The organism is Polaromonas sp. P1_E12, from assembly GCF_056405975.1.
Genome location: NZ_JBFUBB010000006.1, coordinates 278,914 through 324,142 on the forward strand (window position 1 = coordinate 278,914; position 45,229 = coordinate 324,142).

General features: G+C 59.4%; 37 protein-coding genes and 1 pseudogene (1 of these 38 cut by a window edge). 6 read left to right on the forward strand and 32 right to left on the reverse strand.

What is annotated here, in order from left to right; translation table 11 throughout:
* From AC1D13_RS18015 to AC1D13_RS18075, 13 genes are all read right to left on the reverse strand, one after another.
* Positions 1–38 carry the 5' portion of a glutamate synthase subunit beta gene (locus AC1D13_RS18015; protein ID WP_477666051.1) on the reverse strand. It extends 1,441 nt beyond the left edge of the window, so 38 of the gene's 1,479 nt are visible here — the first part of the coding sequence; the start codon lies at positions 36–38; its stop codon lies beyond the left edge, outside the window.
* Between the two features lie 114 nt (positions 39–152).
* Positions 153–4,898, reverse strand: coding sequence for a glutamate synthase-related protein (locus AC1D13_RS18020; protein WP_477690038.1), 4,746 nt, complete (start codon positions 4,896–4,898; stop codon positions 153–155).
* A gap of 238 nt (positions 4,899–5,136) precedes the next feature.
* Positions 5,137–5,847, reverse strand: coding sequence for a transposase (locus AC1D13_RS18025; protein ID WP_477666050.1), 711 nt, complete (start codon positions 5,845–5,847; stop codon positions 5,137–5,139).
* A gap of 110 nt (positions 5,848–5,957) precedes the next feature.
* Positions 5,958–7,106 (reverse strand): ABC transporter substrate-binding protein, encoded by a 1,149-nt coding sequence (locus tag AC1D13_RS18030; protein WP_457279727.1) that lies wholly within the window; start codon positions 7,104–7,106, stop codon positions 5,958–5,960.
* 192 nt (positions 7,107–7,298) lie between these two features.
* Positions 7,299–8,543 carry an MFS transporter gene (locus tag AC1D13_RS18035; protein ID WP_477690039.1) on the reverse strand — a complete coding sequence of 415 codons (1,245 nt, stop codon included), beginning with the start codon at positions 8,541–8,543 and terminating at the stop codon, positions 7,299–7,301.
* 33 nt (positions 8,544–8,576) lie between these two features.
* Entirely contained in the window at positions 8,577–9,773 is a 1,197-nt protein-coding gene (locus AC1D13_RS18040; RefSeq protein ID WP_477690040.1) for a deoxyguanosinetriphosphate triphosphohydrolase, read from the reverse strand.
* A 99-nt stretch (positions 9,774–9,872) separates the two neighbouring features.
* On the reverse strand, positions 9,873–10,988 hold the full coding sequence (gene aroB, locus AC1D13_RS18045; protein WP_457279730.1) for a 3-dehydroquinate synthase: 1,116 nt from the start codon (positions 10,986–10,988) through the stop codon (positions 9,873–9,875).
* 45 nt (positions 10,989–11,033) lie between these two features.
* On the reverse strand, positions 11,034–11,570 hold the full coding sequence (locus AC1D13_RS18050; protein WP_477690045.1) for a shikimate kinase: 537 nt from the start codon (positions 11,568–11,570) through the stop codon (positions 11,034–11,036).
* 157 nt (positions 11,571–11,727) lie between these two features.
* A complete protein-coding gene (locus tag AC1D13_RS18055) occupies positions 11,728–13,836 on the reverse strand; it encodes a type IV pilus secretin PilQ (RefSeq protein WP_477690041.1) in 2,109 nt (702 codons plus the stop codon).
* Positions 13,833–14,387, reverse strand: coding sequence for a pilus assembly protein PilP (locus AC1D13_RS18060; RefSeq protein WP_457279732.1), 555 nt, complete (start codon positions 14,385–14,387; stop codon positions 13,833–13,835). The genes AC1D13_RS18055 and AC1D13_RS18060 overlap by 4 nt, the downstream gene beginning before the upstream one ends.
* Positions 14,384–15,052: a type IV pilus inner membrane component PilO gene (locus tag AC1D13_RS18065; RefSeq protein WP_457279733.1), complete on the reverse strand. Its 669-nt coding sequence runs from the start codon at positions 15,050–15,052 to the stop codon at positions 14,384–14,386. The genes AC1D13_RS18060 and AC1D13_RS18065 overlap by 4 nt, the downstream gene beginning before the upstream one ends.
* Positions 15,053–15,074: 22 nt before the next feature.
* On the reverse strand, positions 15,075–15,743 hold the full coding sequence (locus AC1D13_RS18070; protein WP_457279734.1) for a PilN domain-containing protein: 669 nt from the start codon (positions 15,741–15,743) through the stop codon (positions 15,075–15,077).
* Positions 15,740–16,819 carry a pilus assembly protein PilM gene (locus tag AC1D13_RS18075; protein WP_457279735.1) on the reverse strand — a complete coding sequence of 360 codons (1,080 nt, stop codon included), beginning with the start codon at positions 16,817–16,819 and terminating at the stop codon, positions 15,740–15,742. Before AC1D13_RS18075 ends, AC1D13_RS18070 begins: the two co-directional genes overlap by 4 nt.
* A gap of 268 nt (positions 16,820–17,087) precedes the next feature.
* On the opposite strand from AC1D13_RS18075, the gene AC1D13_RS18080 reads away from it, so the two are divergent.
* Positions 17,088–19,499 (forward strand): penicillin-binding protein 1A, encoded by a 2,412-nt coding sequence (locus AC1D13_RS18080; RefSeq protein WP_457279736.1) that lies wholly within the window; start codon positions 17,088–17,090, stop codon positions 19,497–19,499.
* Positions 19,500–19,580: 81 nt separating this feature from the next.
* Here the strand turns inward: AC1D13_RS18080 and cyaY are convergent, their stop codons facing one another.
* On the reverse strand, positions 19,581–19,931 hold the full coding sequence (cyaY, locus tag AC1D13_RS18085) for an iron donor protein CyaY (RefSeq protein ID WP_457279737.1): 351 nt from the start codon (positions 19,929–19,931) through the stop codon (positions 19,581–19,583).
* Between the two features lie 12 nt (positions 19,932–19,943).
* Between cyaY and lptM the strand changes: the two genes are divergently transcribed.
* A complete protein-coding gene (gene lptM / locus AC1D13_RS18090; protein WP_477666046.1) occupies positions 19,944–20,150 on the forward strand; it encodes an LPS translocon maturation chaperone LptM in 207 nt (68 codons plus the stop codon).
* Between the two features lie 162 nt (positions 20,151–20,312).
* Positions 20,313–21,593, forward strand: a complete 1,281-nt coding sequence (gene lysA, locus AC1D13_RS18095) for a diaminopimelate decarboxylase (RefSeq protein ID WP_457279739.1) — start codon at positions 20,313–20,315, stop codon at positions 21,591–21,593.
* 67 nt (positions 21,594–21,660) lie between these two features.
* Here the strand turns inward: lysA and AC1D13_RS18100 are convergent, their stop codons facing one another.
* From AC1D13_RS18100 to AC1D13_RS18120, 5 genes are all read right to left on the reverse strand, one after another.
* Positions 21,661–22,308, reverse strand: coding sequence for a protein-methionine-sulfoxide reductase heme-binding subunit MsrQ (locus tag AC1D13_RS18100; protein WP_457279740.1), 648 nt, complete (start codon positions 22,306–22,308; stop codon positions 21,661–21,663).
* A 160-nt stretch (positions 22,309–22,468) separates the two neighbouring features.
* Positions 22,469–23,467 (reverse strand): protein-methionine-sulfoxide reductase catalytic subunit MsrP, encoded by a 999-nt coding sequence (gene msrP / locus AC1D13_RS18105; RefSeq protein ID WP_457279741.1) that lies wholly within the window; start codon positions 23,465–23,467, stop codon positions 22,469–22,471.
* Positions 23,468–23,576: 109 nt separating this feature from the next.
* The gene (gene ccsB / locus AC1D13_RS18110; protein WP_457279742.1) at positions 23,577–24,977 is read right to left on the reverse strand and encodes a c-type cytochrome biogenesis protein CcsB; all 1,401 of its coding nucleotides are present in this window, start codon (positions 24,975–24,977) and stop codon (positions 23,577–23,579) included.
* Positions 24,974–27,193, reverse strand: coding sequence for a cytochrome c biogenesis protein ResB (locus AC1D13_RS18115; protein WP_457279743.1), 2,220 nt, complete (start codon positions 27,191–27,193; stop codon positions 24,974–24,976). Before AC1D13_RS18115 ends, ccsB begins: the two co-directional genes overlap by 4 nt.
* A 199-nt stretch (positions 27,194–27,392) precedes the next feature.
* Positions 27,393–28,064 (reverse strand): c-type cytochrome, encoded by a 672-nt coding sequence (locus tag AC1D13_RS18120; RefSeq protein ID WP_457279744.1) that lies wholly within the window; start codon positions 28,062–28,064, stop codon positions 27,393–27,395.
* A gap of 209 nt (positions 28,065–28,273) precedes the next feature.
* On the opposite strand from AC1D13_RS18120, the gene yihA reads away from it, so the two are divergent.
* Positions 28,274–29,014 (forward strand): ribosome biogenesis GTP-binding protein YihA/YsxC, encoded by a 741-nt coding sequence (gene yihA / locus AC1D13_RS18125; protein ID WP_457279745.1) that lies wholly within the window; start codon positions 28,274–28,276, stop codon positions 29,012–29,014.
* Positions 29,015–29,101: 87 nt separating this feature from the next.
* Entirely contained in the window at positions 29,102–30,013 is a 912-nt protein-coding gene (locus AC1D13_RS18130; protein WP_477690042.1) for an alpha/beta fold hydrolase, read from the forward strand.
* An 87-nt stretch (positions 30,014–30,100) separates the two neighbouring features.
* Here AC1D13_RS18130 and AC1D13_RS18135 read toward each other — a convergent pair whose 3' ends face one another.
* Both AC1D13_RS18135 and AC1D13_RS18140 read right to left on the reverse strand, forming a co-directional pair.
* A complete protein-coding gene (locus AC1D13_RS18135; RefSeq protein WP_457279747.1) occupies positions 30,101–30,997 on the reverse strand; it encodes a lysophospholipid acyltransferase family protein in 897 nt (298 codons plus the stop codon).
* Positions 30,994–31,854, reverse strand: coding sequence for a lysophospholipid acyltransferase family protein (locus tag AC1D13_RS18140; RefSeq protein WP_457279748.1), 861 nt, complete (start codon positions 31,852–31,854; stop codon positions 30,994–30,996). Before AC1D13_RS18140 ends, AC1D13_RS18135 begins: the two co-directional genes overlap by 4 nt.
* A gap of 176 nt (positions 31,855–32,030) precedes the next feature.
* On the opposite strand from AC1D13_RS18140, the gene metK reads away from it, so the two are divergent.
* Complete coding sequence (gene metK, locus AC1D13_RS18145) at positions 32,031–33,212, forward strand: methionine adenosyltransferase (RefSeq protein WP_457279749.1); 1,182 nt, start codon at positions 32,031–32,033, stop codon at positions 33,210–33,212.
* Positions 33,213–33,445: 233 nt separating this feature from the next.
* Here metK and AC1D13_RS18150 read toward each other — a convergent pair whose 3' ends face one another.
* From AC1D13_RS18150 to AC1D13_RS18200, 11 genes and pseudogenes are all read right to left on the reverse strand, one after another.
* Positions 33,446–33,649, reverse strand: a complete 204-nt coding sequence (locus AC1D13_RS18150; RefSeq protein WP_457279750.1) for a hypothetical protein — start codon at positions 33,647–33,649, stop codon at positions 33,446–33,448.
* A gap of 25 nt (positions 33,650–33,674) precedes the next feature.
* Entirely contained in the window at positions 33,675–33,956 is a 282-nt protein-coding gene (locus tag AC1D13_RS18155; protein ID WP_457279751.1) for a hypothetical protein, read from the reverse strand.
* A gap of 108 nt (positions 33,957–34,064) precedes the next feature.
* The gene (locus AC1D13_RS18160) at positions 34,065–35,486 is read right to left on the reverse strand and encodes a hybrid sensor histidine kinase/response regulator (RefSeq protein ID WP_457279752.1); all 1,422 of its coding nucleotides are present in this window, start codon (positions 35,484–35,486) and stop codon (positions 34,065–34,067) included.
* A 72-nt stretch (positions 35,487–35,558) separates the two neighbouring features.
* The gene (locus AC1D13_RS18165) at positions 35,559–37,061 is read right to left on the reverse strand and encodes an ATPase domain-containing protein (protein ID WP_477690043.1); all 1,503 of its coding nucleotides are present in this window, start codon (positions 37,059–37,061) and stop codon (positions 35,559–35,561) included.
* Positions 37,062–37,122: 61 nt separating this feature from the next.
* Entirely contained in the window at positions 37,123–37,626 is a 504-nt protein-coding gene (locus tag AC1D13_RS18170) for a hemagglutinin repeat-containing protein (protein WP_477690046.1), read from the reverse strand.
* Between the two features lie 428 nt (positions 37,627–38,054).
* The gene (locus tag AC1D13_RS18175) at positions 38,055–38,393 is read right to left on the reverse strand and encodes a hypothetical protein (protein WP_457279754.1); all 339 of its coding nucleotides are present in this window, start codon (positions 38,391–38,393) and stop codon (positions 38,055–38,057) included.
* Between the two features lie 311 nt (positions 38,394–38,704).
* Entirely contained in the window at positions 38,705–39,061 is a 357-nt protein-coding gene (locus AC1D13_RS18180; RefSeq protein WP_457279755.1) for an immunity 8 family protein, read from the reverse strand.
* The gene (locus tag AC1D13_RS18185) at positions 39,058–41,997 is read right to left on the reverse strand and encodes a hemagglutinin repeat-containing protein (RefSeq protein WP_477690047.1); all 2,940 of its coding nucleotides are present in this window, start codon (positions 41,995–41,997) and stop codon (positions 39,058–39,060) included. The genes AC1D13_RS18180 and AC1D13_RS18185 overlap by 4 nt, the downstream gene beginning before the upstream one ends.
* A gap of 69 nt (positions 41,998–42,066) precedes the next feature.
* Positions 42,067–42,219: pseudogene (locus tag AC1D13_RS18190) on the reverse strand (hemagglutinin repeat-containing protein); the annotation flags it as partial.
* A gap of 125 nt (positions 42,220–42,344) precedes the next feature.
* The gene (locus AC1D13_RS18195) at positions 42,345–42,746 is read right to left on the reverse strand and encodes a hypothetical protein (RefSeq protein ID WP_457279757.1); all 402 of its coding nucleotides are present in this window, start codon (positions 42,744–42,746) and stop codon (positions 42,345–42,347) included.
* Positions 42,743–45,229, reverse strand: a 2,487-nt coding sequence (locus AC1D13_RS18200) for a hemagglutinin repeat-containing protein (protein WP_477690044.1), incomplete at its 5' end; no start/stop codon positions are given. The genes AC1D13_RS18195 and AC1D13_RS18200, both read right to left, overlap by 4 nt.

The following is a 45,229-nucleotide window of genomic DNA, read 5'->3' on the forward strand; positions in this document are numbered from 1 at the left end:
ATGCGCTCGTATTCCATGAAGCCGGTGATTTTTCCCATGATGCGTCCTGTGCAATTCTTTTAAGCGTTTTATGCCGCCAGCCCTTTAAGAATGAGCGCAAGCAGCTATAAATTTAATAGCAAACGTAAGGTGGCGTGAGAGCTTCAGCAGCCTTACTTGGCCGCCACCGCTTCCTGGTTGGTGGCGACCTGGACCCGTGTGGTTTCGGTCGCGGCTTCCAGGCGGCGTTCCTTGCGCTCAATCAGCGCCTTCTTGTATTCGTTCGGGAAGACCTTCACAAACTTCAGGCGTGACTCGCTCCAGTTGTCGAGCAACTCGCGCGCGCGCTTGCTGCCGGTCCAGCGGTTGTGGTCTTGCAAGAGGCGCTTGAGCAATTCCTCATCGCTTTGTTCGGCATGCCAGTCGGCCTTGTCATGGGTGTGCTGCTCGGCCGTGGTGACGATGCGGTCCATCGACACCATGGAAGTGTTGCAACGCGTGGCGAACAAACCATCTTCGTCATACACATAAGCCACGCCGCCGCTCATGCCGGCGGCGAAGTTGCGGCCGGTCTTGCCCAGCACCGCGACGGTGCCGCCCGTCATGTATTCGCAACCGTGGTCACCCGTGCCTTCAACAACCGCCGTGGCGCCCGAGAGCCGCACGGCAAAACGTTCACCGGCCACGCCGCTGAAGAAGGCTTCGCCGGTGGTCGCGCCGTACAGCACGGTGTTGCCGACGATGGTGTTCTTCACCGCGTCGCCGCGGAAGTCGATACTCGGGCGCACGACGATACGGCCGCCCGACAGGCCCTTGCCGGTGTAGTCGTTGGCGTCACCGATCAGGTACATGGTGATGCCTTTGGCCAGGAAGGCGCCGAAAGATTGGCCGCCCGTGCCTTCGAGCTGGATGCGCAGCGTGTCGTCGGGCAGGCCTTGCGGATGGTGGCGTGTCAGCTCGCCCGACAGCATGGCGCCGACGGTGCGGTTGACGTTGCGCGCCACCTCGATGAACTGGACTTTTTCGCCCTTTTCAATCGCAGCTTTGGACTTTTCGATCAGACGCAAGTCCAGCGCTTTTTCGAGCGCGTGGTCTTGCTCCATGACGTGCATACGCGGCACGTCGGCCGGCACGTTGGGCTGGTAGAACAGGCGGGCGAAATCAAGGCCACTGGCCTTCCAGTGCTCGATGCCTTTTTGCGTGTCGAGCAGGTCGGCGCGGCCGATCAGGTCGTCAAACTTGCGCACGCCGAGCTGCGCCATCAGCTGCCGCGCCTCTTCGGCGACAAAGAAGAAGTAATTGACCACATGCTCGGGCTTGCCGCTGAATTTCTGGCGCAGCACCGGGTCTTGTGTGGCCACGCCAACAGGGCAGGTGTTGAGGTGGCACTTGCGCATCATGATGCAGCCCTCAACCACCAGCGGTGCGGTGGCAAAACCGAACTCATCGGCGCCCAACAGCGCGCCGATGATGACGTCGCGGCCGGTTTTCATCTGGCCGTCGGCCTGCACACGGATGCGGCCGCGCAGGCGGTTGAGCACCAGGGTCTGCTGCGTTTCGGCCAGGCCAATTTCCCAGGGCGAGCCGGCATGCTTGATGGACGACCAGGGCGAAGCACCCGTGCCGCCGTCGTGGCCGGCAATCACCACGTGGTCGGACTTGGCCTTGGCCACGCCCGCTGCAATGGTTCCTACGCCGACCTCACTCACCAGCTTGACGCTGATGCTGGCGCGCGGGTTCACGTTCTTCAAATCGTGGATCAGCTGGGCCAGGTCTTCGATCGAGTAGATGTCGTGGTGCGGCGGTGGCGAGATCAAACCGACACCCGGCACCGAGTAACGCAGCGAACCGATGTATTCGCTGACTTTTCCGCCGGGCAGCTGGCCACCTTCGCCGGGCTTGGCGCCCTGCGCCATCTTGATCTGGATCTGGTCGGCCGACACCAGGTATTCGGCCGTGACGCCAAATCGGCCGGACGCCACCTGCTTGATGCGCGAGCGCAGCGAGTCGCCGTCTTGCAGCGGCAAATCTACCTCAACCTGCTTAGGGCCGATCACGCTTTTCAGCGTCTCGCCCTTCTTGATCGGGATGCCTTTGAGCTCTTGCCGGTAACGGTTCGGGTCTTCACCGCCCTCGCCCGTGTTGCTCTTGCCGCCGATGCGGTTCATGGCCACAGCCAGCGTGGCATGGGCTTCGGTGCTGATGGAGCCCAGCGACATGGCGCCGGTGGCAAAGCGCTTGACGATCTCTTTGGCCGGCTCGACTTCATCAATCGGGATGGCTTTGGAAGGGTCAATCTTGAACTCGAACAGGCCGCGCAGCGTCATATGACGGCGGTTCTGGTCGTTGATCAGCTGGGCGTATTCCTTGTAGGTGTTCCAGTTGTTGGAACGCGTGGAATGCTGCAGCTTGGCAATCGCGTCGGGCGTCCACATGTGGTCTTCGCCACGCACGCGCCAGGCGTATTCGCCGCCGGCGTCCAGCATGTTGGCCAGCACCGGGTCGTCGCTGAAGGCGGCGCGATGCATGCGCAGCGCTTCTTCGGCGATCTCGAACACGCCCATGCCTTCGACCTGGCTGGCCGTGCCGGTGAAGAACTTGGCCACGGTGTCACGGTTCAGGCCGATGGCCTCGAACAGTTGCGCGCCGCAGTAGCTCATGTAGGTCGACACGCCCATCTTGGACATGATCTTGGACAGGCCCTTGCCGATGGCCTTGGTGTAGTTGTAGACGGCCTTGTCGGTGCTGAGGTCGCCCGGCAGTCCTTTGGACAGCTCGGCCAGCGTTTCCATGGCGAGGTAGGGGTGCACGGCTTCGGCGCCGTAGCCGGCCAGCACGGCAAAGTGGTGCACTTCGCGGGCGGAGCCGGTTTCGACCACCAGGCCGGCCGTGGTGCGCAGGCCTTCTTTCACCAGGTGCTGGTGAATGGCGGAAAGAGCCAGCAAGGCCGGAATGGCAACCTGCGTGGCGCTGATGCCGCGGTCGCTGATGATCAGGATGTTCTTGCCGTCCTTGATCGCGTCGACCGCCTCGGCGCACAGCGAAGCCAGCTTGGCCTCGACACCTTCATGGCCCCAGGCCAGCGGATAGGTGATGTCCAGGGTGTAGCTCTTGAACTTGCCCTGGGTGTGCGACTCGATATCGCGCAGCTTTTGCATGTCGGCCACGTTGAGCACCGGCTGGCTGACTTCCAGCCGCATCGGCGGATTGACCTGGTTGATGTCCAGCAGGTTGGGCTTGGGGCCGATGAACGACACCAGCGACATCACGATGGCTTCGCGGATCGGGTCGATGGGCGGGTTGGTCACCTGTGCAAACAACTGCTTGAAGTAGTTGTAGAGCGGCTTGTTCTTGTTGGACAGCACGGCCAGCGGGCTGTCGTTGCCCATGGAACCGGTGGCTTCTTCGCCGTTGGCGGCCATCGGGGACATCAGGAATTTGATGTCTTCCTGCGTGTAGCCAAAGGCCTGCTGGCGATCAAGCAGGGCAAGGTTCGAAGCCGCGGGCACAGTGACCGGAGAGGTCTTGGCGGCCTTGCCGGCCACGTCGTCCAGCTTGATGCGCAGATTTTCAATCCACTGCTTGTAGGGCTTGCTGTGGGCCAGCGTGGCCTTGATTTCCTCGTCGTCGACCATGCGGCCCTGTTCGAGGTCGATCAGGAACATCTTGCCGGGCTGAAGGCGCCATTTGCGCACGATCTTGTGCTCAGGAATCGGCAGCACGCCGGATTCGGAGGCCATGATGACGAGGTCATCGTCGGTCACGCAATAGCGCGAAGGACGAAGGCCGTTGCGGTCCAGCGTGGCGCCGATCTGGCGGCCGTCGGTGAAGACGATGGAGGCCGGGCCGTCCCAGGGCTCGAGCATGGCGGCGTGGTATTCATAGAAGGCCTTGCGGCGCTCGTCCATGGTGGTGTGTTGCTCCCAGGGCTCGGGGATCATCATCATCACGGCCTGGCTGATGGGATAGCCGGCCATGGTCAGCAACTCGAGGCAGTTGTCGAAGGTCGCGGTGTCGGACTGGCTGGCAAAGCTGATCGGATAGAGCTTTTGCAGGTCGGCGCCGAGCACTGGCGAGGACATCACGCCTTCACGCGCCTTCATCCAGTTGTAGTTGCCCTTGACGGTGTTGATCTCGCCGTTGTGGGCCACATAGCGGTAGGGATGGGCCAGTGGCCACTCGGGGAAGGTGTTGGTGGAAAAGCGCTGATGCACCAGGCCAAGCGCCGAGACGCAACGTGGGTCGGTCAGGTCGCGGTAGTAGGTGCCCACTTGATCGGCCAGCAGCAGGCCTTTGTAGACCACCGTGCGGCTGGACATGCTGGGCACGTAATATTCTTTGCTGTGCGTCAGGCGCAGGTTCTGGATGGCGGCGCTGGCGGTTTTGCGGATCACGTACAGCTTGCGCTCCAGCGCGTCCTGCACGATCACATCGTTGCCGCGACCGATGAAGATCTGGCGCAGGATGGGCTCTTTTTCGCGCACGGTGGGCGACATGGGCATGTCGCGGTTGACCGGCACGTCGCGCCAGCCCAGCAGCACCTGGCCCTCAGCCTTGACGGCGCGCTCCAGCGCCTGCTCGCACGCCAGGCGGGATGCGTGCTCTTTGGGCAGAAACACCATGCCGACGCCGTACTCACCGGGCGGCGGCAGCTGCACGCCCTGGCTGGCCATTTCTTCGCGATACAGCGCGTCGGGCAGCTGAATCAAAATGCCGGCGCCGTCACCCATCAATTTGTCAGCGCCCACTGCACCCCGATGGTCGAGATTTTCGAGGATTTTCAGGCCTTGCTGGACGATGGCGTGGCTTTTGTGCCCTTTGATGTGCGCCACGAAGCCGACGCCGCAGGCGTCATGTTCGTTTGCACCGGAGTACAAACCGTTTTCTTCAAAATGTTTGATTTCAGCAGCCGTGGTCATGGCAATTCCTCGTCAGTTGGGGATGACGGCGGTGCCGCGCGGCCTTAGAAAAGGCATGGCAACGCTTCCATCCGCAAGGTTCATAATTTTTCGCAGGGAATGGGAGCATATTGCATTGCAACAACAATGCCAAGTGGTTTAAATGGGGTCAGATTCCAATTAAATGTCGATTAATTTAATCAACAATAAATTGGGGACATATTAAAGTCAAGCGCGTCAAGCCTTGATAAATATGAAGTTATTCATCATCCGGGCCCTCAGCCACGCGCAGGGGTGGGCGTCCCGCCTGGTTCCTGGTGACACGGCGCTCTGTGCGCTTTTGCAACTCCGCCAAAAAGCCATCTCCACCCAGGGCCCAGCCACTCAGGGCGGATCGGGTCAGCTGGTCTTGCTGCTCCAGCGTGATGCCGGCGCGCACCAGTCCGGCGTAGGCCACTTCACGGGCGAACGGCGTGTTGCCCAATGCCCAGACCATCGGGTGTGGCGTGAGCAGGCCGTCGACCCGCAGGCCTGCGTAATGGCCGTAGCTGGACCACGGATAGTCTTTGACCTCGGCCACCAGTCCCGCGCGGACTGGATTGAGGTCCATATAGGCCATGCACGCCAGCAGGTAGCGCTCGGCCTCGATCACGGTGGCCCGGTAACGCCCTTCCCACAAGGTGCCGGAGCGGCCCTGGCTGTCGTTGAAGTAACGCACATAGCGCCGCCCGGCAGCTTGCATCATCTGCGGCAGGCTGTCCGCTGTGGAAGGCGTCGCCAGTAAATGGAAATGGTTGTCCATCAGCACGTACGCATGCAGGGCAACGCCGAACTTGCGGGCGCTTTCTTCGAGCAACGCCAAAAACACCTGGTGGTCGGCGGCCGAAGAAAAGACAGCTTGCCGGTTATTTCCCCGCTGAATGATGTGGTGCGGGTAACCGGGGAGCGTCAGACGGGGAAGGCGGGCCATGGAATGCAATACCGAGAGTTTGCATCATGATAAAAGGAATCTGACCCCGATTTTTTCCGCCTGCTGCGAGTCCATCGAAGCGCTGTTAGAACGCCCCGGAACAAGGGCGCTTAACGAACGACTTTGCCGTCAGGCGTGATGGTGACGAGATCAATCGCCCGCACCGATTCGTATTTCTTCGGGCGCAGGTTGACGCGAAAGCCCCCCACGTCGTAGTCGGTCATGGTTTCAAACGCCTTTTGCAGGCCTGCCCGGTCGGGCTTGCCGCTGCCGGCCGCGCTGCGGCGCACGCCTTCGGCAAACGTTTTGGCCGCAATATAGCCCTCAACACTTTCATAGCTGGGCGTCTGGTCGGTCTGGTTCAGCACATCCAGGTATTCCTTGATGATGGGCGTGCCGGTGCTGCGCGGCGAAGGCACCACTTGCGAGATAACAACCCCGCCGATCTCTTTGCCCAGCGCGCTGAACAGCGGGTCAATCCCCACCACGGAGAAATTGAGGAACTGACCGCCAAACCCGGCCTGGCGCATCTTGCGGATGAAAGCCGCCGAGGAATTGAACAGGCTGACCTGAATAACGGCTTGGGGTTGCGCCTTCATCAGCTGCGCCACGGCAGCATCGACCTTGTCGCTGTTGACCGGCGACAGGGCGCTGCCAACGATGGCTGGGCGCTTCAGGTCGATCAGGGCCTGGTTCACCGCGGCAAGGCCGCCCCGCCCCATGGCGTCATCTTCGGCAAATACACCGATACGGTCCTGGTTGAGGGTGGCGCAGTGGCGTGCAATTTTGTAGGCCTCGTCAGCCAGCGCCGGGCGCACATGAAAGATGTTTGCCAGCGCAGGATCATGCAACGCATCCGATGCTGCAAAAGGTGCGAAAAAGAGCGCCCCGGATGCCTTGGAAGCGGCAAACGCGGCGTCGCAGCTGGCTGTTCCGGCAAAGCCGAACAGCGCGTCGACGCCTTCGTCGATCAACTGCTTGGCATTGGCGGCAGCCTTGGCCGGGTTGTAGCCGTCGTCGAGTGTCTTGACTTCGATCTTGTGACCGCCGGCACCGCCCTTTGCATTGATGGCGTCGAAATAAATCTTTGCCCCATTCAGATACGCCAGGCCGATCTGGTCGGCTGCACCTGTCAAGGGCACCGATTGGCCAAGAACGATTTTGCGGCTGGTTTTGCTTTGAGCCCAGAGCGCAGGGCTTGCTACCGCAGCGCCCGCGGAAACCCCGCGCAGAATTAGTTGACGTCGATTGAAACCCATGAGAACACCTTTTGAGAGACGAAATAGCCAAAGCAGGTTTGATGCCCGTACCTCAGCATGCGCTCAATATTCCGAAGAAATGTCACAAATTGTGCGCAAGCCCTCAGCGTAATCTGTGCAACCTCTAAAAACCACCGTGGAAATGCCAACACGTCATAAGCCTATGCGCATGGGACGCCAACATACGCCCGTTCAAGTGCGTTGGCGGGCAGATCCAGGCAGACGATGAAGCAAGATCGCCAACACGAGGGCGATGGCGCAGCCGGCCGTCGCAAGCCAACCCGTCCATTGCCATCCTCCCGCAGTGCTGGCCACCCAGGCAACCAGCGGAGGACCGGCAAATTGCCCCAGCGCCGACCACTGCTGGACCCAGCCAACGGTGGTCGACACGGCATCACGGCGGGGCGCAAGCTGGATGGCCAGGTTAAACAGCGTTGCGGGGATCAGGCCACCCACCATCGAGAAGACCAGTATGGCCACGTACTGTATTTCCGGGCGCAGTTGCACGGCAAATGCGAGCTGTGCGCCTCCAGCCATCGACAGGAAGCCTGCGCCAAGCAGAACCACCGGTCGTACACCACGCTCCAGCAGCCTGCCTGCCGCGACGTTGCCGATGATATTGACGGCAGCAGCAAGCGCCGTAAGCCATGCCACCCACACACCGCTCACGCCAGCCTGGGTGTAGATGGACGGCAGGAAACCGACCACAGCAAGCCACTGTCCCGAGTACATCGCAAAAGCAACAGCCATGTACCAGGCTGCGCGCGACCGCAGCGTCGCGCGGACAATATCTCCGCCACGGAAATGAGGAGCCGGCGATTGCCGGGGGGACATGCCATCATGCAGATGCCCCTGTGCAGGAACTTGCCACGCGACCAGCAAAGCCAGCACTGCGGCCAGCGCGGCCAGAAGCCACCACAAGATTCGCCAACCCCAGTCAGGTGCGGCCAGGCCGATGATCATGGGGCCTCCCAGCAATGCCAGAGAGGCGCCCAGCGGCATGTAGGCGCCCCAGACTCCCAGCATGCCGTTGAGTCGCTCTTGTGGCACCAGCTGGCGGATCAGGGCTGGGGCCGGTAACACCACCCAGAGGAATCCCAGCCCTTCGAATACACGTGCGGTCAGCAGCCAATGCACATCGGGAGACACGCCGCCCAACAGGCCGGCACCGGACAACACCAGCAGCCCGGCCACCATGCTGCGCTTGAGGCCGGCACGCTGCACAACAAGCCCGATGAGCAGCCCGAGCACCATACCCGCCAGCTGCACCAGCGACAGCAGAAATCCGGCCTGCAGCAATGTCACGCCCAATACCTTTCCCAGCACAGGCAGCGCAGGCGGCAGCTTGCCCACGTAAAGGGCGGCCACCACACCGGCAGCCATCACGTACCAGGCCGCGTTCGGGCTCGGGGTTGTTGTTGGCCGGGGCTCAGTCACGTTGTTTGCTGCGATGGGCGGCCACAACTCCACTTAGACCGGAAAGGCTGCGCGCCCCTTAAGACGTTCATGCTCTTTGGCGGCGAAGCGGTCTGTCATGCCGGCAATGTAGTCGGCGACCACCCTCTCGGGTTTTGCGCCCGCCGCATGGGGGGCATCAATGCCGTCAAACCGGTCGATGTGAGCCTGCGGCATCTGGGCCGGGTCGGCCATATAGGCTTCGAACAGATCACGAACTACCTGCTTGGCAGCCTGCGTGGTTTCCACCACTTTCGGGTGGCGGTACAGGTTTCGCAGCAAAAAACGTTTGAGGGATGCAGACTGCATCGCCATTTCTTCGGTAAAACACACCAGCGCCGGATGCCTGCGAACTTCGTCCACGCTGGCAGGGGCAACCTTGTAAATCGCAAGCGATGTCGCATCCATCACGTTATAGACCTGCGCACTGAGCATGCGCCGTATGGTCTCGAACAGCAGCCGCCGGCCTTTCAACGCCCGGTGCGCCAGTTGCGTTTCCCGGCAGTGTTGCGCGAACAGCTCGACACCCTCCAGTTGCTCCAGGCTTAACAGGCCGGAGCGCACGCCGTCGTCAATATCGTGTGCGTTGTAGGCTATTTCGTCCGCAAGATTGGCCAGTTGTGCTTCCAGACCGGGTTGCTGCCAGCGCGGCCCGTCAGCGGGCTCTACGAACCGGCGGGCAACACCGTCCGGCTCGCGGGCTTCAATATGGCGTGCATTGCGCCTGGAACAATGCTTCAGGATTCCTTCTCGCGTCTCAAAGGTCAGGTTCAGCCCGTTGTACGCCGGATAGCGCTCCTCAAGGGAGTCCACCACGCGCAGGCTTTGCAGGTTGTGCTCAAAGCCTGCGCTGTCTGGGTTACAGGCTTTCAGACATGCGTTCAAGGCATCCTGGCCGGCATGGCCGAACGGCGTATGGCCCAAGTCATGCGCCAGCGCAATGGCTTCCACGAGATCTTCATTGAGCTGAAGCGTGCGGGCGATGGACCTTCCCAGCTGGGCGACCTCCAGCGAATGAGTCAGCCGGGTGCGAAACAAATCACCTTCGTGATTCAGAAACACCTGGGTTTTGTACACCAGGCGCCGAAAAGCGGTGGAGTGCACGATACGGTCGCGGTCGCGCTGAAACTCGGACCGGGTTGGCGCAGCAGGCTCGGCAAAGCGGCGGCCGCGCGAACGCGAAGGGTCACAGGCGTAGGGTTGGAGATTCATGAATTAAACATAAAAATGACCGGAATCCCATACCTCACAAGCGCAAGCAGCTCCTGAATTGATAGCAATTTCAGGTACCTCTTCCATATTTTCCGCCGCTTATTCACAGCACATATCTATGACACTGCGCACCATGGCATCCGGCGCACTGCGAACGGCTGCCTTCCCGGGGCCGTCGATCACAACAAACCTTATCTCACCCGCTTCGGATTTTTTGTCGATGCGCATCAGTTCGAGATAGCGGCCGGCATTGTCGGTGGTTGACAGCACAGGTCCTCGCACCGGCAGGCCGCATCGTCGGACAAGATTGGTCAGGCGTTCCGTAAAAGGCTTGTCAACCAGGCCCAGACGCTCTGACAGATGCGCGGCCATCACCATGCCGCAGCCCACACCCTCGCCATGCAGCCATTCCCCATAGCCCAGACCGGATTCAATCGCGTGGCCGAAGGTGTGACCGAAATTCAGGATGGCCCGCAAGCCCGACTCCCGCTCGTCCTGGCTTACAACCCATGCCTTGATCTCACAACTGCGCTGGATGGCGTGGGCCATGGCCACGGGCTCCCTGGCGAGCAGATCTTCCAGGTTAGTCTCGATCCATTCAAGGAATGCCATGTCGGCAATGGGGCCGTATTTAATGATCTCGGCCAGGCCCGCACTCAGTTCGCGAGAGGGCAGCGTCGCCAGAACATCCAGGTCGCACACCACCTGCAAGGGCTGGTAGAACGCACCGATCATGTTTTTGCCCAGTGGGTGGTTGATCGCCGTCTTGCCGCCAACCGAGGAATCCACCTGGGCCAGCAATGTCGTGGGCACCTGCACAAATGGTACGCCGCGCATGTAGCTGGCCGCGGCAAAGCCGGTCATGTCGCCGACCACGCCACCGCCCAAGGCAAACAGCACCGTCTTTCGGTCGCAGCCGTTTTCCAGCAGCGCATCAAAAATCAATTGCAGGGTTGGCCAGTCCTTGTGGGCTTCACCATCCGGCAAGGTGACCAGCAGCACCTTGTCATAGCGTTGTTGCAACGCCCGGGTGAGTTGCGCGGCATACAGCGGTGCCACGGTGGTGTTTGACACCACCAGCGCCGTCGCGGCTTTGGGCACGTCCTGATAGGTATTGCTGCTTCCCAGAAGCCCGCTGCCAATGACGATCGGATAGCTGCGTTCGGCCAGATCAATCCGGATTGTCGCAACGGCGGAAGAGGAATTTTCTTGCATGGAAGAAGTGTAGAGGCTTCCACCCTTTCCAAGGCTTGCCAACGGTTATGGCCGGTCGGGAGGCGGAGCCATCACGCCTGCCAGCTCCAGCTGCATCAGGATCATGTTGACCAGCGTAGAGACTGAAGGGCGGCCTGTTTCAATGACATAGTGTGCCGTTTCCCGATAGAGGGCGTCACGGGCGGCGTAAAGATCCCTGAGCCGCGCCAGCGGATCGGCCACCTGAAGCAAGGGGCGGTTCTGGTCATGCCGCAAACGGCGAAAAACCTCTTCGGGGATGGAATGCAGGTAAACCACCTGCGCCCGCTCCCGAAGATGTTGCCGGTTGGCGGGGCGCAGCACAGCCCCGCCGCCGCTGGAGAGTACGCAAACCTCACCCTGAGTCAATTCATCGATGACCAGTTGCTCGATGTCGCGAAATGCGTCTTCACCTTCGCGCTCAAAAAACTCACGGATAGAGCAACCGATACGTTGTTCTATCACCTGATCCGAGTCAATGAACCGCAACCCCATTCTTCGGCCAAGATGCCTGCCGACGGTGGATTTCCCCGACCCAGGCAAGCCCACGCAGGCGATTCTCAACGGATGTGCATTCAATTGATATGGAGGAAAGGTTGCCCAGAAGCATGCCAAGCAACTACGCAGAGGACTGGCAGTCCCACGCGCAGTCCTTCAGCACGACGCCTTCTTTACCTACCGCCCTCGAACTCGCCCAAGGCGATCAGACGGGTGGTCGGAATTAACGCAGGGCAGATCCGTTAGTCAGCATTTTGGGCGTGATGAACACCAGCAATTCAGACTTCGTGGCAGATCGCGTTCTTTGTTTGAACAAATTGCCAACACCGGGGATGTCGCCCAAAAGCGGGACTTTGGTTTCATTGTCACGATCATTTTGCTCAAAAATGCCGCCAATGACCACGGTTCCACCATTTTCCACCAGTACCTGCGTTTGAATATGCTTGGTATCAATCGCGAATCCGTTCGCTGTTTCACGTCCCACGCTATCTTTGTTCACGTCCACTTGAAGGATGATGTTCCCCTCCGGCGTTATTTGCGGAGTGACTTCGAGCTTCAAGTTTGCCTTTCGAAAGGCAATAGCGGTGGCACCGCTGGAAGTCGCCTGTTGATAGGGAAGCTCTGTACCCTGTTCAATCAGAGCCTTCACCTGATCAGCAGTCACGACACGTGGACTGGAAACAATTTTCGTCTTGCCATCTGCTTCAGATGCAGAAATCTCAAGATTAAGGAATCGTGTCTTTGCGGCATTGAACAAAGAAATGGCAAACGTACTTGCGTTGAATCCGTTTTGGCCCACACCAGGCAGGCTCACGAATTCACCTGCAGTAGTTCCTGCAACTGTCGGGCTATACGACCCGCCAAAAGCGGTGTTATTACCCTGGGTGAAAGGTCGACCCCCTAACCGCACGCCCAGAGATTTACCGAAGGAATCCGACGCTTCAACGATACGAGCTTCAATCAACACTTGACGGACTGCGACGTCTAATTTCGCGATCAGCGCCTGCACCTGTTCAAGTCGCGATGGTATGTCGGTAACGAACAATTGATTGGTGCGCGCCTCCGATATCACGCTGCCTCGCGCAGACAGTATCTTTGTAGCACCGRCACCGGAGCCCAACAGCCCTGCCGCAATATCTGCAGCTTTTGCATAGTTAAGCTTGAAATCCTGGGTCCGGAGCGTTTCCAGACTTTGAATCGCATTCTTTGACTCCAGTTCCAGCTTGTCTTTGGCTGCAAGTTCGTCTTTGGGTGCGATCAACAAGACGTTGCCTGTTTTGCGCATGCCCAGTCCCTTGGCCTGAAGAATAATGTCCAGTGCCTGATCCCAGGGAACATCTTTCAGACGCAACGTTACCGCACCGGTAACCGAGTCCGACGTCACGATATTGAAGTTCGTAAAGTCTGCAATCACCTGCAGAAGGGAGCGAATTTCAATGTTCTGAAAATTCAGGGATAGCTTCTCACCGTTATACCCAGGTCCTTGCGTCAGCTTGCTTGGGTCAATTTTTTGCTGGCGCACTTCCAGGACAAACTGGTTATCACTTTGATACGCACTGTGTTCCCAGGCGCCCTTGGGCTCGACCACCATACGGACCTTATCCCCCGTTTGAAATGTGGTGACGGTTTGCACTGGTGTTCCGAAATCGCCCACATCCAGACGACGGCGAAGTCCTTCTGGCAATGCGGTTTTCAGGAACTCAACCACCAAAGTCTGGCCTTGTTGGCGTATATCCACGCCAACCTGGTTATTGGGCAGGTCCACAACGATACGGCCAGAACCCTCAACGCCACGACGGAAGTCGATGTCCTTCAAGGGCAATGTGTCGGTGTTGCGATTTTCAGCAAACACTGGCGGTGTAGTAGCGGAGGGCGCAGCCACCGCCACTGAATCGAGGGTAATCAACAACGATTTCCCTTGAATCTCAGCCTTATACGCCGTTGGCACCTTTAGATTCAGTACTACACGGGTTCTTTCACCCGCCTGCACGACGTTCGCCGAGCGCAGATTTCCCAAGTTGAGGTCCACTGCAGATCGTCCCATGGAGTTACCAACCCCGGGAAAATCAAGTGCTATACGCGCTGGCGTCTGGATACTAAAACCCGTCGGTACCGCAGCCAGAGGTTCTGCCAAATCGATTCGAATGACCTCTGCACCGCCCTGAACTGATCCGGAAACAGCCTGGATGGCATTCTGTGCCTGCGCCAGCAAGGGAGCGGCAGTTACAGAAAATGCCAGACTGAGCGAAGCACAACGCAACACACGCCCAAACAAAAGCTGCAGGCGGCCCTTTTTTTCCTGCGTCTCTAGTGCCGGTGTCTGCTTGTTCATTTTGATCCCTCTAATAACTGTAAAGTCGCGGTCCGCTCTATCCACTCACCCGCGGCGTCTTGCACTATCTCGCGTAAGGCGAGATCTGTTTCAGTGACCTTGGTGATCCGGCCGTAGTTTTGGCCCAGGTAATTCCCTACGCGGGCTTGATAAATCAGGTTGTCCACTCGTACCAGCGCAACTGGCTGGCCAACCTTGATCAGGCTACCCACCATGGCAATAGCATCCAGGGGATATGCCTCCAATGGTTCTTTTCGTCGGCTCAGTTCAGGTGCGATCAGGGCGGCGTTGGCCGTCGCCTGATTGGATTCACGTTTCAGTGCCTGTGTCAGTTTTTGAATGCTAAAAGGCTCTATGGAACCTTCCTGGCCATACAACTGAGGTGAAAATTTAGTGGGCTCCGGCAGCGGATCTACCTTAGGCTTGGTAGCGTTCCGTTGCTGCGTCATCCATTCCTGCAACTCCTCCTGTTCAGAGGAACCACAGCCGGACAGGCCCAATAAAATCCCTGCCAAACCGCAAAAAATTACCGCGTATTTTCCTGCACTCATTTTTTGGCTCCAGGAGCGCTCTTGCGCTGCAAGGCTACTTCATCATTGTCCAGATAGCGGAACGTTTTGGCCGTGGTATCCATCACCAAGGTGCTATCTTTGCCGGGCGATATGGTCAGATTATTCAAAGTGACAATGCGGGAAAGATTGGCAATATCAGCCGCAAAAGCACCCATATCGTGATACCTGCCTGTGACTCGAACAGCGATCGGTAATTCCGCGTAATACTCCTTCACGCTAACCTGACCTGGGCGAAACAATTCGAACTGCAGACTACGCCCCAAACCCGCCTGATTAATATCAGAAAGCAGTGCGTCCATTTCGGCCTTGCTCGGTAGCTGCTTTTCAAGCTGGGTTACATATTGTTGAACCTGTTCGCGCTGCTTCTTCAGCGCATCCAGATTGACAGCCTGCGCAAGCTTTGCCGTGTAGTCTTCCTTAAGCTTGACTTCCTTGGCTTTCTCTGCGGTCAACTCCTCATCGGATGCGCTGAGCCATACAAACCAAAGAGCCACGACAACAAAAATCGTCACGGCCACGCACAGGAGGTAACGTGGAAGTGCTGGCCATGAAGGTGGATCATTGGGATCCAGGCCCGTAAACTGGGACTTCAGACTACTTTGAATTGCTCCAAAGTCGATGGAATTTTTAGAGATTTTTGCCATAGTCAAACTCGTTCATTCCGCCTCATACCTTGGCCGGCACCGAAGCGGCAGAAGCTGGCTTGGCAGCCGCCCCCGACACCACCGGTACTGTCCCTGAGCTTGCCGGTGTGGCGCCAACAGTTTTCGGATCGCTGGCCCGCTTCAAACCAATCTTCATTGAAAAATTGGATACCCTGCGCTGGTCACGCGCACTCAGTGAGACTGTGCTGGCGGTGATTTCTACAAGTTCCGGCCGGGTTAACCACGCACTGTTGTTAGCAAGGTTGCGCAACAATTCCGAAACACGTTCGTTTGACTGTGCGACGCCAGTGATAAACACGGCCTGATTGTCTTGTTTCATGCTGGTGATATACACCCCATCGGGCAACTGCTTGACCAGTTCGCTCAGCAAATACACCGGCAGATTGCGGTTTCCCTGCAGGTCTTCCACGGCATTCTGGCGAGCCCTGAGTGCGGAAATTTCCGCCTGCAGCGTGGCAATATCCTTGATCTGTCCTTCCAACCGGGTAATTTCCGTTTTCAGAAAATTGTTCTTTCCCCGCTGGCCCTCAATTTGGGCAAGGTACCAGGAATAAACAGCGCCGCAAATAAGACCGCCGATCAAGGCCGCCATACCCAGCGTGGCAAAAAATACTTCGCGCCTGCGCTTGCGCGCAGCTTCGCGATGGGGAAGCAGATTGACGAGAATCACTGCAGAAACCTCCGCAAAGCCAGACCGCAAGAGGTCAGGTAGGATGCCGCTTCGCGCCGCATCTTCTTTTCACGTACGCCTTCCCCGAGCTCCATTCCCTCAAAAGGGTTTGCCAGCACGCAGGCAAATGAAGTCTGCTGGGTGACGGAGTCGGTCAGGCCTGGCAAGGCGGACGAGCCGCCGGCCAACATCACATAGTCAACTTTGTTGTGCGGTGTGCTGGTAAAGAAGAACTGCAAGGCCCGTCCGATTTCCTGCGCCATGCTCTCGACAAAAGGCTTCAGCACGCCGGATTCGTAGTCTTCCGGCAAATCGCCACTGCGTTTTTTGCTTTCTGCTTCTTCAGGGGAAAAACCGTACTGCCGAATGATGAGTTGCGTCAGCTGTGCTCCACCGAAGGCCTGATCACGCTCATAAAGTACTTCATCGTTTTTGATGACCTGCATACTGGTCGTCAATGCACCCACTTCAAACAGGGCCACCATGGTGTCCACGCCCTTGTTGGGAAGGCTCTCAATCAAGCGGGCGGTGGCCAGGCGGGAGGCATACGACTCCACATCTATAACAATAGGCTTGAGCCCGGCGGCTTCCGCAAGACCCTGCCTGTCCTGCACTTTTTCCTTGCGCGAAGCAGCAATCAGCACTTCAACGTCGCCACTGGAGGTAGCACTCGGGCCTACCACGCAGAAATCGAGGCTGACTTCATCCAGCGAGAACGGAATGTATTGATTGGCTTCGGATTCGACCTGAATTTCGAGCTCTGCGTCGCTGAGGCCGCCCGGGAGAATGATTTTTTTGGTAATGACCGCCGAAGCCGGCAGGGCCATCGCCACATTCTTGGTGCGGGTTCCGCTTTTCTTGACGAGCCGGCGCACCGCGTCGGCCACTTCGTCAAACTTTTCGACGTTACCATCGGTAATCCAGCCTCGTTCCAGCGGTTCGATCGCACAGCGATCCAACACCAGATTACCGGCCTTGTCACGGCTCAACTCCACCAGCTTGACACTGGATGAGCTGATATCTAAACCCAGCAAAGCGGGTTGTTGGCGGTTGAATAACGATCCCAGAGAGATCAAGGCGGTCCCCAAATGACGGCTAATATGTAGCCCTGCATACTTAAGAAATCACTTGAATAGTAGCAGTAAGCTCTTTGTGCAGTAAGGATTTTTCCTGTTTTGGACATCTGGAACGTTGTCAAAAGCAGACGGTCGTACCGGGCCAGGAGTTTGCAAGGTTCCCTAAAACGTTGTCTGCAAACGTAAAAGTATGGCCCTTGCCCTGACACCCCGCACAACCCGCTTCCCGGGATTTTTATAATGGTGACGCGACTTTACGATTGTCTACATGCCCTCCACACCCACGTCTTCTGATTCAAACTCTGCCCCGCTCAAGCAAGGTCGCGCAAAGTCCCTCGTCCCCCGCTGGCTGGTCATGCTCTTTTTGTGGAGTGGCGGCCTGCTACTGGCTGGTGTTGCCGCCGTCTTGCTGTTTGTGGCTGTAGCGCTGTCGGTTGCCTACCCCAACCTGCCGGATATCTCAGACCTGTCAGACTACCGGCCAAAGTTGCCGTTGCGGGTTTACTCCGCCGATGGGGTGGTTATTGGCGAATTCGGGGAAGAACGCCGCAGCCTCACCCCGATCAAGGACATCCCGCAGGTCATGAAGGACGCGGTTCTGGCCATCGAAGATGCCCGCTTTTTCTCGCATGGCGGCGTGGACTACCTGGGCGTGATCCGGGCCGGCTTTGCCAATGTGGGCCGGGCCAAGAGCCAGGGCGCCTCCACCATCACCATGCAGGTGGCCCGTAATGTCTATCTGTCGGCCGAAAAAAGCTATACCCGCAAGATCTATGAAATCCTGCTGACCTTCAAGCTGGAGCACCTGCTGACCAAGGACCAGATCCTTGAGATCTATATGAACCAGATTTTTCTGGGAAACCGGGCTTATGGCTTTGCCGCGGCCTCAGAGGCCTATTTCGGCAAGCCCCTGAAAAACATCTCCATCTCCGAGGCAGCCATGCTGGCAGGCCTGCCCAAGGCGCCTTCGGCCTACAACCCCATCATCAATCCCAAGCGGGCCCGGGCCCGCCAGCTCTACATCATCGAGCGGATGGAAGAAAACGGCTTCATCACCGCCGAACAGGCCAAGGCCGCCAAAGAAGAAGAGCTCAAGGTCAGGACCGGGCCTGACGCGGGCCGGGTGCACGCAGAATATGTCGCTGAAACGGTCCGCCAGCTGGTTTACAACCAGTACGGGGACGAAACCTACACCCGCGGTCTGAATGTCTATACCACCCTGCGTGCCACCGACCAGACGGTCGCGTACAAGGCCTTGCGCAAGGGCATCATGGATTATGAGCGCCGGCAAATTTACCGGGGCCCCGAGAAGTTCATCGATCTTCCGGCCAATGCGCAGGAAACGGAAGATGCGATTGACGACGCACTGACCGACAACCCCGACAACGGAGATGTGATGTCGGCCATCGTGCTGGAAGCCAATCCCAAACGGATTCTGGCCATGCGCCAGAACAGCGAGACAGTTGAAATTACCGGCGACGGCCTGAAACCCGCCCAATCCGGACTGGCTGACAAGGCAGGGCCCAACATCAAGATTCGCCGCGGCGCCTTAATCCGCGTGGCGAAAACACCGAAAAACACCTGGGAAATCACCCAGCTGCCTGAAGTGGAAGGCGCTTTTGTGGCCCTTGATCCGCGCGACGGTTCCATCCGGGCGCTGGTGGGCGGGTTTGATTTTGAGAAAAACAAGTTCAACCATGTGACCCAGGCATGGCGCCAGCCGGGTTCCAGCTTCAAGCCCTTTATTTACTCCGCTGCCCTCGAGAAGGGCTTTACCCCAGCGACCGTGGTGAATGACGCCCCGCTGTTTTTTGACGCCGGCGTCACTGGCGGCCAGCCTTGGGAGCCCAAAAACTACGACGGCACTTTCGACGGTCCCATGAGTCTGCGGACCGGCCTGAAGAAATCCAAGAACATGATTTCCATCCGCATACTGCAGGCTATCGGCGCCCCGTATGCGCAGGACTGGATCACCCACTTCGGCTTTGAGGCCGAAAAACATCCCGCCTACCTGACGATGGCGCTGGGCGCCGGATCGGTCACCCCGATACAAATGGCCACCGCCTATTCGGTATTTGCTAACGGCGGTTACCGCGTCAATCCCTACCTGGTCACCAAAATCACCGACCAGCGCGGCAAAGTCCTGCTGGAAAGCAAGCCACCCGTGCTGGACGAATCGGCCCGGGCCATCGATGCGCGCAATGCGTTCATCATGGACAGCCTGCTGCAGGAAGTCGCACGCTCGGGTACGGCAGCCAAAGCGCAAGCCACGCTCAAGCGCCCCGACCTTTTCGGCAAGACCGGTACCACCAATGACTCGATCGACACCTGGTTCGTGGGTTTCCAGCCTACTCTGACGGCGGCGGTGTGGATGGGTTACGACACGCCGAAAAAACTCGGCGACCGGGAAACCGGCGGAGGCCTGAGCCTGCCGATCTGGATCAACTTCATGGAATACGCCCTCAAGGGCGTGCCGGTGACCGAATACCCGGCGCCCGAAGGTGTCGTCAACGTTGGCGGAGAGTGGTATTACAGCGAATATGCCAAAGGCTCGGGGGTCAGCACGGTGGGCATACAACAAGACCCGGCAGCTGCCGCCACGCCGGCAGTGCCAGGCGCGATCCAGGTGCTACCACCCTCGGACGAGAAAAAGCGCATTCTGGACTTGTTCAAGAACTGAGATGAAACGCATCAAAAAAGGGCTCCACGGAGCCCTTTTTTGTTTCAACGCCAATCACGGCACACCTGCAAGCTTCTGCTGCTACGCTTTATTTGCTTCCACGGGGGCCGCGAACAGCAATGTCTGGCCGGCCTGCTCACTGGCATAGCGAGACAAATTGGCAAAAAACTCGCTCGAGTCCTTGGTGTCAGCCCATTGCCCGCCACTGAATTTGTAGTGGAATCCGCCGGCCTTGGCCGCCATCCATATTTCCTGCAAGGGTTTTTGCAGGTTGATGATGATCTGGCTGCGGTTGGAGAAAGTCAGCGTGACCATGCCACCGGTGCGCTGGTTATCAATGTCCGCGTCGGTCTCATCATTGATACGGTCACAGGCGGTTTCAACGGCCCTGAGTGCACTCTCGGCCAGATCCTGGTATTCAAGGTCCGTCATTACAATCCCATCATGGTTTCTTCAGCTCAAATTTTAGGCCGCATCTGCCCTTCGGCCTCCCGCTATGGCCTTGCTGCAATTGTGGTCGGCGCGGCCTTGCTGGCCGGTTGCGGACAAAAAGGCGCACTTTACCTGCCGGTTCCCCCGAAGGTGCCGGCCACAGCCACTACAGCGCCGCCGGCTGCCGCGCCTGCAACGCCGGCGTCAGCCGCTCGCTGACCAGCAACCTGGCCGATTCATTGAAGATTCAGGCCATCCGGTGGCTGGGCCTTCAATCTAAAGGCGCCCGACCGTTCATGCCGTCAATCGATCATGGCGCGCAAGCCCGGCGCTCCTTAAGATAGTTGCCAATAACTCCAACCGCTTCAAAGCTCATTCTTCATGACCCGCCAACCTCTCCCCGGCCACCCCCATTTCGCTTACCGCGATACCGAGCTGTTTGTTGAAAATGTCCGGCTTGGCGATCTGGCCGCGGCACACGGCACACCGCTGTTTGTCTACTCCAAGGCGGCCATGCTTTCGGCGCTGGCGGCTTACCAGCGCGGCTTTGCAGGGCGCAACGCGCAAATTTGCTATGCCATGAAGGCCAATTCGTCCCTCGGCATCCTGCAGGCGTTTGCCCGGGCGGGTTGCGGCTTCGACATCGTTTCGGGCGGAGAACTCAACCGCGTACTGGCCGCTGGTGGCGAGGCCCGGAAGATCATTTTTTCAGGCGTAGGCAAAACCCGCAGCGAAATGCGCCAGGCCCTGAGCGCCGGCATCGGCTGCTTCAATGTCGAAAGCGAAGCCGAGCTGGATGTGCTGTCCGGGGTGGCTCTCGCCATGGACATGCGTGCGCCCGTCAGCATTCGCGTCAATCCCGATGTGGATCCCAAGACGCACCCTTATATTTCCACGGGCCTTAAAGACAACAAGTTCGGTGTGGCACACGAAGACGCGCTGCGCATCTACCGGCACGCGGCTTCGCTGAAAGGCTTGCAGGTCGTCGGCATCGACTGCCACATCGGCTCGCAAATCACCGACACCACACCGTACCTTGACGCCATGGACCGGGTGCTCGACCTGGTGGCAGCCATTGAAGCTGCGGGTATCCCGCTCGAACATATCGATTTCGGCGGCGGCCTGGGCATCAACTACAACAACGACACCCCGCCCGAAGCCGACGCGCTCTGGCAGCAGCTGCTCGCGAAGATCGACGCACGCGGCTACGGCAGCAAAAAGCTGATGATCGAGCCGGGCCGCTCGCTGGTCGGCAATGCCGGGGTTTGCCTGACGGAAGTACTCTATGTCAAACCGGGCGAGCACAAGAACTTCTGCATCGTCGATGCGGCGATGAACGACCTGCCGCGTCCCGCGATGTACCAGGCTTTCCACGCCATCGCACCCCTGCGGGAAGGCACGGCCGCCGAGGCGACATATGACGTCGTGGGCCCGGTCTGCGAAAGCGGCGACTGGATAGGCCGCGACCGCGTGCTGTCTGTCGCAGCGGGTGACCAGTTGGCCGTGATGTCGGCAGGTGCGTACTGCATGAGCATGGCCAGCAACTACAACACGCGTGGCCGGGCCGCTGAACTGCTGGTTGACGGTGGCGAAGTGCACCTCATACGCCGGCGGGAAAGCGCTGAAGACCAGATGCGGCAGGAACAGCTGATAGCGGGCTAATCCGGAACCACGCCCGGGCAAGCACGTGCCTCATCGGATCAGCGTCGATCAGCGCATACCGCTATCATTATGATAGCTGGTTGCGCACGTCGTATATGGGTTTTGGCCTCTTTTTCCTCAAGAACTGCTGCACACGCCAGCCGAGCAGCAGGGCGATGATCGCGGCGTAAACGAACACTTCGGCAAAATTGTTCTTGCCGGCGCGCATCCAGAAAAAATGCAGCAGCCCCAAGCCGGCAATCAGGTAGACCAGCTTGTGCAGCCACTGCCAGCGTTTGGCACCCATGGCTTTGATGGCCGCATTGAAGGACGTAGCCGCCAGGGGCGTCAGCAACACAAAGGCCGAAAACCCCACAAGGATGAAAGGCCGCTTGGCGATGTCTTTGGCAATATCGGCAAAGTCAAAGCCCATGTCGAACCAGCTGTAGCTCAGCAGGTGAATGACGACGTAGAAATACGCGAACAGCCCCAGCATGCGCCGAAAGCGCGCCAGTGCAGGCGTGCTGGTGATGACCCGAAGCGGCGTGACCGTCAGGACGATACAGATAAAGCGCAATGTCCAGTCGCCGGTGGCGCGTATCAACGCCTCGGCCGGATTGGCGCCCAGCTGGTTAGTGAAAGCGCCATAGAAGAGCCACGCAAAGGGCAGCAGGCAAACGGCGAAGAGCATTGGTTTAGCAGCAGGATGCAGCAACCATTTTTGCGAGCTTGCCATCACAGCCATCCGCTATCGGAGCGACTCTCGTCGAGATGCAACGCCCCATGCCCCTCACACCAGCAGGGGCCGCGGAACCGGCTTTGCCGGGCCGCAGGCGCAGCGGCCCCCCCGGGGGGCAGCGCAGTACGCGAAGCGACAAGCGTGGGGGCCATATTGTTCAGAAATTCTTCTTGAGGTCCATGCCCGCGTAAAGCTGGCCAACCTGCGCTTCGTAACCATTGAACATCAGCGTCTTGCGCTTCTTGGCAAAGAGGCCGTCTTCACCGATACGGCGTTCGGTGGCCTGGCTCCAGCGCGGGTGGTCGACGTCCGGGTTCACATTGGAATAAAAGCCGTATTCCTGCGCAGCGGCCTTGTTCCAGGCGGTGCGCGGCTCCTTGTCGGTAAAGCGGATCTTGACGATGCTCTTGCCGCTCTTGAAGCCGTACTTCCAGGGCAGCACCATACGCACCGGCGCGCCGTTCTGGTTGGGCAGCACTTCGCCATACATGCCGAAGGCCAGCAGCGCCAGCGGGTGCATGGCTTCGTCCATGCGCAGGGCTTCCACATACGGCCAGTCGAGCACGCGGGAACCCACAAACGGCATGGTCTTGGGATCGGCCAGGGTGACGAATTCAACGTATTTGGCGTTGCCCAGCGGCTCGACCTTCTTGATGAGCTCCGACAGCGAATACCCCACCCACGGGATCACCATGGACCAGCCCTCGACGCAGCGCAGGCGGTAAATGCGCTCTTCCTGCGGTGCCAGCTTGATCAGGTCTTCGAGCGTGAAAGTCTTGGGCTGCTTGACCAGGCCTTCGACGGCCACCGACCAGGGCTTGGTCACCAGGGTGTGGGCGTTCTTGGCGGGGTCGGCCTTGTCGGTGCCGAACTCATAGTAATTGTTGTAGGTAGAGGCGTCTTTGTAGTCGGTGATCTTTTCCATGGTCACCGCACCGGCCACCGCCGATTTGCCACCGGCCAGCGCCGCCAGTTTGCCGGGTTTTTGTACCGTTTGCGCCATCGCCTGGCGCCCGGCCCATCCGGCCATGGCAGCACCTGCGGCGCCAGTGGCCATCAGTTTGATGAGGTCGCGCCGGCCGTGATAAATGCCCTGCGGCGTGATCTCGCTGGGAACGGGGTGGTCGAAGCCGCTGGCGTGGGTCCTGATGAGCATGTGAGGTCCTTGAAATCCGTTTAAGGGTTAGTCTGAATACGCAGCAACTTCTTACAGGGATTCAACCCGGCCGGCGAATTAACCCGACCTTACAAGGACTTGCTGCCGGCTACAAGGTTCCGTAGCTGTGCAGGCCCGAGAGGAACATGTTGACGCCCAGGAAGGCAAAGGAAGTCACGACCAGCCCCACCAGCGCCCACCAGGCAGCGACCGTGCCGCGCAGCCCTTTCATCAGCCGCATGTGCAGCCAGGCGGCGTAGTTGAGCCAGACAATCAATGCCCAGGTTTCTTTGGGGTCCCAGCTCCAGTAGCCGCCCCAGGCCTCGGCGGCCCACAAGGCACCTAGCACCGTGGCGATGGTGAAGAAGGCAAAGCCTACAGCGATGGCCTTGTACATCAGGTCGTCCATAACGACGGCATCCGGTGTGTGCGCATTAATCGCCTTGCGCGCCCAAATGACGGCCACAAAGAAGATGACGGTGGGAACGACCATGCGCAGAGCCTTACCCATGGCGGGAGCCATTTCAGCCGATCCGAAAAACATCACGGCCGTCAAAGGCAAGACAACAAGGACGGTCGGCAAGGCAACCAGGCCAATCCACAGAGATTTGCTGGTCGCGGTTTTCAGCAACATGGTCAGCGCAACCATCGCGGAGAGTGCGAAAGTCCCGTAGCCGATAAAGTTGGCCGGCACATGCAATTTCATCCACCAGCTTTTGAGCGCAGGCACTAGCGGCTGGATCTCATGCGCTTCCCGCACAACGGTGTACCAAAGCAGAAAACCGACGGCTGCGCTGACCACCAACATGACAAACGCCCCTAAAGTGCGCGTGTTGTACTGCGCTTCGAAATAGAGATAAAAGGTGGTGGTCAGCCAGCAGAAAAGCACGAACACTTCATACAGGTTGCTGACCGGAATGTGTCCCACATCTGCGCCTATCAGGTAACTTTCGTACCAGCGCACCAGCGTACCGATCAACGCCATGCTGACGGCGGCCCAGGCAATTTTTGAACCTACCGACTCAAGCACGGCGCTATGGCTGCTATGGCCCTGCGCATTGGTCGCGCCGCTTGCGAACATGCCCAGCCAATAAAAAATCGTGCTCATGAAGAACAGCACGCTCATCCACAAAATGGCCGACTGGCTGGAGAGGAAATACTTGAGCCAGAACACCTGTTCGGCGCGCGCCAGATCTCCCTGGTAGGACGCGATGCCCAGCAGCGCGAAGGCGCTGACCACCATCATCAGCACCCGCAACGGCCGCCAGAACCAGCCCATGGCGATAGCCGCCGGAATGGCCGCGAACAGGATGCCTTTTTCATAGACATCCATGAAATCACTGTAGCGGGCGAAGGCATACAGCAAGCCGCCGGTGACCAGCGCAGCAAACACCCAGTCCAATACATTGCGCCGGGCGAAATAGCCCTCGTTCAGGCTCAGCGTGCTGTCGCCGCCGGCCTTCAGCGTGGTGGTGTTCACCGCGGTGTGGTTGATCGTGGAGGTATTCATAAAGGCGCCTGCAACAGTTTCGTTTTCAACATCTCAAACTCCTTGTCACCGTCCATGGTCTTGCGGTTGGTCGACAAGGCCATGGTGGCCTGACTGTGGCCTTCGGCCGATTCTGGCATTGAACCCGCAACATTGCCATCTTCTGCCTGACCGCCCCCTGCGCCGCGCGGTGCCAGCCAGACCCAGACGCGGCGTTCGCGCACATAAAGCATGGCGAACACGCCCAGGATCAGGAAGGCGCAACCCAGGTAGACGATGGTCTTGCCCGGTGCACGCGCCACCTGGAACACACTGGCCTGGACCTGGGTGAAGTCTTTCAGCTCAAACGCCATGGGCGCGGGATAGAAATTGGCGTCCGACAGGCTCAGCACCATTTGCGACATAAAGGCCCGCGTCTTTTCATCCTGGCCCAGCGGCTTGAGCCCGGCCTGCTCGCGGGTCATCTGCGTCAGCTCAAACAACGCGCCGTTGAGGATACGGATCAGCACCTCGCCGGCGCGGTTGCGCTCGGCCTCGGGCACGTTGGCCTCCATGAAATCAGAGATGGCCTGCAGGCCTGCAGCGGTTTTGGGCTTGCCCGTCGAGCCTTGCGCTGCGCCCGCTGCGTCTGCAACGTCACCGGCAAAAAGGGCCAGTGCCCGCGACGTCGACGCAGCAAGCTGCTGCGTCAGCTCCGGCCGCTCCCGGCCAATGGCCTGGCTTGCGTAGCGCCTGACCGCCAGCTCACGCTGCGCCGGATTGGCGAGCGCCGCGCGCAGCCGCAAAAAGGTCTCCATGCCGCCTTCAGCATCCACCGGGATCCGGAGGTACTGGAAAGGCGCGGACGGTGTTTCGCGCACGCCCATCAGGTAGACCGCCGGGCTGTCTTCCGCCGGATCCGTCTTGACCGGCAGCATGTAGTTGTGAAATTCACGGGCCTGCCCGGATGCATCGCGCAGCTTGTAGCTCACGCTGGGGCCTACGTTGCGCAGCTCTTTTTGCGTCACGGTCTTGTTCGCCGCGCCAAGCCGTGTGTCAATCGCCTGGTGCAGGTCGACCTTGCGCACATCGGCCCCGGAACCCATGCTCCCGCCCGACGCGAAATTTTCCACGTTGATGACCCGCAGCGCGGTGTATTCCAGCGTCAGCTTTTCGGCGCCATCGCCCTGCCCGTTGGTCAGGCCGCTGGAGCCGCCGATCGTGCCCTGAATTTCAAACGGCTTGCTGGCCGCGGCCATCGGAATGGCCTTGAGCGTCACGCTGGAGCCGCCGTCGTCGAAGCTCGACTGGTAAATCTCGATCCCGCGGTGGTTGGCCGGGTGATTGACCTCCACCCGCGCCGGGATCTTTTCGCCGGTTTCCTTGTCGTGGATGATGATGTCGCTGGCAAAGAGCTTGGGCATGCCGGTCGAGTAATACTCAACGATGAACTTCTTGAGCTCAATGGAAAACGGCAGTTCCTGCAGCAATACGCCGCCCGGCTGGTTCAGGATGGCGGTGCTGGACTGAGTGCCTTCGGCCACCAGCAGGTTGGCGCGAAACGTCGGGTTTTTGTCGCTGAGCCGGTGCTGGGCAGGCACATCGGCAATCAGGCCGCCGCCGGCATAAATCGACTTGCCGTTCAGCCACATCTGCGCGCGCACGATCATGTCGCCGTCGAGCAGGCCGCCCACGCAGACCAGCACGATGGCGCTGTGCGCTGCGATGTAGCCCAGTTTGTTGGCCGCGCCTTTTTTGGCCGCCACCATCCAGCCGTTGCCGGCGCGCTGCTGCAGTTTCACCTTCCAGCCGCTTTGCACCAGCGTCTGGCCAATGCGGCGCGCAGCCGTTTCGGGTGACTCTGCCAATGCAGCCTCGGCACGGTGGCCAAAGGCCTTGAGGCTTTGCTCCCGGACGTTTTCCTTGAGCTGGTTCAGGTCCGCGAAGATCTTGGGGGCGTTGCGCGCAATGCACAAAGAAGTAGAGACCACCAGAAAAGCCAGGATCAACAGGAACCACCAGGCGCTATACACGGTGTTGAGGCTGAGCAGGCTGAACACCTGCGCCCAAAACGGACCGAACTGGTTCACGTAGTTGCCCAGCGGCTCCGCCTGCTTGAGCACCGTGCCGATGATCGATGCGATGCAGATCACCGTCAGCAGCGAAATGGAAAACCGCATGGACGACAGCAGCTCCACCGCCGCCCGCCAGCTGCGGGAGCCCCAATTGACCTTCATACCCTCGGTGGAAACTGTCATGCTTGAAATGGAACCTGCGGTTGGCTCAGGAAAGCCTGCGAACCAGAAAAAGAAGGGAAAAAGAAAAAAGGCGGGCTTTCATCAGAAAGACCCGCCTTGGTGTGATTGGTTTTGGAGGCTTGGGTTCAATACTGCAGGCAGCCTGCGGGTACTTTCAGCAAAAAAAACGCTCGCCTGCCAGTCCTTTGCTGTACTTTGCTTAACGCAGGCCGGCAATGTAGTCGGCCAGCGCGCGGATTTCACGGTCGTTCAGCTTGGCAGCCACCTGGCTCATGGGCAGGCTGTTGCCTCGGCCGCCGTCACGGAAAGCCGTCAACTGCGTCACTGTGTAGTCAGCATGCTGGCCGCTCAGGCGGGGATATTGGGAAGGAATGCCGGCGCCCGTGGGGCTGTGGCAGCCCGCGCAGGCTGCGATCTGGCGGTCCTGCACGCCGCCGCGGTAGATCCGCTCGCCGAGAGCAACCAGTTCCTTGTCTTTGGCAAAGCCGGTTTTGGCTTTCTTGGACGTCGCCCAGTAGGCGATGTTTTTCATGTCGTCTTCAGACAGTGCCGCCGCAAAGCCTTGCATGATCGGGTTCTTGCGCTTGCCGGCCTTGAACTCCTGCAGCTGCTTGACCAGGTATTCGGGGTGCTGCTGCGCCAGCTTGGGGTTGGCAGGGGTACCGGAATTTCCGTCGGCGCCGTGGCAGCTGGCGCAAACTGCGGTGAAGCTGGCCTCGCCCTTGACCAGATCAGGCTTGGCAACCTTGGCCGGGGCTGCTGCGGGAGCCGAAGCGGCGCCGTGTGCAGGTGCGGCTTCGCCGGCAGCATAAGACGACACGGCAGGCACGGCCAGCAAGGCGGCCAGGAGAGAAGTAACGAACAGCTTCATATCGGGGGTTTTAATTGGTTGGCGCACAAAACTTATAACTTTCTGATTTTACAATGGCTTCAGGGCACCCCCGATTATTCGGGTCTTGCCGCGGCAACGGGCCAGCAGCTCCGCACCGCCTCAGCGCTTCCCGGGTTCCGTCCCCGAAGCCATTGCTCCCTCCAACGCATGCCGGTAGCGTGCAACCGATCTCCAGGGACCGCCCGATCATGACCTCACCCTCTCCGTCCAAACAACCTGTAGCCGCAACCGGCGCGCCCGACCCCAAAATCGCGATGGGCTGGCTGCACACAGCCAAATTCCTGACCACAGCGCCCGAGCTCAAGCACCTGCCCCGTGTCGACGTGCCTGAAATCGCCTTTGTCGGCCGCTCCAACGCCGGCAAATCCACCTGCATCAACACGCTGACGCAGCAACACCGGCTGGCATTTGCCTCCAAGACGCCGGGCCGCACCCAAAGCATCAACCTCTTCAGCCTGGGCAAACAGGGCGTGACGGACGCCGTGCTGGCCGACCTGCCGGGCTACGGCTATGCGGCCGTGCCCAAGGAAGCCAAGTACCGCTGGCAGCAGGTGATGGGCAACTATCTGCAGACGCGCGACAACCTCAAGGCCGTGGTGCTGCTGTGCGACCCGCGCCTGGGCCTGACCGAGCTCGACGAGATCCTGCTGGACGTGATCCGGCCACGGGTGGAAGACGGCCTCAAGTTCCTGGTGCTGCTGACCAAGTCCGACAAACTCAACAAGACCGAAGCAGCCAAGGCGCTGTCCATTGTGCGACTGCAGGCCGGCGGCGGAGACGTCAAACTCTTCTCTTCGCTGAAGCGCCGCGGTGTCGAAGAAGTGGCCCAGCATTTGTGGGACTGGGCCCATCCGGCAGAGAAATCGGTCGAAAAACCGGCAAAGCCTGCCAAAGCGGCGCCTGAAGAGCTGCCCGAGATCAATGACTGAGACAGCTCTCCAGCGCTGAGGTTTCAGATAAATACCGGCTCCAGCCCAACAGGGACGAGCGCAAGCAGCTATAAAAATAGTAGCAACATGATAGCCACCCGCTTGTATGCATTGCCCCACGGCATCACCTTGTCCTGCCGGACTGCAGGTGAAAAAGGCCGCCCTGTCCTGATGTTCCTGCACGGCTTTCCGGAAGCCGCTTTTGTCTGGGACGGCTTGCTGGAGCATTTTGCGCGGCCCGAAAACGGCGGTTTTCGGTGTGTGGCACCCAACCTGCGCGGATTTGAACATTCCAGCGCACCACTGGACGTGGCAGCCTACCGGCCCAAACACCTGGTGCAGGACATCGCAGCGCTGATTGCGCTGGAGGGTGGCCAACTAGCTTGCCTTGTGGCCCACGACTGGGGCGGCGCGGTGGCCTGGAACCTGGCCGCGGGCCACCCCGCGCTGATGAAAAAGCTGGCCATCATCAACTCGCCGCATCCCGGCACCTTTTTGCGCGAACTGCAGCATTCACCGGCACAGCAAGCCGCCAGTGCCTACATGAACTTCCTGATCCGCCCGGATGCTGAAGCATTGCTGGCTGAAGACGATTTTCGGCGGCTCTGGGATTTTTTTACCAAGATGGGCGCAGCCGATGGGCCGCACGCCTGGCTGACCGAAGCCGTCAAGGACCAATACCGCGAAATCTGGCGCCAGGGCCTGACAGGCCCCTGCAATTACTACCGTGCTTCGCCCTTGCGACCGCCGCGGCCCGGGCCGCCGCACAACGACCCGGCCGCCGCGGCAGTGAGCATTCCACGGGACATGCTGGAAGTTCACCTGCCGACGCTGGTGCTCTGGGCCCTGGACGATACAGCCTTGCCGCCCGCGCTACTGGAAGGCCTGGGCGACTACGTGCCGCAGATGGATTTACGCCGCATCGAAGGTGCAACCCACTGGATCGTGCACGAGCAGCCCGCATTGGTGGCGGCCCACTTGGAGGATTTTTTGCGCTAAATTGCTATTGATTTAATAGCTGTTCGCGCTGATTTCGCCTGGCCCGGAAGACTATTCCCCTAAAATTTCGGCCCAACCCGCCCGCCGTCAATACAGGGATGGCTCGCCTTCGGGCCGGGTTTTAAAGCGCTTGTGCACCCAGTAGTACTGGGCGGGCATGGTGTTGATGTAGTCCTGCAGTTGCGCATTCATGCGCGCGGTGTCGGCCACCGGGTCATCGCTGGGGAAGTCCGGCCAGGCAGGCAGCACCTCCACCTCATAGCCCGTCGGAGTGATCCGGGGCAACAGGGGCAGCACCTTGGCGCGGCCCAGGCGTGCAAATCGCGAGAGAGACGGGACCGTTGCGGTGGGTATGCCGTAAAAAGGCACGAACACTGAATCGTCGGGGCCGAAGTCCATGTCGGGCAACAGGTAAAGCGGCTGCCCTTCCCGAAGCGCGGCCACAATGGGCTTGACGCCGTCACCCCGCCCAAAAAGCCGCAGGTTGCCAAAACGCCGCCGGCCCCGCAGTATCCAGCGGTCCACCAGCTTGTTCGACTGGTCGGTGTAAATGGTGGTCGAGGGCCGCGGCATCTGCAGCGCCACACCGGCCCATGCCGCATCCAGGCCGACGAAATGCGGCAGGAATATCACCGTGGGCTCATTGCCCTCCAGTTCCTGCACGGCACCCGTCACCTGAACACGCCGCTGCACCCAGGCCTGGGGCGCATGCCAGAGCCAGGCGCGGTCCAGCCAGGCCTGGGCAAAAAAGACGAATGTCAGCACCGTGAGGCGGCGCCGTTCTGCGGCCGGATAACCGGGGAAACACAGCGCGAAATTGGTGGCCACCACGCGCCGGCGCGAGCCTACCACCGCATACAACATCCAGCCGAGCAGCACGCCCAGGCCACGCGTCCAGGAAAGCGGCAGCAGCGCCAGCACCCGCATAAAGAAAATGCCGCCGCGGGTCACGACTCGGCTGGCCAACTGACGGGGAGTCTTCAAAGGGGAGTTTCCTTGCGTGGTGTTTTGTAGCGTGCGTAGCCCCACAAATACTGGCCCGGCTGGCTCAGCACAATGGCTTCGATCGCCCGGTTGATCTGTGTCACCCCATGCAACAAGTCGGCGCGCGCGCCGGAATCAGAGGCGTCCATCCCCTGCACCGGTGGCCATATCTTGAGGAAATACCCTTTGCCGCGGGCCAGGCGCTCGCAACTGACGGGCAGCAGCACCGCACCGCTCTGCAACGCCAGCCGCGCGGCCAGCGTCATCGTGTAGGCCGGCTTGCCAAAAAAAGGCGCCCACACGCCCAGGCCCTCGGGCGGCACCTGGTCCGTCAACAAGGCTACGGCCTGGTTGGCCTTGAGGGTTTTGTGCATGAGGCGGATGCCGCTTAAGGAGGCGGGCACGACAGTGAGGTTAGCCCGGTCACGCGCCAGGCGTTCCAGACGGGCCAGCCAGGCCTTGCGTGCGGGCCGGTAAATTGCGGTAATGGGCCCATACAGCTCAGCCAATGCTTGCGGGCCCAGCTCAAAGCTGCCGCAATGGGGGCCGAAAAAAATCACACCACGACCTTCGGCAAAAGCCTGCTCCGCGTGCACCTGGCCTTCAACACGGACATTGCCCAGGCAGGATTCAGTGGCGGGCCGCATCCACAGTTTCGGCAGCTCGGCAATAAAACGTCCTGCCTCGGCAATCGCCGGCCGGGCCAGCGAAAAAGGGAGGCCGGCCTGGGCCACATGTGCCCTGAACTGCGCGCGATAGCGCGGACTCAAGCCCCACACCAGCCAGCCCAGCATGCCGCCCAGCGCATGCAGGGCGGCCAGCGGCCAGAGGGAAAAGAAGCGGAACAACCAGGGCATGAATCAGGTGAAAGGGGTATCGAAAGGTTACGCCGGCCAAAAAACAGCCGTCATATAATGCAAGCTGTCGCCGAGTTACTGAACTACTTGCAGGGCGACATTAAACCAAACTGCTAAAGCGTTCGCCGAGGCATTCCAGCCGGCAACGCGCCGACAAACTTCATGGAGTGTACGCAATGGCGAACGATTTTCTCTTTACATCCGAATCCGTCTCTGAAGGCCATCCCGACAAGGTCGCCGACCAGATTTCCGACGCAATCCTCGACGCGATCTTCAAGCAGGACCCGCGCAGCCGCGTTGCCGCCGAAACCCTGACCAACACCGGCCTCGTCGTGCTGGCCGGCGAGATCACCACCAACGCGCATGTCGACTACATCCAGGTCGCCCGCGACACCATCAAGCGCATCGGCTACGACAACACCGAATACGGCATCGATTACAAGGGCTGCGCAGTCATGGTCTGCTACGACAAGCAGTCCAATGACATCGCCCAGGGCGTAGACCATGCCAGTGACGACCACCTGAACATCGGCGCCGGCGATCAGGGCCTTATGTTCGGCTATGCCTGCGACGAAACCCCGGACCTGATGCCTGCGCCGATTTACTACGCTCACCGCCTGGTCGAGCGCCAGGCCCAGCTGCGCAAGGACGGACGCCTGCCTTTCCTGCGCCCTGACGCCAAGAGCCAGGTGACCATGCGCTATGTGGACGGCAAACCGCACAGCATCGACACTGTGGTGCTGTCAACCCAGCACAGCCCTGACCAGAGCGAAACCGCGCACAAAATGAAGGCCTCGTTCACCGAAGCCATCATTGAAGAGATCATCAAGCCGGTACTGCCCAAAGAGTGGCTCAAGGACACCAAGTACCTGATCAATCCGACCGGCCGCTTCGTTATCGGCGGCCCGCAGGGCGACTGCGGCCTGACCGGCCGCAAGATCATCGTCGACACCTACGGCGGCGCCTGCCCGCACGGCGGCGGCGCGTTCAGCGGCAAAGACCCTAGCAAGGTAGACCGCTCAGCCGCCTACGCAGCCCGTTATGTAGCCAAAAATATTGTGGCCGCGGGCCTGGCACGCCAGTGCCAGATCCAGGTGGCTTACGCCATCGGCGTAGCCCGCCCCATGAACGTCACGGTCTACACCGAAGGCACCGGCGTGATTTCCGACGAAAAACTCTCGGCTCTCGTCAATGAACACTTTGACCTGCGCCCCAAGGGCATCATCCAGATGCTGGACCTGCTGCGCCCCATCTACGAAAAGACGGCAGCCTACGGCCACTTCGGCCGCGACGAGCCAGAATTTACGTGGGAGCGTACCGATAAAGCTGCGGCCCTTCGGGCGGCAGCCGGCCTGTAAGGCCGCCGCGCGTAGCGCGGTATCGGTATGCGGGCGAAGTTCATATTCGCATCGCGAATGTGAACGCAGACCAAAAGACGGACAAAGCAGCTACGCTTCGCGCGGCTGCAGGCCTGTAAGGCCCCGAACGAAGCGAGCTTGTGCGGCTTTCAGCGCAGGCTTGCTTCGCGCTGCAAAGTTAAGGACCCAAGAGGTCCCTCCCCCTCGCTAATCCAGAAGATCAACCCCGCGATTCAACCCCGCGTGTAGGGGCTTTTCCCGACATGCGGGGTATTGCCCAACTCTTCGGACGGCGCGTTGTCGGCTTTGGGCTGCGCGATGGTCTTGTTGGTGCCCTCTCTGCCGTATTCGTCGGCAGATATGGCGTCAGGCCGTGCGGCTGACCCGTTCTTGCGGTCACGATCACTCTTTGGATCGGTACGTTTTTTCAGGCCCATCTTGTGTCCTTCGTGTCGCTGAACGTCAGGTAACAAAGCTGCCGGGATCCGTGGCGGGAAATACGGATGCCGACATTGAGGGCATTCCGCCCCGGGAATCACGGGCAGCGTGCGACACACCAAAACCGTTGCCGGTAACGATGAACGGCCAGGCACTGCGGGATTTCCCCGTTTCCATGGCGACTTCGCGCACAGGCCGGGTTGCCCGGATTTCTGGTTCATGCAGGGGAAAGCTGTCTAGAAACATGGCGGCGCCAATGAAGGCTTTGAGTGGCTGGGTTTTGACTGTAGGTTCACGCTTGGCCACGATGCGTCAGCGGGATAGGAAATGCGTGTAGGACAAGCTCGAATCAGGCGCCACTTCCCTGGTTTGAGCTTTAATTCCCGGCATTCCGGCCGCTGCTTTTTACCCACATCAGGCAACGAGGCAGGACATCAGGCTTTCGTAATCCACCGGTTTGACCAGGTGATGGTTAAACCCGGCCAAACTGGCAAGGGCTTTGTCTGTTGTCTGTCCCCAACCAGTAAGTGCAATAAGGACCATGGTTTCAGCGGCAGGCTGCTGGCGGATCAAGCGTGCTGCGTCGTACCCGTTCATGCCGGGCATTCCGATGTCCATGACGATAACGTCCGGCCTGTGGGCCTTGGCTGCGGCAACGGCGGCCACACCGTCATACGCCGTTGTCACCGCAAACCCGTCCATGCCAAGCAAAGCGCCCAAGGTATTGGCCGCATCCACGTTGTCGTCCACCACCAGGATTTTTTTGGCATTTCCGGACCGGGCGGAGCCCGCCATTTGCACAGGCGATGCAGGCTGCCCGCCCTCCAGAACCACCGGCAGCGCCAGGACGAACTCACTGCCATGACCCAGGCCTTCACTGTTGGCGTGCAGAGTGCCGCCGTGCATCTCGGCAAACTGCCTGGCCAGGCTCAGACCGATCCCCAGGCCGGTCGGCGCTTCGCCAGGCACGGGCGTCTGGGCAAACAGGTCAAAGATCTTTGCCAGAGAAGACGCCTCAAGCCCGATCCCGTTGTCGGCGACCCGGAAAGTCACCACAGGCCCCTCGACTTCCGCGCGCAGCACGATATGCCCGCCTGGATGCGTGAACTTGGCGGCGTTGACCAGAAGGTTGGCGACGCTTTGCACCAGGCGTGCGTGATCGGCATCCAGCAGATACGGTGCGTCCGGCTCCTGCACGTCCAGCCGGTGCTGCTTGCTTTCCATGGCGGTAGCGGAAATCTCCACCGCATGGTTGATCACTGATTGCAGTGTGATCTGCCCCCTTTTCAGGGTGACCTTGCCGCTGGTGATGCGGGCCACGTCCAACAGGTCATCCACCAATCGCGTCAGGTGAGCAACCTGGCGGTCCACGACATTGCGCAGCTGCGTGATCTGGCCCGAATCCGGGTAAAGATGCTTGAGGATGCCCATGGACGTGCGGATCGGCGCCAGCGGATTGCGCAGTTCATGCGCGAGCGTAGCCAGGAACTCGTCCTTGCGCTTGTCGGCATCGCGCACCTGGTATTGCCTTTCGCGTGCCCGCACGGCCGAGCGGGTGGCGGTAATCAGGGCAATGGTGCGCACGGGTCGTTCCACCAGCGTCACATTACCCAGATGCTCGACCGCCCGCTGCACATCCAGCGAATCGGCGCCGCTACGCGTCAAAAGCAGGATGGGGATGTCCGACCAGGTGGGCTGTGAGGCCACGTATTCGGCCAGCGGCCGCATGGCCACACCGCTGACAACTTCTTCCACCAGCAACAAGGCACCGGCGCCCAGCGGCAATTGCGTCATCAACTCGTCGGTATTCGCGCACACAATGCTGTGGATGCCCACTGACCGGAGCACTTTGGCAGTCAGCGCCGCGTCCCGCCCTGTAGGCGCACAAATGACGATTCGCCGCTCCACCTATCTCGCTCCGCGGGCGCCACCCACTTCAGGATCGTTACCGACATAAACCGGCACCCCCGTCAGGATGCCGCGGAAGCCGCGCAGAGGCGCACCTACGTGGATACCCTTGCGGGACATGGAGAATTCGCGGATGGTGCGCTCGTGGAGGCTGCCTCGCTTTTTGAACACCGATACGGCCTGCTTGACCTCGCCGTCATGCTCGAAATAGCGCAGCATGAGCACGTTGTCGGCCAGATAGCTGGCGTCCACCGCGGTGGACATCTGGCCGCCCAGCATGCCCTGCTGCACGCCGACCAGGATGGTCACCACACCACGCTGGCCCAGGTACGTCAGCAGTTCGTGCAAATGCGTGGTCAGGAAGCGTTCATCCGGCATGGCGTTGAGGTAGCCGTTGATGCTGTCGATGACGACAACTTTGCAGCCGCGGTCGGCAGYCTGGCACACCACCGACGCGAACTCCCCGGGGGACAGTTCGGCCGGGTCGATCTGCTGAATGCTCAGCACACCCGCTTCATAGGGCTCGCGGATTTCCATCCCCAAGCCATCCGCGCGATTGAGTAAATTGTTGGCTGCTTCTTCAAACAGGAACATGGCGCTGGTCTGCCCGCGCTGCGCCGCGGCAGTGACAAACTGGGCCGCCAGCGACGACTTGCCGGTACCGGGAGGCCCGGCGATGAGGGTGCTCGTGCCCTCTTCCAGGCCGCCGCCAAGGAGGGTGTCGAGCTCGGTGAGGCCGCTTTTGAGCTGCTCGCGTCTGCCCATCACGCGCGACTCGGCCGCCACCAGGCGCGGGTACACGCACAGGCCGCCGTACTGGATGTCGTAGTCATGCATTCCGCCGCGAAAGGCGATGCCGCGGTACTTCACCACGCGCACGCGGCGCCGTTCGGCCCCGTAGTCCTTCACGGACTGGTCCAGCGTGATCACGCCATGGGCAATGGAGCGCACCTGAAGGTCAATGCCGGCGGCGGTGCGATCGTCGAGCAGCATCACGGTGCAGGAACGGCTGGCAAAAAACTGCTTCAGTGCCAGCACCTGGCGGCGATAGCGCAGCGGCGTATCGGCCAGCAATTGCAATTCGGAGAGGGAATCAATCACCACCCGGGTCGGTTTTCGTTCCTCGATCACAGACAGGATCATTTGGGTGGTGGTGCCCATCTCGACCTCGGAGGGGTGGAACATGGTGTATTCGGCCTCCGGCGTCAGCAGGTTTTCGGAAGGAAGGACCTCATGAATGTGGATGCCCTCCATGTCCCAGCCATGGGATTCGGCAACACCACCCAGTTCTGCGGCCGTTTCGGCCAGCGTGATGTAGACAACCGACTCACCGCGCCGGGCGCCTTCGACCAGAAACTGCAGCCCGGTGGTGGTCTTGCCGGTGCCAGGTTCACCTTCGATCAGGTAAATGCGGTCTTTGATGAGGCCGCCGCCCAGAATATTGTCCAGGCCGGCTATACCGGTGGAAAGAAAATGGAGCTCGGTTGGGTTCTTTGAAGTCATGGTTGCAGGAAAAGCGGTTTGTGAGCCGACTTGGCAATGAAAGAACAATCCGCAACACTCGTTAAAGAACACAGCGGCTTGTAACACCTGGATAAATGGTAGTCAGCCAGCTTAAAAATGCCCGGTTTACCGCATCTGCGTTATGCGTAGGACAAGACGCCGTCCCACAATAGGCCACAGTGGCAATACGCCCTTTCCGGTCGACGCCAAAAGATGGACCCTGGGCATTGGCAGTGTTGCCCGCCACGCTGACCTGGAAGCCGCCGCTTCCGGCCTTGATGCCGCTTTGTTCGGCAACGCTCTGGAAGTTGGAGTTGATATTGCTGCTGGAAGCGCTGATGCTGCCGCTGATCTTGCCGACGCCCACACTCAGTGAGCCGCCCAGGCTTTGCTGGCTGCTGGTGTAGGTGCTGCTGTCCTGCAATGAGGCGATGTTGAGGTTGCCGCCAATGTCGGCCTTGACCTGCTCGGCCCGGATCACGGCACCCTGCAGGGTGGCGTCTCCGCCCGTGGTCAGGCTGACTTTTTCACCAGCCTTGACTTGGGTGTTGGTGTAGCTGGTGATGCCATTGAATTTATAGCAGCTGGCGCACGCCCCATCTAGGCTAGAGGCCTATTTGATTGTTGAGTTGCGCCGCTAGTTGACCCAGTCTTTCCATCAAATCTTGATCCATGCGCTTTGAGGAACAAAGGGTCATCAAAAGGTGAACTCCTTTCCGAGTTCCACCTCTTTTTGAACGGCGAAGCCAGACCCAAGCGGGTCAAGGCCGACTGAAAATTACCTGTCTAAGTGGTTCAAGTTGTGATGGAAATCAACAGCCGACGGGGTTGTCCTGATCAGTGCTGCGGCGCTCTTTGGTGCTGGAGCTGCTGAAGAGGTCGCTCTCGGCGGTGGTCATGCCAAAGCCGAAGCTGTTGGTCTGCCGGCCTGCGCTGAGGTTGACGTTGTTGCCGGCGTTCAGGCTCAGGCTGCCTGCAAGGAGTTGTGCGGTTCTATGGTTTTACACTTCCTTTCTCAAGGATCTCCTCCAATATGTCACCGCCGTATGAGTTAAAAACACTTAGCAGAGACACTGGCTTATCTTCAGGAGAAAACCTCCAAGATCTCAAAATTCCGTCACTACCGAAGTAGCAAATTTGCTGAACTTCTGATAGGACGCAGCTAACAAAAGCGAAATCTAAATTCGCGTCCAACTTTTCTCTATTTTGACTGTTGACGATTGCAGGCAAGTCGCCAATCCAGATGGCGTAGTGCGCCCATAAAGAATTTGTTGTGGCCTTTTCCGCAACCAATTTTTCGCCAGCAATGCTTAGAAGTTGCCAAAATTTCATAAATTTACCGAGTGTTGCGTTCCGCAGCTACTTGACCCAGTCTTTCCATCAAATTTTGCTCCATGCGCTTGGGAAACAACTGGTCACCAAAGGGTGAATTTACTTCCGAGTTCCGCCTCTTTTTGCACTGCAAAGCCAGACCCGAGCGGGTCAAGGTCGACTGAAAATTACTCGTCTAAGTGGTTTAAGTTGTGATGGAAATCAACACTCTTGCGTTTGTTAGACCGAGTTGCGCTGAAACGGAGATGACCTTTTGCACCTCAGCCGTTTCAATGGCTTTCAAAATCATCTCAGATCCAACACAACGTCCTTTACGACTGGTAGTCCTCATACTCCCACGCAAAGTATCTGGAAAGAATTGGTACTGACTGCTCCCAAGTAGGGCGTTCAGCGTTCTCAATAATCTCGCTAACTGTCTTCTTGATCAATTCAAAATCGAAACTTTCAACGAGGATCATGTGCCGCAAAACATATGCACTCTTGATCGATAGCTGATGCGCAAGCCACGAATTTGTGCATATCCCAACTTGGAACAGATGACTGCCTTCAATCCCCTCTGGTCCGATCGCTAAGGTCAGCCACATGCAAAAGTTGTCTGGTGTTTGCGGGGTGTAGGTGTTGAGATCCTCTGCACCGAAATCAATCCCTTTGAGAGTGGGTTTGTTCATTTGATCACCATGTGTCCGTTGGAAATTACAGCCCCTGTATTCGGGTCCCTCATCTGGAAGTTGGCCTGGACACCGGTCGGATTGAACTCGGCAGGTGCATTGGGCTTTGCAGTCGGAGGCCTAAAGACTCGCGTACCGTCAGCGCTGATCAATCCGCCGGGTACACCGTTCAATGGTCGCGCTCCATCACCTACCCATATCTGCCCCAAGCTATTCGCTTCGGTCGCCGTACCGCTTCCGACGGAGAAATTCGGATTTGGCACTCCACTGCCGCTCGCCGCTTTCGCAAGTCTCGCATCCTGCGCCGCAATGTTGGCAAGATTTTCGGCGGCCAGCTGCCCTTTCAGTCCTGGCACGGTCACCACATTCGCCGTCCCGCCAGAAGTCACCGGGGTTGCAATTTCTCCTGCTACTGCCGTTCCCCCACTTGCCCCATTTGTAGCATACGTATTTCTGGCCGCCGCATAGGCCGCCGCCTGTGCATTAACGGTCCGATTCAGCAATATACCTTCCACCGCAGCCGGCGAAAGTCCCAGTGCTGCATAAGTCAGCGCAGCAGCTTGCGGGCTCAGGCCCATGCCTTGCAGAACTTGCTCTCCCATCGTAAGCGTAGGCTGCCCTGTTGCGGCGGTATTGCTACCTGTTACGACCTGATCCCACCCAAAGGTCGCACCCGCACCACCCAGGAAGCAGCCAAACCCGGTCGTACAAGCACCTGTGCCCGCGACTATCATCCCGGCCCCGCCCAGCGCCTGCAGCAGTCCCATGGTACGAATGCCGCCGTTGCTGCTGGTAAACGCATCCACCGCGCTGTCCGAGGCGTTGTAGTCGTTGAACAGCTTCAGCGGTGACGTCTGATTACTTGGGTTGGTGCCGACTCTATAGGTTTGTTGGGCCAAGGTGCTGCGCTCTGCAGCATATTCGTCGGTGGCGCCAGCCGCTTGCATATCCGACAGCAAGCGGTAATTGGCATCGGTGGGCGGCACGCCATCTGCGCACCGGCGAATCGCACAGGCGGCTATCGTCAGGCGTGCCACAGCCGCATTGCTGCCATTGGCCAGCTGCTGGATGCGGCTGATCTGGTTGGGGTTGAGCTGCCTGTTGTTGGTGTCTTCGTTAAACGCAGCAGCTGCCCCTGTCAAACCACCGGCCGCTGCGCCAATACTGGCGGCAATGCCCGCGCCCACAAGGTTTTTAAGGACCGGGGGCAGGTCCTCTGTGAGCTTGTTAATCTCGTCTGCTGCAAGTGCCGCGGCGCCGGCGCCTGCAGCGCCGCCTACGCCGCCACCCAATCCGCCGATCAGGATATGGCCGGCAACCCGGCAGGCGCCCCCTTCAGCCCAACAGGCGGCGGATTTGGCATCCGGTGCGCCAGCTTGTTGCTGATTCGCGTAGTCGCCCCAAGCCGTGCTGGCAGACCGCCCAAACGCCGCAGTAATAGCGATCTGCGCATCAATATTCGCCCTGACCTTGTCCCTATCAAAGATCGGCTTGAGGCTGGTTTCAGCGTCACCGGTTCGGGCGCCCGTGTTGCCTGCAATGCCGCTGATCCCTGCCGTGGTGGTGCTGCTGGCGTCGCCGCTGGTCTGCCCATAACCGGCGCCTCCGCCCGGGCGGGTTACGGTGTGGCTGGCCCGTTCGATTTGTGCATCGGTCATGCCGCGGTCACGCATGTCAGCTATCGCCCCTGGGCTGCTTTGGTCGCCGAGGGTTCCGCTCAGCCCCGCTCCCAGTTGGTAGCCGCTGCCTTCATAACTGGCAACGTTCTGGATGTCGGTGAGCGTCAACACACCGCCGGCCTGGAAACTGTTCTTGCCGTCGTCCACAGCCTTTTGGGTGCTGGTGATCTGCCCGCCAGCCAGGGTCGTGTTACCGCCCACGGCAACGTTAAAGCCGCCATCGCCCGCGCGAATCGCGCTTTGCTCGCCAACGCTTTGGTAGTTGCTGTCGATGTTGCTTTTGCCTCCGCTTACGCTACCGCTGCTGGAGCCATAGCAGAAGGGCGGTATGCACAGGCTCACCCCAGCACCGGCGCTGCTTTGCGTTTCTTTGTAGACGGACTGGTCTTGCAGGCTCTGGATGATGAGGTCGCCGCCGGTTTGCACGGTGACCTGTTTGGCAGCTGCGACCGCGCCTATGAGGTTGGTGTCGCCGCCCGAGGCGATCACCAGCGTGTTGCCGGCCTGCACCTGGGTGTTGGTGTAGCGGATCTCGTCGCCGTTGCCTTCGCCCTTGCCGCTGGAGACGCTGGCGTTCAGGCTGAAGCCGCTTTTGGCGCCCACGCTGAAGCCGATGCCCAGGCTGGCGCCCGAGTTGCTGTTGCTGTTGCGCTCGCTGGCGGTGTTGATGGCGGTGAGCAGGTTGACCTGGTTGTCTGCCATGAGGCTGGCGCTACCGCCGGCGTTGATGCGGCTGCCTTGCACCGTGAGGTTGCTGTCCAAGCCTGCACCAGTGGCCGCGATGGTGATGTCGCCGCCAGCGGCAACATTGGAGCCCACGGCCGTGTTGCTGGTGTTCTCTGTGTTGCTCTGGCTCTTGCTGGAGCCGATGCTCAGGTTTACGCCGATGCTGGCTGCTGCGGCCGGGTCCTTCACCAGGGCTGCGACCTGGTTGTAGGTGTTGTACGCCGTGAGTGCCGTGCTGGCTGCGGCCAGTGCCTGTATGCGCGAGTCCTTGACCTTGCTGGCGTTGCTGATGGCCTGGGCGCTTTGCTGCACGCTTTCGATGGCCGACAGCACGGGGTTGCTGAAGGTGACGCCAAAGCCGCTTTGGGAGGTTTTATCTTCCGTGGTGCTGCGGCTGGTTTCGCGGGCTTCCACGATGTCCACCTTGGCGGCGCTGATGGTGATATTGCCTTGCGGTGAGATCACGTCGCTGCCGACCTGGCGGTAGTTGTTGTTGGCGACGGCGACCACGTTGCCTTGCAGTGCGCCCACGGTGCTGGCCGCTGCGGTTGTGTTGCGGCCCTGCCTGTCGTTGGACTGCTCGCTGGCGTTGTAAGACAGGCCTTCCTGGAAGAAACCCGACTCCTTCTTCTCAAAGAAAGACGTGCTTCTGCTGGTGTTGGTGGCCGCTTCGATGGCGATGTTGCGGCCGGCGGCCAGGGTGGTGCCGGTGTCGCCAATCACGCTGGAGCCCTGGACCTTGATGTCTTGGCCGGAGGCGAGGGTGAATTCCTATCCGAGTCCCGCATTTTCTTGACCCTCAAAGTTGATACAAGCTGATCAAGGGCGGCTGGAAAATTACCTGTCTAAATGGTTTAAGTCGCTATGGGAATCAATCATCAAACGCGTAGCTTGGCTTGCAACGCGGCCTCAAGCTCAGCAAGGGTGAACTCTTTTCCGGCCTCAAGGTAACCAGCATTGTCATCAACAGAATCGCCAAATTCTTTGCACAGCGAATAAGTCACCAGAGCAGCAAATAAATCATCTCCTCGGGTACTCACCGATCCCATGTATTTCTTGGCGTCGGGAATTCTTTCATCAATAGGCTGCTCAGAAATTGAAACCCAGCACCATTCATTTTCAGCCGCGCCCTTTACATAAGGATCTCGGTGAATTGGCCCAACCAGTTCCATCGTCAAGGTTGGCGTCTTTTGTTTGAAACGGGAGAAGCCATTTTTTATGGCGCTCGTTAATTCGTCCTGTGTTGGATTGGCATCCATCTGGACAAAAGAACTTTTCATGGCGTGCCCTTAGTCGTCAGCGTAGAACGAGTCAATGTTATCCATCCATTTATGGTTTTAATATTGATGTTGCCCACGGTACCTTCGTTCAGGATGTTGGAGACAGGTGACCCCGGTTTGACCCAGCTTGTGACGTCTTGAACTGATATGCCAGTCTTGGTGGCATCTACGTACATATCGCCAATTTGCTTTGCGTTAACCATTTGCTTAGTTCCATCAACGATATTTCGCTGCACTGCTGTCATGCCATTTCCTGTTACTTCCTTTAGGCTAACAGGGACACCATTTAACCAGCCATCAATTCCCGGGGTATTGTGGCTCAGCTGTCCCACAAATCTTCCGCCCTTGTATGCAACGATATCGGCTGCCTGAGAAATTTCTTCCGCACTCATTGCATTTGGAATCACTTCACCCGGTTTTGGGGCCGGCAGTGCTAGTGGTTTTGTTGTTGCGACAACTTCACCAACAATGCTCCCCCCCGGACTTGCGCTTATTCCTTCGGCCTTGGCTAGTGCCTTTGGAATATATTTTCCTCCCAGATACGCGAGCCCGAACTTGGCGGCATCAATTCCAAGGAGCATGAGCGGATCACGCTCGCCAGGATATGTTTCCAGGTTGAAAGAGTCCAGAACACGCTGACCTTCGTTTGAGCGGTAGGCACCAAAGGCTGCCGCATTCCCTTGCTGCATCTGGAGGTTGGACGCCCCAGCGATGCCAATCCCGATGGGGACGGCTACACAGCCAAGTCCCAAAGTTTCAATGCATGATGCTGCACCACCCGCTGCAATCACACCGCCGCCAACTGTGCCGATGGCGCCAGCGCCGAGGTTAACCGCGCCTCCCACGCGTGTAACCACTTCGCCATTTCGTGTCAGCCCATCTCTTATTCCGTCAAGATTGGTGTAAATAAACTCCCCTGTTTTTTGGAGAATCGCTTTTTCCGCCGCGTATGTTTCACCCACTCGCTGCATGTCGTTGAGCTTGATCCAGTTTGGGTCACTATCAGGAATGCCGTCGGCACACCGGGTAAGTGCGCACGCTGCGGCGTCCAGTCGGCGTTTCTCCTCTGTGGTTTTTCCTCTTTTTGCTGCATCTAGCTTTTGGGTCTCGGTATAGTGCAACTGCCGATTGTTGGCATCCACAGTCCAGGCAGTGGCCGCCCCTTGAGTTCCGCCCACAGCAGCGCCAATGCCTGCGGCCGTCAGCCCGGCAACGACTTGAGCAATGCTCTTGGAGACGCCGTCACCCAAGCCTGCCGTTTGCAGGCCTAACTGCAGGTTGTCCTGGAACGCGTTCATCAGGTTGGCTGAACTGGCGCTGGTAGCCGCGCCCAAGGCGCCGTCCATGCCGCCGCCCAACGCGCCTACTGCCGTGTGAAGGGCGATCCGGTAGATGCCGCCTTCTCCCCACTTCTCGGCTTCCTGAATCAGGGCCGTCTTTTCTGACGGCGTCATGGTTTCCTTGATCTGATCTCGCAGGCTCTTGGCCTGGCTGTCGGCAAAGCTGGCAGCCGCTTTGGGCGCTTCGCGTGTAAACGCCTGCGTAATTTGCACCTGCGCATTGATCTCGGCCTGTACCCGGGCTGCGTCAAAGATGGGTTTAAGGCCGGTCTCGGCATCCGTGCTCCTGACGGCGGTATTGCCGGCAATACCGCTGATACCTGCGCTGCTGGTACTGCTGGCATCGCCCTTGTCTGAGCCGATGCCTATGCCCAGGCCGTTGATGCCGGCAGTCTTGGCRGTGGCGCCGCCGCCAAAGCTGATGCCGATTGACTCGCCCTTRTAGCTGGCGGTGTTCTGGATGTCGCTGATGCTTAGGGTGCCGCCGGTCTTGAAGCTGTTCTTCTGGGCATTGACGGCCTGGGTGTCGCTGGCAATGACGCTGCCCAGCARGGCAGTGTTACCCGCCACGCTGACCTGGAAGCCTCCGCTGCCGGCCTTGATGCCGCTTTGTTCGGCAACGCTCTGGAAGTTGGAGTTGATGTTGCTGCTGGAAGCGCTGAGGCTGCCGCTGATCTTGCCGACGCCCACGCTCAGTGAGCCGCCCAGGCTTTGCTGGCTGCTGGTGTAGGTGCTGCTGTCCTGCAATGAGGCGATGTTGAGGTTGCCGCCGATGTCGGCCTTGACCTGCTCGGCCCGGATCACGGCGCCCTGCAGGGTGGCGTCGCCGCCTGTGGTCAGGCTGACTTTTTCACCGGCCTTGATCTGGCTGTTGGTGTAGCTGGTGTCGTCGCCGTTGGTGCGGCCCTTGCCTTTGCTGGCGCTGACATTGACGAGGAAGCCGTCGGTGCCAAAGCTCACGCCGACGCTGCCCGAGCTGCTGCTGTTGGTGCTGCGTTCGCTGGCGAGGTTTTGCGCGGCCAGAAGCCGGGCTTCGTTTTCGGCGATGAGTTGCACGGCCTTGCCGGCTTCGACGGTGCTGCCCTGTATGGTCAGGTTGCTGGCTTGTCCGCCGCCGGTGGCGGCAATGGTGATGTTGTTGCC

What these genes read in the sequence shown, in the direction of transcription:
- aroB (WP_457279730.1), bottom strand. Translation starts at nt 10,988, where the DNA reads ATGCAAGAAAATTCCTCTTCCGCCGTTGCGACAATCCGGATTGATCTG.
- AC1D13_RS18100 (WP_457279740.1), bottom strand. Translation starts at nt 22,308, where the DNA reads ATGGCAAGCTCGCAAAAATGGTTGCTGCATCCTGCTGCTAAACCAATG.
- lysA (WP_457279739.1), top strand. Translation starts at nt 20,313, where the DNA reads ATGACCCGCCAACCTCTCCCCGGCCACCCCCATTTCGCTTACCGCGAT.
- AC1D13_RS18175 (WP_457279754.1), bottom strand. Translation starts at nt 38,393, where the DNA reads ATGAAATTTTGGCAACTTCTAAGCATTGCTGGCGAAAAATTGGTTGCG.
- AC1D13_RS18020 (WP_477690038.1), bottom strand. Translation starts at nt 4,898, where the DNA reads ATGACCACGGCTGCTGAAATCAAACATTTTGAAGAAAACGGTTTGTAC.
- ccsB (WP_457279742.1), bottom strand. Translation starts at nt 24,977, where the DNA reads ATGAATACCTCCACGATCAACCACACCGCGGTGAACACCACCACGCTG.
- lptM (WP_477666046.1), top strand. Translation starts at nt 19,944, where the DNA reads ATGGTTTCTTCAGCTCAAATTTTAGGCCGCATCTGCCCTTCGGCCTCC.
- msrP (WP_457279741.1), bottom strand. Translation starts at nt 23,467, where the DNA reads ATGCTCATCAGGACCCACGCCAGCGGCTTCGACCACCCCGTTCCCAGC.
- AC1D13_RS18080 (WP_457279736.1), top strand. Translation starts at nt 17,088, where the DNA reads ATGCCCTCCACACCCACGTCTTCTGATTCAAACTCTGCCCCGCTCAAG.
- AC1D13_RS18030 (WP_457279727.1), bottom strand. Translation starts at nt 7,106, where the DNA reads ATGGGTTTCAATCGACGTCAACTAATTCTGCGCGGGGTTTCCGCGGGC.
- AC1D13_RS18040 (WP_477690040.1), bottom strand. Translation starts at nt 9,773, where the DNA reads ATGAATCTCCAACCCTACGCCTGTGACCCTTCGCGTTCGCGCGGCCGC.
- AC1D13_RS18065 (WP_457279733.1), bottom strand. Translation starts at nt 15,052, where the DNA reads ATGGCAAAAATCTCTAAAAATTCCATCGACTTTGGAGCAATTCAAAGT.
- AC1D13_RS18130 (WP_477690042.1), top strand. Translation starts at nt 29,102, where the DNA reads ATGATAGCCACCCGCTTGTATGCATTGCCCCACGGCATCACCTTGTCC.
- metK (WP_457279749.1), top strand. Translation starts at nt 32,031, where the DNA reads ATGGCGAACGATTTTCTCTTTACATCCGAATCCGTCTCTGAAGGCCAT.
- AC1D13_RS18150 (WP_457279750.1), bottom strand. Translation starts at nt 33,649, where the DNA reads ATGGGCCTGAAAAAACGTACCGATCCAAAGAGTGATCGTGACCGCAAG.
- AC1D13_RS18025 (WP_477666050.1), bottom strand. Translation starts at nt 5,847, where the DNA reads ATGGCCCGCCTTCCCCGTCTGACGCTCCCCGGTTACCCGCACCACATC.
- yihA (WP_457279745.1), top strand. Translation starts at nt 28,274, where the DNA reads ATGACCTCACCCTCTCCGTCCAAACAACCTGTAGCCGCAACCGGCGCG.
- AC1D13_RS18120 (WP_457279744.1), bottom strand. Translation starts at nt 28,064, where the DNA reads ATGAAGCTGTTCGTTACTTCTCTCCTGGCCGCCTTGCTGGCCGTGCCT.
- AC1D13_RS18115 (WP_457279743.1), bottom strand. Translation starts at nt 27,193, where the DNA reads ATGACAGTTTCCACCGAGGGTATGAAGGTCAATTGGGGCTCCCGCAGC.
- cyaY (WP_457279737.1), bottom strand. Translation starts at nt 19,931, where the DNA reads ATGACGGACCTTGAATACCAGGATCTGGCCGAGAGTGCACTCAGGGCC.
- AC1D13_RS18180 (WP_457279755.1), bottom strand. Translation starts at nt 39,061, where the DNA reads ATGAACAAACCCACTCTCAAAGGGATTGATTTCGGTGCAGAGGATCTC.
- AC1D13_RS18195 (WP_457279757.1), bottom strand. Translation starts at nt 42,746, where the DNA reads ATGAAAAGTTCTTTTGTCCAGATGGATGCCAATCCAACACAGGACGAA.
- AC1D13_RS18060 (WP_457279732.1), bottom strand. Translation starts at nt 14,387, where the DNA reads ATGAGTGCAGGAAAATACGCGGTAATTTTTTGCGGTTTGGCAGGGATT.
- AC1D13_RS18140 (WP_457279748.1), bottom strand. Translation starts at nt 31,854, where the DNA reads ATGCCCTGGTTGTTCCGCTTCTTTTCCCTCTGGCCGCTGGCCGCCCTG.